Source organism: Microbacterium sp. W1-4-2, assembly GCF_058349885.2.
On sequence record NZ_JBYRJC020000002.1, the window covers coordinates 166314 to 223254 of the forward strand.

At 70.3% G+C, this 56941-nt stretch carries 52 protein-coding genes (2 of these 52 only partly in view); 23 read left to right on the top strand and 29 right to left on the bottom strand.

Going from position 1 to position 56941, the window contains the following annotated elements; all coding sequences use genetic code 11:
* Nucleotides 1-278 carry the 3' end of a Bcr/CflA family efflux MFS transporter gene (locus AC3RX0_RS08605; protein WP_491505568.1) on the top strand. 949 nt of this gene lie to the left of the window's left edge, so the window shows 278 of its 1227 coding nt (coding positions 950-1227); its start codon lies beyond the left edge, outside the window; it ends in the stop codon at nt 276-278.
* Here AC3RX0_RS08605 and AC3RX0_RS08610 read toward each other — a convergent pair.
* A complete protein-coding gene (locus AC3RX0_RS08610; RefSeq protein WP_491505569.1) occupies nt 262-1431 on the bottom strand; it encodes an acyl-CoA dehydrogenase family protein in 1170 nt (389 codons plus the stop codon). The genes AC3RX0_RS08605 and AC3RX0_RS08610 overlap by 17 nt on opposite strands.
* 322 nt (nt 1432-1753) lie before the next feature.
* Here AC3RX0_RS08610 and AC3RX0_RS08615 point away from each other — a divergent pair, with 322 nt between their 5' ends.
* The 4 genes from AC3RX0_RS08615 (at nt 1754) to AC3RX0_RS08630 (ending at nt 5707) form a co-directional block, all read left to right on the top strand.
* Nucleotides 1754-2560 carry a methylenetetrahydrofolate reductase gene (locus AC3RX0_RS08615; protein ID WP_491506328.1) on the top strand — a complete coding sequence of 269 codons (807 nt, stop codon included), beginning with the start codon at nt 1754-1756 and terminating at the stop codon, nt 2558-2560.
* Between the two features lie 6 nt (nt 2561-2566).
* Nucleotides 2567-3445, top strand: a complete 879-nt coding sequence (purU, locus tag AC3RX0_RS08620; protein ID WP_491506329.1) for a formyltetrahydrofolate deformylase — start codon at nt 2567-2569, stop codon at nt 3443-3445.
* A gap of 77 nt (nt 3446-3522) precedes the next feature.
* Nucleotides 3523-4926 (top strand): vanillate/3-O-methylgallate O-demethylase, encoded by a 1404-nt coding sequence (gene ligM / locus AC3RX0_RS08625; protein ID WP_491505570.1) that lies wholly within the window; start codon nt 3523-3525, stop codon nt 4924-4926.
* A gap of 193 nt (nt 4927-5119) precedes the next feature.
* Complete coding sequence (locus AC3RX0_RS08630; protein WP_491505571.1) at nt 5120-5707, top strand: PadR family transcriptional regulator; 588 nt, start codon at nt 5120-5122, stop codon at nt 5705-5707.
* Between the two features lie 47 nt (nt 5708-5754).
* On the opposite strand, the gene AC3RX0_RS08635 is transcribed toward AC3RX0_RS08630, so the two are convergent.
* A complete protein-coding gene (locus AC3RX0_RS08635; RefSeq protein WP_491505572.1) occupies nt 5755-7230 on the bottom strand; it encodes an MFS transporter in 1476 nt (491 codons plus the stop codon).
* 236 nt (nt 7231-7466) lie between these two features.
* Between AC3RX0_RS08635 and purU (AC3RX0_RS08640) the strand changes: the two genes are divergently transcribed.
* The gene (gene purU, locus AC3RX0_RS08640; RefSeq protein ID WP_491505573.1) at nt 7467-8342 is read left to right on the top strand and encodes a formyltetrahydrofolate deformylase; all 876 of its coding nucleotides are present in this window, start codon (nt 7467-7469) and stop codon (nt 8340-8342) included.
* Nucleotides 8343-8439: 97 nt separating this feature from the next.
* On the opposite strand, the gene AC3RX0_RS08645 is transcribed toward purU (AC3RX0_RS08640), so the two are convergent.
* Together AC3RX0_RS08645 and AC3RX0_RS08650 are read right to left on the bottom strand one after the other, a co-directional pair.
* A complete protein-coding gene (locus AC3RX0_RS08645; RefSeq protein ID WP_491505574.1) occupies nt 8440-9360 on the bottom strand; it encodes a serine hydrolase in 921 nt (306 codons plus the stop codon).
* Between the two features lie 112 nt (nt 9361-9472).
* Entirely contained in the window at nt 9473-11431 is a 1959-nt protein-coding gene (locus AC3RX0_RS08650) for a M13 family metallopeptidase (protein ID WP_491505575.1), read from the bottom strand.
* A 101-nt stretch (nt 11432-11532) separates the two neighbouring features.
* Here AC3RX0_RS08650 and AC3RX0_RS08655 point away from each other — a divergent pair, with 101 nt between their 5' ends.
* Complete coding sequence (locus AC3RX0_RS08655) at nt 11533-12852, top strand: MATE family efflux transporter (protein WP_491505576.1); 1320 nt, start codon at nt 11533-11535, stop codon at nt 12850-12852.
* 29 nt (nt 12853-12881) lie between these two features.
* On the opposite strand, the gene AC3RX0_RS08660 is transcribed toward AC3RX0_RS08655, so the two are convergent.
* Nucleotides 12882-13298, bottom strand: coding sequence for a nitroreductase/quinone reductase family protein (locus tag AC3RX0_RS08660; RefSeq protein WP_491505577.1), 417 nt, complete (start codon nt 13296-13298; stop codon nt 12882-12884).
* A 10-nt stretch (nt 13299-13308) separates the two neighbouring features.
* On the bottom strand, nt 13309-13941 hold the full coding sequence (locus tag AC3RX0_RS08665; RefSeq protein WP_491505578.1) for a TrmH family RNA methyltransferase: 633 nt from the start codon (nt 13939-13941) through the stop codon (nt 13309-13311).
* A 196-nt stretch (nt 13942-14137) separates the two neighbouring features.
* Between AC3RX0_RS08665 and AC3RX0_RS08670 the strand changes: the two genes are divergently transcribed.
* Nucleotides 14138-15316 (top strand): Nramp family divalent metal transporter, encoded by a 1179-nt coding sequence (locus AC3RX0_RS08670; RefSeq protein WP_491506330.1) that lies wholly within the window; start codon nt 14138-14140, stop codon nt 15314-15316.
* 42 nt (nt 15317-15358) lie between these two features.
* Nucleotides 15359-15997 (top strand): metal-dependent transcriptional regulator, encoded by a 639-nt coding sequence (locus AC3RX0_RS08675; RefSeq protein ID WP_491506331.1) that lies wholly within the window; start codon nt 15359-15361, stop codon nt 15995-15997.
* Between the two features lie 12 nt (nt 15998-16009).
* On the opposite strand, the gene AC3RX0_RS08680 is transcribed toward AC3RX0_RS08675, so the two are convergent.
* Nucleotides 16010-17032 (bottom strand): SDR family NAD(P)-dependent oxidoreductase, encoded by a 1023-nt coding sequence (locus AC3RX0_RS08680; protein WP_491505579.1) that lies wholly within the window; start codon nt 17030-17032, stop codon nt 16010-16012.
* 248 nt (nt 17033-17280) lie between these two features.
* On the opposite strand from AC3RX0_RS08680, the gene AC3RX0_RS08685 reads away from it, so the two are divergent.
* Together AC3RX0_RS08685 and AC3RX0_RS08690 are read left to right on the top strand one after the other, a co-directional pair.
* Complete coding sequence (locus AC3RX0_RS08685; protein WP_491505580.1) at nt 17281-18054, top strand: HAD-IIA family hydrolase; 774 nt, start codon at nt 17281-17283, stop codon at nt 18052-18054.
* A gap of 73 nt (nt 18055-18127) precedes the next feature.
* Complete coding sequence (locus tag AC3RX0_RS08690; protein WP_491505581.1) at nt 18128-18259, top strand: hypothetical protein; 132 nt, start codon at nt 18128-18130, stop codon at nt 18257-18259.
* A 53-nt stretch (nt 18260-18312) separates the two neighbouring features.
* Here AC3RX0_RS08690 and AC3RX0_RS08695 read toward each other — a convergent pair whose 3' ends face one another.
* The 6 genes from AC3RX0_RS08695 to pyrE all read right to left on the bottom strand — a co-directional run bounded on the left by AC3RX0_RS08695 (nt 18313) and on the right by pyrE (nt 24358).
* Nucleotides 18313-19218 (bottom strand): ROK family protein, encoded by a 906-nt coding sequence (locus AC3RX0_RS08695; protein ID WP_491505582.1) that lies wholly within the window; start codon nt 19216-19218, stop codon nt 18313-18315.
* On the bottom strand, nt 19215-20132 hold the full coding sequence (locus tag AC3RX0_RS08700) for a carbohydrate ABC transporter permease (protein ID WP_491505583.1): 918 nt from the start codon (nt 20130-20132) through the stop codon (nt 19215-19217). Before AC3RX0_RS08700 ends, AC3RX0_RS08695 begins: the two co-directional genes overlap by 4 nt.
* Nucleotides 20129-21019 (bottom strand): carbohydrate ABC transporter permease, encoded by an 891-nt coding sequence (locus tag AC3RX0_RS08705; RefSeq protein ID WP_491505584.1) that lies wholly within the window; start codon nt 21017-21019, stop codon nt 20129-20131. The genes AC3RX0_RS08700 and AC3RX0_RS08705 overlap by 4 nt, the downstream gene beginning before the upstream one ends.
* A 69-nt stretch (nt 21020-21088) precedes the next feature.
* The gene (locus AC3RX0_RS08710; protein WP_491505585.1) at nt 21089-22369 is read right to left on the bottom strand and encodes an ABC transporter substrate-binding protein; all 1281 of its coding nucleotides are present in this window, start codon (nt 22367-22369) and stop codon (nt 21089-21091) included.
* Nucleotides 22370-22495: 126 nt separating this feature from the next.
* Nucleotides 22496-23527: a LacI family DNA-binding transcriptional regulator gene (locus AC3RX0_RS08715; protein ID WP_491505586.1), complete on the bottom strand. Its 1032-nt coding sequence runs from the start codon at nt 23525-23527 to the stop codon at nt 22496-22498.
* Nucleotides 23528-23782: 255 nt separating this feature from the next.
* A complete protein-coding gene (gene pyrE / locus AC3RX0_RS08720) occupies nt 23783-24358 on the bottom strand; it encodes an orotate phosphoribosyltransferase (RefSeq protein ID WP_491505587.1) in 576 nt (191 codons plus the stop codon).
* 198 nt (nt 24359-24556) lie between these two features.
* Here pyrE and AC3RX0_RS08725 point away from each other — a divergent pair, with 198 nt between their 5' ends.
* The 4 genes from AC3RX0_RS08725 (at nt 24557) to AC3RX0_RS08740 (ending at nt 29176) form a co-directional block, all read left to right on the top strand.
* Nucleotides 24557-26101: a Re/Si-specific NAD(P)(+) transhydrogenase subunit alpha gene (locus tag AC3RX0_RS08725; RefSeq protein ID WP_491505588.1), complete on the top strand. Its 1545-nt coding sequence runs from the start codon at nt 24557-24559 to the stop codon at nt 26099-26101.
* A gap of 65 nt (nt 26102-26166) precedes the next feature.
* On the top strand, nt 26167-27513 hold the full coding sequence (pntB, locus tag AC3RX0_RS08730) for a Re/Si-specific NAD(P)(+) transhydrogenase subunit beta (RefSeq protein WP_491506332.1): 1347 nt from the start codon (nt 26167-26169) through the stop codon (nt 27511-27513).
* 223 nt (nt 27514-27736) lie between these two features.
* On the top strand, nt 27737-28273 hold the full coding sequence (locus AC3RX0_RS08735; RefSeq protein WP_491505589.1) for a YbhB/YbcL family Raf kinase inhibitor-like protein: 537 nt from the start codon (nt 27737-27739) through the stop codon (nt 28271-28273).
* A gap of 57 nt (nt 28274-28330) precedes the next feature.
* Nucleotides 28331-29176, top strand: coding sequence for an exodeoxyribonuclease III (locus AC3RX0_RS08740; protein WP_491505590.1), 846 nt, complete (start codon nt 28331-28333; stop codon nt 29174-29176).
* Nucleotides 29177-29180: 4 nt separating this feature from the next.
* Here the strand turns inward: AC3RX0_RS08740 and AC3RX0_RS08745 are convergent, their stop codons facing one another.
* From AC3RX0_RS08745 to AC3RX0_RS08760, 4 genes are all read right to left on the bottom strand, one after another.
* On the bottom strand, nt 29181-29798 hold the full coding sequence (locus AC3RX0_RS08745; RefSeq protein ID WP_491505591.1) for a dihydrofolate reductase family protein: 618 nt from the start codon (nt 29796-29798) through the stop codon (nt 29181-29183).
* Nucleotides 29795-30496 (bottom strand): winged helix-turn-helix transcriptional regulator, encoded by a 702-nt coding sequence (locus tag AC3RX0_RS08750; protein ID WP_491505592.1) that lies wholly within the window; start codon nt 30494-30496, stop codon nt 29795-29797. Before AC3RX0_RS08750 ends, AC3RX0_RS08745 begins: the two co-directional genes overlap by 4 nt.
* Nucleotides 30497-30943 (bottom strand): VOC family protein, encoded by a 447-nt coding sequence (locus tag AC3RX0_RS08755; RefSeq protein ID WP_491505593.1) that lies wholly within the window; start codon nt 30941-30943, stop codon nt 30497-30499.
* 154 nt (nt 30944-31097) lie between these two features.
* Nucleotides 31098-31682 carry an NADPH-dependent FMN reductase gene (locus AC3RX0_RS08760; RefSeq protein WP_491505594.1) on the bottom strand — a complete coding sequence of 195 codons (585 nt, stop codon included), beginning with the start codon at nt 31680-31682 and terminating at the stop codon, nt 31098-31100.
* 209 nt (nt 31683-31891) lie between these two features.
* On the opposite strand from AC3RX0_RS08760, the gene AC3RX0_RS08765 reads away from it, so the two are divergent.
* Together AC3RX0_RS08765 and AC3RX0_RS08770 are read left to right on the top strand one after the other, a co-directional pair.
* Nucleotides 31892-32776, top strand: coding sequence for an ABC transporter ATP-binding protein (locus AC3RX0_RS08765; protein WP_491505595.1), 885 nt, complete (start codon nt 31892-31894; stop codon nt 32774-32776).
* On the top strand, nt 32773-33903 hold the full coding sequence (locus tag AC3RX0_RS08770; protein ID WP_491505596.1) for an ABC transporter permease: 1131 nt from the start codon (nt 32773-32775) through the stop codon (nt 33901-33903). Before AC3RX0_RS08765 ends, AC3RX0_RS08770 begins: the two co-directional genes overlap by 4 nt.
* An 18-nt stretch (nt 33904-33921) precedes the next feature.
* On the opposite strand, the gene AC3RX0_RS08775 is transcribed toward AC3RX0_RS08770, so the two are convergent.
* Nucleotides 33922-35718, bottom strand: a complete 1797-nt coding sequence (locus AC3RX0_RS08775) for a glycoside hydrolase family 15 protein (protein ID WP_491505597.1) — start codon at nt 35716-35718, stop codon at nt 33922-33924.
* 78 nt (nt 35719-35796) lie between these two features.
* On the opposite strand from AC3RX0_RS08775, the gene AC3RX0_RS08780 reads away from it, so the two are divergent.
* From AC3RX0_RS08780 to xdhC, 5 genes are all read left to right on the top strand, one after another.
* On the top strand, nt 35797-37167 hold the full coding sequence (locus tag AC3RX0_RS08780) for a glucose-6-phosphate dehydrogenase (RefSeq protein ID WP_491505598.1): 1371 nt from the start codon (nt 35797-35799) through the stop codon (nt 37165-37167).
* A 303-nt stretch (nt 37168-37470) separates the two neighbouring features.
* Complete coding sequence (locus AC3RX0_RS08785) at nt 37471-37635, top strand: hypothetical protein (RefSeq protein WP_491505599.1); 165 nt, start codon at nt 37471-37473, stop codon at nt 37633-37635.
* Between the two features lie 255 nt (nt 37636-37890).
* Nucleotides 37891-39390: a xanthine dehydrogenase small subunit gene (locus AC3RX0_RS08790; RefSeq protein ID WP_491505600.1), complete on the top strand. Its 1500-nt coding sequence runs from the start codon at nt 37891-37893 to the stop codon at nt 39388-39390.
* Entirely contained in the window at nt 39387-41759 is a 2373-nt protein-coding gene (xdhB, locus tag AC3RX0_RS08795; RefSeq protein ID WP_491505601.1) for a xanthine dehydrogenase molybdopterin binding subunit, read from the top strand. Before AC3RX0_RS08790 ends, xdhB begins: the two co-directional genes overlap by 4 nt.
* 46 nt (nt 41760-41805) lie before the next feature.
* On the top strand, nt 41806-42624 hold the full coding sequence (xdhC, locus tag AC3RX0_RS08800) for a xanthine dehydrogenase accessory protein XdhC (RefSeq protein WP_491505602.1): 819 nt from the start codon (nt 41806-41808) through the stop codon (nt 42622-42624).
* Between the two features lie 84 nt (nt 42625-42708).
* On the opposite strand, the gene AC3RX0_RS08805 is transcribed toward xdhC, so the two are convergent.
* The 11 genes from AC3RX0_RS08805 to AC3RX0_RS08855 form a co-directional block, all read right to left on the bottom strand.
* Nucleotides 42709-43185, bottom strand: a complete 477-nt coding sequence (locus AC3RX0_RS08805) for a nucleoside deaminase (RefSeq protein ID WP_491506333.1) — start codon at nt 43183-43185, stop codon at nt 42709-42711.
* Between the two features lie 160 nt (nt 43186-43345).
* Complete coding sequence (locus tag AC3RX0_RS08810; protein WP_491505603.1) at nt 43346-43822, bottom strand: TlpA family protein disulfide reductase; 477 nt, start codon at nt 43820-43822, stop codon at nt 43346-43348.
* A gap of 65 nt (nt 43823-43887) precedes the next feature.
* Nucleotides 43888-46092, bottom strand: a complete 2205-nt coding sequence (locus tag AC3RX0_RS08815; RefSeq protein ID WP_491505604.1) for an ATP-dependent Clp protease ATP-binding subunit — start codon at nt 46090-46092, stop codon at nt 43888-43890.
* Nucleotides 46093-46530: 438 nt separating this feature from the next.
* A complete protein-coding gene (locus AC3RX0_RS08820) occupies nt 46531-47673 on the bottom strand; it encodes a glycerate kinase (RefSeq protein ID WP_491505605.1) in 1143 nt (380 codons plus the stop codon).
* A gap of 27 nt (nt 47674-47700) precedes the next feature.
* The gene (gene gcl, locus AC3RX0_RS08825; protein WP_491505606.1) at nt 47701-49494 is read right to left on the bottom strand and encodes a glyoxylate carboligase; all 1794 of its coding nucleotides are present in this window, start codon (nt 49492-49494) and stop codon (nt 47701-47703) included.
* A 41-nt stretch (nt 49495-49535) separates the two neighbouring features.
* Nucleotides 49536-50414, bottom strand: a complete 879-nt coding sequence (locus tag AC3RX0_RS08830) for a 2-hydroxy-3-oxopropionate reductase (protein WP_491505607.1) — start codon at nt 50412-50414, stop codon at nt 49536-49538.
* A 28-nt stretch (nt 50415-50442) separates the two neighbouring features.
* Nucleotides 50443-51231 (bottom strand): hydroxypyruvate isomerase family protein, encoded by a 789-nt coding sequence (locus AC3RX0_RS08835; RefSeq protein WP_491505608.1) that lies wholly within the window; start codon nt 51229-51231, stop codon nt 50443-50445.
* Nucleotides 51232-51436: 205 nt separating this feature from the next.
* Nucleotides 51437-52246: a bifunctional allantoicase/(S)-ureidoglycine aminohydrolase gene (locus AC3RX0_RS08840; protein WP_491505609.1), complete on the bottom strand. Its 810-nt coding sequence runs from the start codon at nt 52244-52246 to the stop codon at nt 51437-51439.
* Entirely contained in the window at nt 52243-53523 is a 1281-nt protein-coding gene (locus tag AC3RX0_RS08845; protein WP_491505610.1) for a DUF6986 family protein, read from the bottom strand. The genes AC3RX0_RS08840 and AC3RX0_RS08845 overlap by 4 nt, the downstream gene beginning before the upstream one ends.
* 1 nt (nt 53524) lies before the next feature.
* A complete protein-coding gene (aceB, locus tag AC3RX0_RS08850) occupies nt 53525-55123 on the bottom strand; it encodes a malate synthase A (protein WP_491506334.1) in 1599 nt (532 codons plus the stop codon).
* Between the two features lie 30 nt (nt 55124-55153).
* Nucleotides 55154-56560, bottom strand: coding sequence for an NAD-dependent malic enzyme (locus AC3RX0_RS08855; protein ID WP_491505611.1), 1407 nt, complete (start codon nt 56558-56560; stop codon nt 55154-55156).
* A 174-nt stretch (nt 56561-56734) separates the two neighbouring features.
* Between AC3RX0_RS08855 and AC3RX0_RS08860 the strand changes: the two genes are divergently transcribed.
* Nucleotides 56735-56941 carry the start of an IclR family transcriptional regulator gene (locus tag AC3RX0_RS08860; protein WP_491505612.1) on the top strand. It continues 603 nt past the right edge of the window, so the window shows 207 of its 810 coding nt (coding positions 1-207); it begins with the start codon at nt 56735-56737; its stop codon lies beyond the right edge, outside the window.

The window sequence follows — 56941 nt, forward strand, 5'->3', positions numbered from 1 at the left end:
TCGGCTTCTGCATCGGCTGCGGCATCATGATGTCGACCGCTTCGGCGCTCGCGGTCGGTGCCGCGGGCACAGCCGCCGGCACCGGGTCCGCCCTGATCGGCTTCGCCCAGTTCGTGCTCGGGGCGATCGTATCGCCGCTGGGAGGCATCGCCGGCACCGACACGGCCGTCCCCGCCGCGATCGTCATGACGGTCTGCGCCGTGCTCGGCCTGGCCGCGGCATCCTTCGCCCGCATCCGCACGGCCGGCTCCGGTTCGCGGGTCAACCTCGACGCGTGAGCCGCCGGCCGATGATCTCCTTCATGATCTCGGTGGTGCCGCCGAAGATGGTTGCCACCCGCGAGTCGAGATAGTCGCCCGCGACGGCGTACTCGCGCATGAACCCGTAGCCGCCGTGCAGCTGCAGGGCGCGCTGGATGACCTTCTGGTGCAGTTCGGTCACCCACCACTTGGCCATCGCCGCGGTCGTCTCATCGAGCAGATGGTCCGACGCGTCCTGGATGCAGCGGTCGACGAAGACCTGGGCGATCTCGATCTCGGTGGCCAGCTCCGCCAGGTAGAAGCGGTTGGCCTGGAAGTCGGCGATGGGACGGCCGAACGCCTGCCGGTCCATTGCGTACGCCAGCGCGTCGTCGAAGGTGGCGCGCATGCGGGCCATCGAGGTCGTCGCGATGTGCAGCCGCTCGATCGGCAGATTGCGACGCATGAGCCCCCAGCCCTCGCCCTCGCCGCCGAGCACGTTCCCCAGCGGCACCCGCACGTCGTCGAAGAAGAACTCCGCCGTGTCCTGCGCCGCCAGCCCCACCTTCTTCAGCGGGCCGCTGCGGGTGAAGCCCGGCGCATCGGTCTCGACGATGAGCAGGCTGATGCCCGCACGTCCCGCGTCGGGATCGGTGCGAGCGACCACGAGCACGACGTCGGCGAGCAGTCCGTTGGAGATGAACGTCTTGGCGCCGTTGAGCACGAAGCAGTCACCCTCGCGCCGTGCGGTCGTGGTGATCGCGGCCAGATCGGATCCCGTTCCCGGCTCGGTCATCGCGATCGCACCGACCTTCTCACCCGCGATCATCGGGGGGAGCCATCGCTCGTTCTGCTCATCGGTGCCGAACGCGACGAAGTAGGGCGCGACCAGATCGTTGAACCCGCACAGCGACATCAGAACGGCCGTGGCACCCGCCCGAGCCAGTTCTTCGATGACGACCGCGTTGAAGCGGAAGTCGTCGACTCCGCCGCCGCCGAACCGCTCCGGTGCCGACATGCCGAGGATGCCCGTGTCGCCCGCCTTGCGGAAGAGGTCGCGGTCCACCCGGCCCGCACTCGCCCAGCGGTCGAGGTTCGGGACCACTTCGCGCTCGACGAACTGACGCACCGAGGCTCGGAAGTCATCGTGGGACTCGTCGAAGATCGTCCGCGGAAGCGCGACTGATGCCATGTTCCGTTCCTCCTGACATTGGGGGATCACCGACCGCGGCGGGTGTGCGCGACGGCGGCGTCGACTATTGATTGTACTTCTAAATCATTGAGATTTTCAACGGCTACTGGCCGCCGCGACCGGTGCGGCGTCACGAGAGACCCAGGTGCGGCCAGACGGTCCAGCGAATTTACCTCTTGTCTTTACCTATGCAGATAGGTAACGTGTGGGTCAGGCAGCGCAGAGCAGCGCCGCCGGCGAGGAAGGACTCGACGTGGCACATATCGCGCCCGCACCCGACAAGACCGGGGCGCTGAAACTGATACACGACTTCTCCCTGGAGATGACCGGCAAAGACATCCCCAGCCTGCAGGAGGCGGCATCCTCGATCCCTGCGGGCACGAAGATCAACGTGACATTCCTCGGCAACGAGGACCTCGAGATGCGGGTCGCCGCCGCCAAGGCGGTGAAGGACCTCGGGTTCACACCGGTCCCGCACATCTCGGCCCGGCGCCTGGAGAGCCAGGACCAGCTCGAGCAGTTCCTGGACCGGCTCGAGCAGGTCGGGGCGACCGAGCACGTGTTCGCCGTGGGCGGCGACCCCACCACGCCCGCGGGGCCCTACCCCGACTCGCTGAGCGTGATCCGCACCGGGCTGCTGCAGAAGTACGGCGCGCGCGAGATCTCGATCGCCGGCTACCCCGAGGGTCACCCCGACATCGCCGACGACGTGCTGTGGCGGCACCTCGAGGACAAGTCTGCGGCGCTGAAGGATCAAGGGCTGGATGCCGTGATCCTCACGCAGTTCTCGTTCGACACCGATCCGGTCCTCGCGTGGATCGACCGGGTGCGCGAGAAGGGGATCGGCACCGAGATCCGGATCGGCACCCCGGGGCCGGCCGGCATCAAGCGCCTGCTCGGCTTCGCCCGCCGGTTCGGGATCGGGGCGAACGCGATGATCGTCAAGAAGTACGGGTTCAGCCTGACCAACCTCATGGGCACGGCCGGGCCCGACCGGTTCGTGTCCGACCTGTCCGCCCTGCTCACCCGCGACCCGGCCGCGGGCCGGGTGCAGCTGCACTTCTACACGTTCGGCGGCCTGCTCGCGACGGCGCAGTGGGTGGACGAGTACCGGTTCGCACAGTCCTGAGGCCCCATCGTGTCACCGCATATCGAACTGCAGCGCAACCGCGCCTGCCTGATCGTGCACGGCCCCGATCAGCCCGGGCTGGTCGCCGCGATCACCGCACTGGTCACCCGCAACCAGGGCAACATCGTCAGCCTCGACCAGTACTCCGACAACCCCGAGGGCGGCGCGTTCTTCCAGCGCGTCGTGTTCCACCGCGCAGACCTGGCCGGGGCCATGGACGACATCGAGGCCGACCTCGACAAGACGCTCACCCCCTACGGGATGCAGTGGGTGCTGACCGATCAGTCGATCCCGAAGCGCATGGGCATCCTCGTCTCCACCAGCGACCACTGCCTGCTCGAGCTGCTGTGGCGACACCGTCGCGGCGAGCTGCCGGTGACGATCCCGATGGTGATCAGCAACCACACCAACACGGCCGAGGACGTCCGCAGCTTCTCGGTCCCGTTCTTCCACGTCCCCTCCGCCGGGCCCGACAAGTCCGAGGCCGAGGCGAAGATCCTCGACCTCGTCCGCGGCAACGTCGACTTCCTCGTGCTGGCCCGCTACATGCAGATCATCAGCGAGGACTTCCTCGAGGCGGTCGGCGTGCCGGTCATCAACATCCACCACTCGTTCCTGCCCGCCTTCATCGGCGCAGCCCCCTACCGCAAGGCGAAGGAGCGCGGCGTCAAGCTGATCGGCGCGACGAGTCACTACGTCACGAAGGACCTCGACGAGGGTCCCATCATCGAGCAGGACGTCACCCGGGTCGACCACTCCATGACCGCCGCCGACCTGCAGGCCCGCGGCGCGTACGTGGAGCGCGCGGTGCTCTCGCGCGCCGTTCAATGGCACGCCGAGGACCGTGTGATCCGGCAGGGCAATCACACCATCGTCTTCTCGTGACCGGATGCCTCGACCCGAGGCATCCGGTCACGAGATCCACCCGAAGAAACGAACAGAGAACGAACAGAGAGGTTCCCATGGCTGACAACCTGCAGCAGCTGATCGACAAGACCAATCCCGTCGACCTGCTGCGCAACTCGCAGATCGGCTCGTACATCTACCCGGTGGTGCCCGCCGACTTCACCAACTGGATCAAGGAGCAGAGGGCCTGGCGCGACACGGCCGTGCTCTACGACCAGTCGCACCACATGGACAACGTGTTCCTGAAGGGCTCCGACGCGATCAGGCTCATCAGCGACACCGCGATCAACTCGGTCGCCAACTTCCCGGTCGACCGCGCCAAGCAGTACGTGCCCACCACGTCGGGCGGCCACGTGATCGGCGACGGCATCCTGTTCCACGAGGCCGAGGACGAGTACGTCTACGTCGGACGGGCGCCGGTGTCGAACTGGCTGATGTACCACGCCGAGACCGGCGGCTACGCGAACCTGGATCTGACCGTCGACCGCCGCTCGCCCTCGCGCCCGTACGGGCACGGCGTGTCGCGCAAGTACTACCGCTTCCAGATCCAGGGCCCGAACGCGTGGCAGGTCATCGAGAAGCTCAACGGCGGCCCGCTCGAGCAGCTGCGCTTCTTCAGCATGTCGACCATGACGCTCGCCGGCCGTCACGTGCGCACGCTGCGGCACGGCATGGCCGGCGCCCCGGGCCTTGAGGTCTGGGGCCCGTACGAGGACCACGACGCGGTCGCCGAGGCGATCCTCGAGGCCGGTGCCGAGTTCGGCCTGCTGCCCGTCGGGTCGCGCGCATACCCGTCGAACACCCTCGAGTCGGGGTGGATCCCCTCGCCGCTGCCGGCCATCTACACCGGCGAGGCCGAGCGCGGCTACCGCGAATGGCTGGGCGTCGACAGCTACGAGGCCACCGGGACGCTGGCGGGCTCGTTCGTCTCCGGCAACATCGAGGACTACTACCTCACCCCGTGGGAGCTCGGATACGGCTCGTTCGTGAAGTTCGACCACGACTTCATCGGCCGTGATGCGCTCGAGAAGATGGACCCGGCCGCTCAGCGCCGCAAGGTGACCCTGGCGTGGAACGCCGAGGACATGACCAAGCTGTACGCGTCGCTGTTCGACGTCGAGGGCCCGAGCTACAAGTTCTTCGACCTGCCGCTGGCCAACTACGGGTCGGCGAACTACGACGCGGTTCAGGATGCCGCGGGCAACACGGTCGGATTCTCGATGTTCACCGGCTACAGCGCCAACGAGCGCCGCGCGCTGTCGCTGGCCACGGTCAACCCCGACGTGCCCGAGGGCGCCGAGGTCACCGTGCTGTGGGGCGAGGACCCGAACACCTCGAAGGCGACGGTCGAGCCGCACGTGCAGGTCGCCGTGCGCGCCGTGGTCAGCCCGGTGCCGTACTCGACGGTGGCCCGCCAGACCTACCACGGAGGATGGCGCACCGGCTACACCGAGTCCTGACCCACCCCCTGCGGGCAGCCATCACACCGTGAGGGTACAGCTGGCGGGCGAGGGGAAGGGAAGCACCCACACCTTCGCCCGCCAGTTGTACCTTCACCGGTTTCGGGAGGGGCCCACGGTCACCGTGACAGCGAGTGACGATCGGTCGGACACCGGCGGTGAGGGCCGGTAGCCTCGATCCGGAAGGAGACGCATGAGCCTGCGCTACGCCCTGCTGGCGATCCTGCGCGTCGGCCCCCTGTCGGGCTACGACCTGCAGAAGCAGTTCTCGCAGTCGGTGGGTCATGTCTGGCACGCGCCCGACTCCCAGATCTATCCCGAGCTGCGCAAGATGGCCGCCGACGGCCTGATCGAGGGCGAGGAGCAGGTGCGCGGCGCGCGCGGCAGGCGACGCGTCTACCACGTGACCGCGCAGGGGGATGCCGCGTACCGCGCGTGGATGGCCACGCCGCTCGAGTATCAGCGCGTGCGCGATCCCGCCCACCTGCGCGCGGCGTACCTGGAGAACACCACCCCGGACGCCGCCCGCGACTTCCTGCGCCGGCACGTCTCGTACTGGGAGAGCGAGCTCGAGCAGTTCCAGGGCGAGCTCGACCACATCGAGCACATGACCAGCGCCATGCTGAACCGTCGGCTGACGGTGACGCCGGACGCCGAGCGCGAGCGCACGATCGCCTACAAGCGGTTCGCGTACGAGGGCCTGGCCGAGCGCGCCCGCGGCGAGATCGAGTGGGCCCGTCGCGGTCTGGCACTCGTCGACCGGCTCGAGACGACAGACTGACGGGATGCCGCGGCTGCGGCATCCCGTCGTTCACTGCGTCCGGGCGCCTACGGCGACACCTCCTCGAACACGCGGTTGCGGGTGTGCGGGGCGAACTGGGCCAGGATCGAGGCGATGATCAGGAAGCACGAGATCAGCATGAGCGCCCAGAACACCGACAGATGCGGGATCAGCGGCGCGAGGATCAGGATGCCGATGCCGCCGCCGATGTGGCCGACGCCGTCGACGATCGCGAAGCCCGTGGAGCGCGCCCGGGTCGGGAAGCTCTCGATCGTGAGCGCGTAGCTCGGCGAGACCCACAGGTTGAATCCGGCGAAGATGATCATCGCGCCGAGGAACACCACCGGCAGCGAGCTGCTGCCGAGGGCGACGACGAACGCGCCGATGAACGTCACGACCGTGCCGATGGGCAGCCAGTAGCGGCGCTCGAGCTTCTCGACGATGAACGACATCACGACCGCCTCGATGATGAAGCCGATCGACCCGACCGCGGCGATGATGCCCGCCTCGGGCGGGCTGTACTTCAGCGAGGTGAGCACCGTCGTCAGTCCTGCCGCGTACGCGTACACCGTGATGTATCCGACGAACCACATGAAGAACAGCAGGATCACGCGGCGCAGGTACACCGGGTTGCGGAAGATGTCGCCGTACGGCACGCGCCGTGCCGGCGGCCAGTGCGTGGGCGTGCCCTCGAGCGTCGGCTCGGCCAGCGGACCCTTGCGCAGCGCGCGCTGCTCCATGTCGTCGGCCAGGGCCGCGGCATCCGCGGAGCGCCCCTTCTGCAGCAGCCAGCGCACCGACTCGGGCAGCTGGAACCGCAGGATGATGGCGATGATCGCGAGCGCCGCCCCGATCACGTACATCCACCGCCAGCCGCTGGCCGCCCCTACCGCGAACGGCAGGCCGGTCGGCCACGGCGTGCTCGGGGTCGTGAGGATCAGTCCCAGCCAGATGCCGACGAAGGCGCCGATGGCCGACATGATGAACACCACCGTGGTGAACTTCGCCCGCGACTGCTTGGGCGCCACCTCGCCGACGTAGGTGTTCACGATCGCGAGATCCGCGCCGATGCCGATGCCGGTGATCGCGCGCGAGACCACGAAGTTCGCGTAGTCGGGCGACAGCGCCGTGTAGAGCGACCCGAGACCGGTGATCAGCATCGTGATCAGCAGCATGTTGCGTCGGCCGATGCGGTCCGACAGGGGGCTGAGCACCAGCGTGCCCACGACGTACCCGAGCAGGTTCAGGATCGTCGGCAGCGCCAGGTAGTTCAGGGCCGACTCGGGAGTGCAGCCCGGGACCAGCTGGGTGCACGTCTGTACGAACGACACGTTGATGTCGAAGATGTCGTAGAACGTGAACAGGAACCCCAGCCCGATGATGGTGAGGAACGCAGGCGAGAGCGACCAGGTGCGGATCCGGTCGAGCCGGGCCATCACCTGCCGCGACTCTTCGGGGATGGGCTCCCCGCGAGCGCTCCTGCGGCTGTCGGCGGCACTCCCCGTGCCGGTCGTGCCGCTCATGATGCCTTCTCCGTGCAGCGCATGTCCGTGCCCCTTTTCACAGCGTCGTGATCGGTTCCGTCAGGTTCGGTGACCATGCGGCGGTGAGGGATTCGGGTCGGACATCGCCGGCGCATCGAAGCTGCCTGGCAGACGGAAATCTACCACCGAGGGCACAGGCGATGGCGGATCGGCACGGATTCATCGAGAATGCATAGGAAGGATGCCGCGCCCCGCCGACACGGCAGAATCGATGCATGCCCTCGCACTCGCTTCTCGCCGACCATGCCTGCCTGATCGTGCACGGCACCGACCAGCCCGGCATCGTCGCCGCCGTCTCGGCGCTGATCACCCGCAACGGCGGGAACATCGTGGCGCTCGATCAGTACAGCGACGACCCGACCGGCGGCGCCTACTTCCAGCGGGTCGTGTTCCACCGGCCAGGCTTCGCGGCGGCGGCGCCCGAGATCGAGGCCGACCTGGACGCGACGCTCGGCGACGGCTTCGACCTGCAGTGGCGACTGACCGATCAATCGGTGCCCAAGCGCATGGCGATCCTCGCCTCCAAGCAGGACCACTGCCTGCTCGACCTGCTGTGGCGCCACCGCCGCGGCCAGCTGCCGGTGACGGTGCCGATGGTCGTGTCGAACCACTCCGATGCCGCCGAGGACGTCCGCTCCTTCGGCATCCCGTTCCACCACGTCGCCTCGGTGCCGGGACCCGACAAGTCCGCGTCCGAGGCAGAACTCCTCAGGCTCCTGGTCGGCACCGTCGACTTCGTCGTGCTCGCGCGATACATGCAGATCCTGTCGCCGGACTTCCTCGCGCAGCTCGGGGTGCCGGTGATCAACATCCATCACTCGTTCCTGCCGGCGTTCATCGGGGCCGAGCCGTACCGCAAGGCGAAGGAGCGCGGCGTCAAGCTCATCGGCGCGACGAGCCACTACGTCACCGGCGACCTCGACGAGGGGCCGATCATCGAGCAGGACACGATCCGCGTCACGCACGCGGACTCTGCCGCCGAGCTCGCCCGTCGCGGCGCCGACGTCGAGCGACAGGTGCTCTCGCGCGCCGTGCTGTGGCACGCCGAGGACCGGGTGATCCGCCACGGCAACCACACGATCGTGTTCTGAGTCGGCACGGATCAATGCTCGCGCAGCGAGCGTTGATGCGGGATCGACTCAAGATTGAGCGAGCAGCGCAGCGACGAGCCGAAACCCCAGCCGGGCGTCAGAACACGTACTCCATGAGCTCGACGCCGAGGGTGCGGAACGCCTCGTGTGCGCGCAGGCGATGCATGATCGACAGGTCGTCGAAGCACACGATCAGCGCATAGGCGACCCCCGCCCGCGGGCCCGCGAGCACGCCGGCCTCGACGCGGATGCCGTCGTCCCGGCCGGTCTTGTTGATGAACAGCAGCCCGTGCTCGTCGTTGAAGTGCGCGAACGGGTCGAGGCCCGTCGCCGAGGCGACCAGCGACAGGTCCTGGTTGAGGCTCAGCCATTCGGCGACCTGCGCGCTGACCCCGGCGGTGACCGCCTGCGAGTTCACGAGGGCCGCGAACATCTGTGCGAGCTCGCGCGTCGACCCGAGTGCGACGTGGGGCGCGTCGTCCGGACCGCGGCGGTCGCGGAAGCGGTCCAGCAGCGCCGAGTGCGACATCCCGAGCTGTTCGATGCGGGAGCGCACGGCCGGCAGCCCGACGCGCTGGATGAGCGCGTTCGAGGCGGCGGCGTCGCCCGACGAGGCGGCGAGCACGGCCAGGTCGACGACCGGCAGGGCCGGCGCCTTCAGGTGCTGCCACACCCCGGCGACCTCGACGCGCTCGATGGAGGAGCGGTCGATGATCTCCAGCGGGTCGAGCGTGCCGGCTTCGATGCCCGCGGCCACCTCGATCAGCAGCGGCACCATGCCCAGGCCCGCCACGGGCAGGGTGACGAAGTCGTCGCCGTTGAGGACCGCGCTGCCGCGGTCGAGGTCGTTGACGCGCACCGAGACCTTCGCGCCCGCCTGCGCGAGGTCGTCGAGGGCTTTCAGCGTCGACGTGAAGGTGCGCTTGCCGACCGCCGCCCTCCTCGGCAGTCGCCTGCTGCTGCGTCGCGACCCCCGAAGCGACGCTGTGTCCCGTTTGGGCTCTGGGGACGTGCCCACGGCATTCCTTCCACTGAGGCAGGGCACGTGCGCGCGGCCGCGCGCACGGGTGTTCAGTTGTATCGGCGGGATGCCTCGGCCGGTCGTCCCGGACGAGGGAAGAGGCGCTTGCTCACCAGATGGTGACGCGCTGTTCCGCCGGCAGCCAGAGCGCGTCGGACTCGGTGACCCCGAACGCGTCGTAGAACGCCTCGACGTTGCGCACGATCTGGTTGCAGCGGAACTCGTTCGGCGAATGCGGGTCGATCGTCAGCAGGCGGATGACCTCGGCATCCCGGCCCTTCTGCCGCCAGACCTGGCCCCAGCTCAGCAGCAGGCGCTGGATGCCGGTGTAGCCGTCGATCTCGGGGGCGTCGCCGTCGGCCAGCGCATACGCCTTGATCGCGATGCCCAGGCCCCCGAGGTCGCCGATGTTCTCGCCGATCGTGAGGGCGCCGTTGACGTGGTGCTCCTCCGACAGGCCTTGCGGCACGAGCGCGTCGTACTGTGCGATCAGGTGCTTGGTGCGATCCTCGAACGCGGCGCGGTCGGCGTCGGTCCACCAGTCCTGCAGCTTGCCGTCGCCGTCGTACCGGCTGCCCTGGTCGTCGAAGCCGTGGCCGATCTCGTGCCCGATGACCGAGCCGATGCCGCCGTAATTGGCCGCGGCGTCGCGGTCGGCGTCGAAGAACGGGTACTGCAGGATCGCCGCCGGGAACACGATCTCGTTCATCAGCGGGTTGTAGTACGCGTTGACCGTCTGCGGCGTCATGAACCACTCGTCGCGGTCGATGGGCTTGCCGATCTTCTCGATCTGACGGTCGTGCTCGAACACGTGCGCGCGGCGCACGTTGCCCACGAGGTCGGCGGCGTCGACCTCGAGCGACGAGTAGTCGCGCCAGGTCACCGGGTAGCCGATCTTCGGTGTGAACGACTCGAGCTTGGCCAGTGCCTTCTCGCGGGTCTCGGGGCTCATCCACGAAAGCTCCGAGATCGACCGGCGGTACGCCTCGATGAGGTTCGCGACCAGCTCGTCCATGGCCTCTTTGGCCGCCGGCGGGAAGTGCCGCTCGACATAGACGCGGCCGACGCCCTCGCCCATCGCCGCTTCGACGATGCCGACGCCGCGCTTCCAGCGCTCACGGTTGACGGGCACCCCGGTCAGCGCGGTGCCGTAGAACGCGAAGTTCGCGTCGACGAACGCGTCGGTCAGGAAAGGGGCGGCCGCGTGGACGACCTTGAAGCGCAGCCAGTCCTTCCAGTCGGCCAGGCGCTCGGCGGTCAGCAGCGTCCCCAGGCCCTCGAAGAAGCTCGGCTGGTACACGACGACCTCGGCGAACGCGTCCTCGTGCCCCGGTGCGACGGCGGCGCGCCACGGGCCGAGGTCGATGCCGGCGAGCTCGACGAACTCGTCCCATGTCTTCAGGTTGTAGGTGGCGACGGCGTCGCGGCTGCGCACATTGTCCCAGTGGTGGCTGGCCACCTCGGTCTCGAGGGCGAAGATCCGGTCGGCGGCGTCGGCCGCGCCCTCGATGCCGGCGAGCTCGAGCATGCCGGCGATGTGCGCGCGGTACTGCTCGCGCACCTGGGCGAAGCCGTCGAGGCGGAAGTAGCTCTCGTCGGGCAGCGTGATGCCGCTCTGGATGAGGAACGGCACGTACCGCTCGGGGTCGCCCGGATCGGGCTCGACGTACAGGTCGACGATGCCGCCCACGCCGTCGCGCTCGAGGCGGCCGACGGCCCCGAGGAACGCGGGGACGGAGTCGATCGCGTCGACGTCGGCGAGCTGATCGGCGATCGGGCCGGCGCCGAGCGCGGCGATGCGCTCGGTGTCCATGAAGCTCGTGTAGAGGTCGCCGATCTTGCGTGCCTCGGTGCCCGGCTCGGCGGTCTGCGACTCTTCGACGATCGCGCGCACGTCGCTCTCTGCCTGCTCGGCGAGGAAGTGGAACGACCCCCAGCGCGCCTTGTCATCGGGGATGTCCGTGGTCTCGATCCATGTGCCGTTCACATGGCGGAACAGATCGTCCTGCGGCCGGATCTCGGCGTTGAACGCCTCGAGCTCGAGGCCCGAGCGGGGGGAATCGGTCATGTCGTCCAGGATATGCCGCGCGACCGCCTCGGGTGCACGCGGTGTATGCCGGAACCCGGTCGTGATGGCATCGTGATCGATGCCGCCCGTAGGCTCGTGGGGTGACCGCCCAGACCCTGAACCGCGACATCCTGCGTCTCGCGGTGCCGGCGCTGGGAGCCCTGATCGCCGAACCGCTGTTCCTCATCGTGGACTCGGCTCTCGTCGGCCATCTCGGCGTGGTGCCGCTGGCGGCCCTGGGGATCGCCTCTGCCGTGCTGCAGACGATCGTCGGGCTCATGATCTTCCTCGCGTATTCGACGACGCCGGCCGTGGCCCGCCGATTCGGCGCCGGCGACCCGTCGCGGGCGGTGTCGGCCGGCATCGACGGCATGTGGCTGGCGCTGGGCCTGGGTGCCGTGCTCGCCCTGGTCGGATACCTGGCGACACCCGTGCTGGTGGCGCTGTTCGGCGCCGGCGCCGAGGTCGCCGCCGACGCGCGCGCCTACCTCGGCATCTCGATGTGGGGCCTGCCGGCGATGCTCATCGTGTTCGCAGCGACAGGGCTTCTGCGCGGTATGCAGGACACCGTCACCCCGCTGTGGATCGCCGGCATCGGCTTCGCCGCGAACGCGGGGCTCAACGCATTCTTCATCTACGGCCTCGGCTGGGGCATCTCCGGTTCGGCCGCCGGCACCGTGGTCGCGCAGTGGGGCATGGTGGCCGCCTACGTCGCGGTGGTGGGCCGCCTCGCCCGCCGGCACCAGGCTTCGCTGCGCCCGCAGCGCGAGGGTGTGCGCAGTTCGGCGCGCTCGGGCGGGTGGCTGTTCCTGCGCACCGTCTCGCTGCGCGTCGCCCTGCTGACGACGGTCGCGGTGGCGACGGCCTTCGGCACGTCGGAGCTGGCCGGCTGGCAGGTCGCGTTCACGATCTTCTCGACCGCCGCCTTCGCCCTCGACGCCCTGGCCATCGCCGCCCAGGCGCTCATCGGCAAGCAGCTCGGGGCGGGCGCGCCATCGAGCGTGCGGCTCGTGCTGCGCCGCACCCTCGCCTGGGGCGCGGGTTTCGGCGTCGTGGTCGGCATGCTGATCGGCGCGCTGTCGGGCTGGATCGGGATGCTGTTCACCGGCGACGCCGCTCTGGCCGCGCTCGTGCAGCCCGCGCTGATCGTGCTCGCGATCGCCCAGCCGGTGTGCGGCGTGGTGTTCGTGCTCGATGGGGTGCTGATGGGCGCCAATGACGCGCGGTACCTGGCGATCGCCGGCGGCCTGAACCTCGTCGTCTACCTGCCCGCGCTCATCGCGCTGTGGCTGTGGCACCCGGGCGGGACGGCCGGGCTGACATGGTTGGCGGCGGCATTCTTCGGCGTGTTCATGCTGGCCCGGCTGTTCACCCTGGGCTGGCGGATCCGCCGCCCCGAGTGGATGCTGCAGCCCGCGTGAGGCCCGCCTGAGACCCGAGCCGGGCGCGCTCAGGCCCGGCGTGTCAGGCGCACCACGGGGATGACGCGCGCCGTGCGCTTCTCGTACTCCAAGAACCCGGGGGCCGCGGCCGTGAACCGGACCCAGGCCTCGTCGCGCTCCGCGCCGGTGAGCACCGTGGCGTGCACTGCGACGGTGCCGTCGTCGGGCGTCTCGATCTCGACGTCGGGGTGGACGACGAGATTGTGGAACCACGCCGGGTTCTCATCCGCCCCCGCCTTCGACGCCGAGATCAGCCATCCGTCGCCGTCGCGCAGGCCCATGACCGGCGAGACGCGCGCCTCGCCCGTGCGGGCGCCGACGTGGTGCAGCAGGACCAGGCGACGACCGAAGTGGGTCACCGTCCCGCCGGTGCGGCGGAACTCCTCGATGACCGGGTCGTTGTAGTGCGCGTACGGATTGCTCATCTGTCTCCTCTCACGCCCAGCGGCGGCACCACTCGTACATGATGACCGCCGCCGCGGCCCCGGCATTGATCGAACGGGTCGAGCCGTACTGGGTGATCTCCACGCGTGCGGATGCCGCGGCCAGCGCTTCCTCCGACAGCCCCGGCCCCTCCTGTCCGAACAGCAGCACGCAGCGCTCCGGCAGCTCGGCGTCGTACAGCGAGCGCGAGCCCGGAGTGTTGTCGACGGCGACGATCGGCAGGGCCGCGGCATCCGCCCACTGCGCGAAGGCCGCGATGTCGTCGTGGTGCACGACGTGCTGGTAGCGATCGGTGACCATGGCTCCGCGACGGTTCCAGCGGCGACGGCCGATGATGTGCACGGTCTCGGCCCCGAACGCGTTGGCGCTGCGCACGATCGAGCCGATGTTCATGTCGTGCTGCCAGTTCTCGATCGCGACGTGGAACGGGTGGCGCAGCGTATCGAGGTCTGCGACGATCGCCTCCATGCTCCAGTAGCGGTACCGGTCGACCACGTTGCGCCGGTCGCCGTGGGTCAGCAGGTCCGGATCGAGGCGCGGGTCGTTCGGCCAGTTCTCCTTGCCGCCCGGCCATGGCCCGACGCCGTAGGCGGGTTCGAGCGCATCGGACTGGTCGGCGATCACTGCTCCAGGCTAGTGCCGCCGCGCAGCGGGCGGCCGGGGCGTCGGGGCTCGAGTCCTCGCACGGGGCGAGGGGATCCAGGTTTCGGTACCCCGAAAACAGGCGTAGAGTTTCGGTGTGCCGAAAACAGGGGTGGTGATCCGCGAGCAGGACGTCGGCGTCCGGGCCGCGGCATCCGCCCCTGGCCGCTGGTCATGGATGCTGGGGCCGGCGCTCGTCGCCGGGGTCGCGTACCTCGACCCGGGCAATGTCGCGAGCAACATGACGGCCGGGGCGCGGTTCGGCTACCTGCTCGTGTGGGTGGTCGTGCTCGGCAACCTCATCGCCTGGCTGGTGCAGTATCTGTCTGCGAAGCTGGGCGTGGTCACCGGGCGGAGCCTGCCCGAGCTGCTCGGCGCGCGGTTCCACCGTCGCGGCACCCGGGTGGCGTACTGGGCGCAGGCCGAGCTCGTCGCGATCGCCACCGACGTCGCCGAGGTGATCGGCGGCGCCGTGGCGCTGCAGCTGCTGTTCGGCCTGCCGCTGGTGGTCGGCGGCGTCATCACGGGGGCGGTCTCACTCGCCCTGCTGGCCGTGCAGCGACGTCCCCGCACGTTCGAGTTCGTCGTGATCGGCCTGGTCGCCGTCATCGCGGTCGGATTCGTCGCCGGGGTCTTCGTCGCCCCGCCCAGCGCGGCCGGGGTCGCGGGAGGACTGGTGCCGCGGTTCGAGGGATCCGGATCCGTGCTGCTGGCGGCATCCATCCTGGGGGCCACGATCATGCCGCACGCCGTGTACGCACACTCGGCCCTCGCCCGAGACCGGTTCGCGCCGAGCACGACCCCGATCCCCCGTCTGCTGCGCGCGACGCGGTGGGACGTGTCGATCGCCATGCTCGTGGCCGGAACCGTGAACGTGTGCATCCTGCTGCTGGCCGCCGCGGCGCTCACCGGAATGAACGGCACCGACACGCTGCAGGGCGCGTACGCCGCGCTGCGCGACGGCATCGGGCCGGCCGTCGCGACCCTGTTCGCCGTGGGGCTGCTGGCCAGCGGACTGGCAAGCACGTCGGTGGGCGCCTACGCCGGCGCCGAGATCATGCACGGCCTGCTGCGCGTGCGCATCCCGCTGATCCTGCGCCGGCTGGTCTCGCTGATCCCGGCGCTGCTGCTGCTGACCCTCGGCACCGACCCCACGCAGGCGCTCGTGCTCAGCCAGGTCGTGCTGTCGTTCGGCATCCCGTTCGCGCTGATCCCCCTGATCGCCCTCACCGCGCGGCGCGAGGTGCTCGGCCGGTATCGCAACCGGGTGCTGACCAGTGCCGCGGGGGTCGCGGCATCCGCCTTCCTCATCGTGCTGAACGGGATGCTGCTGGTGCTGCTGCTCTCGGGCAGCTGAGGGCCGCCCGGCTACCCTGGTGGGGTGCCCGGTCCCGCTCAGCTGCCCAGTCCCGCGGTCGACGACTATCTGAAGACCATCTACCACCACACCGAGTGGCAGGACGCGCGTATCACCCCGTCGCAGCTGGCCGCCGTGCTGGGGCTCGCGCCCTCGAGCGTGACCGAGATGGTGCAGAAGCTGGTCGCGCAGGGACTGGTCGCGCACCGGCCGTACGGCCCCATCGCTCTGACGGACGACGGCGAGCGGCGGGCCGCGGCGATCATCCGCCGGCACCGCCTGGTCGAGACCTGGCTCGTGCGCGAGTTCGGCTACGCGTGGGACGAAGTGCACGACGAGGCCGAAGTGCTCGAGCACGCGCTGAGCGACCGGCTGCTGGGCGGCATCGACGAACGGCTGGGGCACCCCCGGGTCGACCCGCACGGCGATGCCATCCCCGACGCCGACGGGCGGGTGCACCGCGAGCGATTCGTGCTGCTGGGCGACGCCGCGCCCGGGCACCGGGGCAGGGTGCTGCGCGTCAGCGACCGCGACCCCGAGCTGCTGCGCGCGCTCGAGGGTGCGGGGCTGCACATCGGCCGCGCGGTCGAGGTGATCGATCCGCACACCGTGCGCGTGGACGGCGCGGCGCCGGTCGGCATCCCCGACGGCGCCCACGGGGCGGTCTGGCTCACCGCCTGACGGGGGCGGGCGTCAGCGGAACCGGCGGCGCGCCTTCGCGGCCTTCTCGAACGGCCAGCGCACGCGGGTCGAGTTCTCGCAGTAGTCCCAGAGGCGCGCCGCCATCTCGGGGTCGCGGGTGAGCTTGGTGGGCGTCGCCCGGTGCGGCGCGCCGTGCACGATGAACCGCGGGCCCACGAACTCGCCGCCCTCGATGTCGGGATCGACGAGCGCCCGCACGAGACTGTGCGCGCCGTTCTGCTTGGACTGCGAGATCGGTGCCTGCAGGTTGTCGACGAACCTCTTCATGCGCCCGGGCTCGTTGACCCCGCGCACGCCGGGCGAGCGGCCGCTGATCGCGTAGCCGGGGTGGGCGACGATGCTGGATGCCGGGACCCCGGCGCCGCGCAGTCGCCGGTCGGCCTCGAGCCCGAGGGCGGTGGTGGCCACCTTCGACTGCACATAGGCGCGCCATGGCGTGTAGCCCTGCTCGAGCTCGAGGTCGACGGGTTCGGGGGCTCCGAGCGAGGTCGACATGCTGCCGAGCCACACCATCCGGCCGCGGACCACCGCGAGGTTCTGCAGCAGCTCGCCGGCCAGCGAGAAGTGACCGAGCACGTTGGTCGCGAAGACGAGCTCATGCCCGCCGGCGGTGCGCCGCTCCTTGGGCGGGTGCACGATGCCGGCGTTCAGCAGCAGGCCGTGGAGCGGGCCGCGGGCGCGGGCGGTGGCCGCGGCGGCGCGGATCGACCCGAAGTTGCTGGTGTCCAGCAGCAGGGTCTCGATCGTGCCCGGCGCGGGTACGGCCTCGTCGTCGTCGGACGCACGCCGGCCGACCGGCTCGGAGCTGGGCGCGGCATCCATCACCCGACGCTCGATCGCGGCGTGCGCGGCGGCGAGGCGGTTCGGGTGGCGACCGGTCATGATCACGTGGGCGCCGGCGGCGACGAGCTGCTCGGCGGCGAAATATCCCAGGCCGCGCGTGGAACCCGTGATCAGATAACGCCTGCCGCCCAGGTCCGGCAGGCGTCGCGGGTCCCAGCCGTCGCGTGCCACAGTACGAGCCTACGCGTCTCGCGGTTCGGGCATGCGGACCGCCGCCACCGGCGCGCCCGACAGCCCCCCTCGCGGTCGCCGACGGCCGTCGGAGGTGGTGAGTGCCGGGGAGACAGGGGTGGGCGTCGGTTCATCCACGGGGCGGATCGACCGGTCGCATGACGGATCGACCGATGAGCACCGGGCCATGGCTGCCACGGCGTCGAGCGGCGGCCTCGCGCGGACGTCCGGCCCGATACGCTGGCGTCATGCGGACCCGCGCCGATATCGCCTGCTGGCTGACCGACATGGACGGCGTGCTGGTGCACGAGAACCGCCCGATCCCCGGGGCTGCCGAGCTGCTCGCGCAGTGGCGCGACGCCGGCACGCCGTTCCTGGTGCTGACGAACAACCCGATCTTCACGCGCCGCGACCTGGCCGCGCGCCTCGCGCGCTCGGGCCTGGATGTGCCCGAAGAGCGCATCTGGACCTCGGCGCTGGCCACGGCCCAGTTCTTGAAGACGCAGCTGCCGGGCGGATCGGCATTCGTGATCGGCGAGGCGGGCCTGACCACGGCGCTGCACGAGGCCGGCTTCATCATGACCGAGACCCAGCCCGACTACGTCGTGGTCGGCGAGACCCGGCAGTACTCGTTCGAGGCCATCACGCAGGCGATCCGGTTCATCAACGCGGGCGCACGGTTCATCATCACGAACCCCGACGCGACCGGACCCACGCGCGAGGGCGTCGTGCCGGCGACCGGGTCGTTCGCCGCGCTCATCACGAGAGCGACCGGCAAGGAGCCGTACGTGGTCGGCAAGCCGAACCCGATGATGTTCCGCTCGGCGATGAACCAGATCGGCGCGCACTCCGAGAACACCGGCATGATCGGCGACCGGATGGACACCGACGTCATCGCCGGCATCGAGGCGGGGCTGCACACCGTGCTCGTGCTCACCGGCATCAGCGACCGCGCCGAGATCGAGCGCTACCCGTTCCGCCCCGACGAGATCGTCGACTCCGTCGCGGATCTGGTGGGCTGACCGTGGCGAAGATGGATGCCGCGGCCCGGATCGCGAAGATCGTCGCGCACGCGGCATCCGGCACCACGCTCCGATGAACACGGTCGAGCAGACCCTGCTGTTCGCCGCCACGGCGCTCGTGCTCGCGGGCACCCTGGTCGTGTTCGTCGCCCAGTACATCCGCCGCTACGGCAAGAAGCACCGCGACGACGACCGCGACGACTGAACCCGATCCCGGCGGCCGGCCCCGCGCTCGCGGTCGATAGTGGAGCGGACGGGCTACGCGGCCGGGTCGAACACGAGGGCCGCGGCGCCGATCAGCGGGCCGTCGCCCTGCAGGCCGCTGGACACGACCGGGACCGCCGCCGCATACGGCAGCGCGGCCGAGGATCGCAGGGCCGCGCCGACGAGGTCGATGTAGTCGTCCGAAACGCGTGAGAAGCCGCCGCCGATCGCGATCAGCTCGATGTCGACGAGCGCCGCCACGTCGGCCAGCGCCCGGCCGAGCGCGCGGGCGGAGCGCTCGATCGCGGCGCGGGCGACGGCGTCGCCGGATGCCGCGGCCGCGGCGAGCTCTTCGCCGCTGGATCCGCTCCAGCCCTGGCTCTGCGCCCATGCGACGCTGGCGGGGCCGGAGGCCACCTCTTCGAGCGACAGGTCGTCGTCGGAGTGCATCTGGCCGATGTGGCCGGCATTGCCGGTCGCACCGGGGGCCAGGCGCCCGTCGATGACGAACCCGCCGCCGATCCCGGTCGAGACGACGAGCGAGAACGACGAGCGCGCGCCGCTGGCGGCTCCGACCCAGGATTCGGCCAGGGCGAGGCATCCACCGTCGTGCCCCAGGTGCACCGGCACGTCGTGCAGCCCCGCGCGGGCGGCCGCGTCGGCGACGGCGTCTTTCAGGGCCATCCCCCGCACGCCCGGCATGTTCACCGGCGAGATCGTGCCGTGGGAGTGGTCGATCGGCCCGGCGCTGCCGATACCGACGCCGATCACCCGCTCTCTCGTCGCGGCCAGCGTCTCGCGCACGACCTCTTCGACCGCCTGCTGCAGGCGCGCGGACGTGATGTCGGGCCCGGTCGGCCGACGGCGCCGCGAGTCTTCCAGGACGGCGCCCGTGGAGTCGACGAGGCCGGCCTCGATCTTCGTGCCGCCGAGGTCGACGGCGAGGGCCAGGTCGCTCACGACTTGACCGACCCGCTCATCAGGCCCCCGATGAAGTACTTGCCGAGGATGATGTAGACCGCCAGCGTCGGCAGCGACGCGATCAGCGCCCCCGCCATCGACGCACCGTAGTTCGACAGCTGCGCGCCCTGCGACAGGTTCACCAGCGACAGCGACACCGGCCCCTGGTTCGCGTCGGAGAGGAACAGGGCGAACAGATAGTCGTTCCACGCCGATGTGAACTGCCAGATGATCGTCACGACGAACCCGGGCAGCGACAGCGGCAGGATGATGCGCCAGTACGAGCCGAGCATGCCGGCGCCGTCGACGCGCGAGGCCTCCATCAGCTCGTTCGGCACGCCCTCGTAGTAGTTGCGGAAGATCAGCGTGCAGATCGGCAGGCCGTAGATGATGTGCACGATCAGCAGCGTCGCGATGCTGCTGGGCATGCCCAGCGACGTCTTCATCTGCACGAGCGGCACCATGATGGCCTGGTACGGGATGAACATGCCGAACAGGATCAGCGTGAACACGATGTTCGCGTACGGGAACCGCCAGCGGCTGAGCACGAAGCCGTTCATCGACCCGAGCGTGGCCGAGATGAGCGCGGCCGGGATCGCCAGCAGGAACGTGCGACCCAGGGGCGCGGCCAGCGTCTGCCACGCGGTCGACCAGTTGTCGAACCCGGTGACGCCGTCGGGGCCGGCCTCCCAGGGCCAGCGCAGCGGCAGGCCCCAGCTGGTGGCGGCGCTGACGTCGGACGGCGGCTTCAGGCTCGTGACCAGCAGCACGTACACGGGCATCAGCACGATGACCACGAACAGGATGAGCAGCACGTATTTGGCCGTGCGGTTCAGGTGCCGCTTGGTCTTGCTGCCGGTGGGCGTGGGGCCTGCGACGCTCGTGCGCCGTTCGATGCCGGTTGCGACGGTCATCGCCGTCCCTTCCTCTCGGCGCGGGCAGTGTGGACGAGGTACGGCACGATGAAGATGCACACGAGCACCAGCAGGACCGTGGCGATCGCCGACGCCTTGCCGTACTCGCCGCCGGTGAGGGCGACCCACATGTAGGTGGCGGGGACCTCGGTGATGTAGACCGGGCCCGTGATCGCCATGATCAGGTCGAACACCTTCAGCGACATGTGCGCGACGATCACCAGCGCCGACAGGGCGACCGGGCTCAGCTGGGGGAAGATGACGTGGCGGTACAGCTTCCATTCGCTGGCGCCGTCCATGCGCGCAGCTTCGCGCAGTTCTTCGGGGATGCCGCGGAAGCCCGAAAGGAACAGCGCCATGATGTAGCCGGCGAGCTGCCAGATCGCCGGCATCGCCATCGCGGCCATGCCCCAGACCGGCTGGTTGTACCAGTCGTTCTGGAGGCTCCCCAGGCCGATCGAGTCCAGCATCCGGTTCAGGCCCGAGGCGCGGTCGCCCTGGGCGGAGCTGAGCAGCCAGCGCCACACGACACCGGAGGCGACGAACGAGACCGCCATGGGGAAGAGGTAGATGGATCGGAAGCCGCCCTCGGCGGTGACGCCCTTGTCCAGCATCCACGCCCACAGGAACCCGAAGACCATCGTGCCGACCATGAAGACCACGGTGAACACGGCGAGGTTGGCCAGCGAGTGCAGGAAGCGCGGCTCGGTGAGCAGGTCGCCGAAGTTCTGCAGGCCCACGAACTGCGACGCTGACAGGGCGGAGTCCTTCGTCATCGCGGTGGAGAAGTTCACGCCGATCAGGACGTAGACGAAGATGCCGAGCAGCACGATGGTCGGCGAGATGAGCAGCAGCGGCGGCCCCCAGTTGCGGATGCCCTTGCGCATCGAGATCCTCCTTGACGCGGAAGACCCGCGCGGGGCGACGGATGCCGCCGCCCCGCGCGGGGTCGGATGTTACTTGCCGAGACCCTTGGTCTGCGCCTGGACCAGCGCGTCCTGCAGGGTCTTGCCGTCCTTCGTCGACACGTACTGGCCGATGGCCGAGGTGATGTCGTTCAGCCACGAGATCTTGACGGCGGCGCCGTGCGCGAGCGAGCTGACCACGGTGTCCTTGGCGAACGAGGCCATCGCACCCTGCTGGTAGGCGGGGTAGTCGCTGGCGACCGCGTCGGTGCGCGCCGGGATCGAGCCCTTCGCCAGGTTGAACGCCTTCTGCCCGTCGGCCGAGCTGATCGTCTTCAGCCACGACTTGGCGGCATCGGCGTGCGGCGCGCCCACCGGCAGCGTGAAGGAGTCGGCGAGGAAGTCGAACTCACCGTCGGTGCCCGGCGTCGGCCAGGTGGTGTACTCCTTGTCGTACGTCTTGCCCTTGGCGTCGAACTCGGCCAGCGCCCAGTCCCCCATCACGTTGTAGGCGGCGGTGCCGTCGATGACCATGTCGGTCGCGACGGGCCAGTCCTGGCCGGTGCCGTCGGTGTTCGCATAGGCGAGCAGCTTGCTGTAGTAGTCGATCGCCGTCGTGACCTCAGGCGAGTCGAACTTCGTCGACCCGTCCCACAGGCCCTGGTAGCCGTCCGCGCCGAGCACCGACAGCAGCACGTTCTCGAACAGCTGCACCTGGGTCCAGTCGGTGGCCACCGAGAGCGGGGTCTGCACGCCCGAGTCCTTGAGCTTCTTCATGTCGCCGAGCCAGGCGTCCAGGTCGGCGGGCGCCTTGGTCGGGTCGATGCCGGCCTTCTTGAGCAGGTCGGTGTTCACCCACGTGACGTTCGCGCGGTGGATGTTGCTGGGCACCGAGTAGATCTTGCCGTCCAGAGTCAGTCGGTCCAGCAGCGTCTTCGGGAAGACGTCGGTCAGGCCGTTGTCCTTGTAGAACGACGTGAGGTCCTCGAGTTTGCCGGCCTCGACGTAATCGGTCAGCTCGGCACCGGCGTGCGCCTGGAACGAGTCCGGCGGGTTGTTGGCCTTCAAGCGCGAGGCCAGGGCGTTCTTCGCGTTCGAGCCCGCACCGCCGGCGACGGCGGCGTTGACGAACTTGACCTTCGGGAACTGCTCGTCGAAGACCTTGACCAGCGCGTCCAGGCCCGTCTTCTCCGAACCGGATGCCCACCAGGTGAACACCTCGACCTGGTTGGGGTCGCCGCCCTTGTCGCCCGCGTTCGAGCTGCCGGCGCACCCGGCGAGGGCGAGCCCTGCCACGGCCAGACCGGCGATCGCTGCGAGTGCTTTCCGCATGTGATCCTCCATTGGATGTCGTCAGCCCGCGTTACGCCGGCCCGTCCACTTCATTCGATGTCTGACATCGAATCTGAAAACGTTGCCAAGCGCAAGCCGCCGCCTGGCGGCCGCCGGACCTGTGACCTAATCGTGACGCGGCGGCTGCTCGCCCGAGCCGCGCTCGACCAGGCGGGTGCCCAGCGTGATCCGTTGCGTGGGCCCGGTGCGGCCGGCGATGCGGCTGAACAGCAGATCGGCGGCGGCCCGCCCGATCGCCGCCGGATCCTGCACCACCGTCGTGGTGGGCGGATCCATCAGCACGGCCAGGTCGAAGTCGTCGAAGCCCACGAGCGCCAGGCGGGTCCTCAGCAGCCGCTGCGCGGCCAGGATCGCGCGGGTCGTCCGGCCGTTCGTGGAGAAGACCGCCGTGGGCGGGTCGGGCAGGCGCGACAGCTCCATCAGCGCCTCGGTGCAGGCGTCCACGTCGTCGTCCAGGTTGACCACGAGCGCCGGGTCGGGCGTCAGTCCGAGCTCGCGCAGCGCGCTGTAGTACCCCGCCTCGCGCCGCACCGAGGTGTACCGCCCCGAGACGTGGGCGAAGCACGCGATGCGCCGGTGGCCCGCGGCGTACAGGTGCCGCACCGCGCCGGCCGATCCGCCCTCGTTGTCGACGACCACGAGGTCGGCCTCGAACCCGTCGGGCGGCTGGTCGGCGAACACGATGGGCGTGCCCGTGCGCCGCTCCTCTTCGAGGAATCCCAGGTCGGAGCCCTGCGGCGCCACCAGGATCAGCCCGTCGAGGCGGCGTTGCAGCAGTCGCCGGATGACCCGCTCGCCCTCGGCCGGGTCGTCGGTGACGGATGCCACGAGCACGAGCTGGTCGCGCGCGCGGGCGCGCTCCTCGACGCCGCCGATGAGGGCCGAGAAGAACGGGTCGGAGATGTTCGTGACGACCATGCCGATCGTCGCCGACGTGCCGGTGCGCAGCGTGTGGGCGAAGTCGTTGCGGCTGAAGTTCAGATCGCGCACGGCCCGTTCGACGGCGCGCACCTTCGTCGGGGCGACGCCGCCCTTTCCCGACACGACCCGTGACACGGTCGACAGTCCGACACCGGCGCGGGCCGCGACATCCTTCATCGTCGCACGGCGCGGTGCGCTCGTCGGTTCGTCTGCCATGGCGGTCCGATCTCGCTGCTTTTCGGCAACGTTACCAAACCGTCGGGCCCCCATCCTGCGTCTGCAGGCTGCGCTTGCCCGATCCATAGGGATTGGGCGAGTCCATGCCCCCTAGGGTGTTGATTCGCCCAATCCCTATGGATTGGGCGCTGTCAGCGGAGAAGACGGGCCGTCAGGATGCCGGGACTCATTCGGTTCGGGATGCCGAGACTCATTCGGTTCGGGATGCCGGGACTCGGACGTGGCCGGGTCAGCTCACTGCGGCGCCAGGCCCAGGTCGTCGAGGTCGATCGCGGCGAGCCACTGCAGCCCCTCGGCCTCGACGGCCGCCTGCGCGCCGGTCTTGCGGTCGACGATCACCGCGACCGCGACCACCTCGGCGCCCTCGCGGCGCAGCGCCTCGACCGCCTTCAGCGCCGACTGCCCCGTGGTCGAGGTATCTTCGACGACGACGACCCGCTTGCCCGCGACGTCCGCGCCCTCGACCTGGCGGCCGCGACCGTGGTCCTTGGGCTCCTTGCGCACGACGAACGCGTCGAGGGGCCTCCCCGCGTGCACCGATTCGTGCATCACGGCGTTCGCGATCGGGTCGGCGCCCAGGGTCAGTCCGCCGACGGCCACGACGTCGAGGTCGCCGATCAGGTCGAGGATGAGCCGGCCGATCGCCGGGGCCGCTCGGTGGTCGAGCGTGAGCTTGCGCATGTCGACGTAATACGTCGCCTTCTTGCCACTGGAGAGCGTGAAATCGCCGTGGAATACGGCCTCGGCGGTGATCAGCCCGATGAGGGCCTGGCGGTCGGCTTCGAGCGCGGACGTGGAGGCGACGGTCATGCCTCAAAGTCTACGGGCGGCCTGCCCGCTCCAGAGATGCCGCTTGCCAATCGCGAAGATCCGCCGGTTCTTTCCGTCGTGATCGCCGCAAAGATCCCGATGACCTCTCGGACCGGCCCCTATAGTCGGTCTCAGATGTCCGCGGCGATGCGTCGTCCGCGGCCGATACCCGATCCCGACCGATCACGGAGCACACCTATGCGCATCGGCATCGTCGCTGAAGACCCCGGCGAGAATCGCGTCGCCGCGACCCCCGTCACCGTCGCCAAGATCCGAAAGCTCGGCTACGACGTGGCCGTCGAAGAAGGGGCGGGTGCGGCATCCTCGTTCCCCGACTCCGCGTTCGCCGACGCCGGCGCGCACATCGTGCAGAAGCAGGATGCCTGGGCCGCCGACATCGTGCTGAAGGTCGCCGCCCCCACCGACGGTGAGATCGCACTGCTGCACCAGGGCTCCGTGCTCGCGGCGCTGCTGAGCCCGGCTCTGAGCCCCGAACTGCTCGACAAGCTCGCGGCGCGTGGTGTCACGGCGCTCGCACTGGACGCGGTGCCCCGCATCTCGCGCGCACAGTCGATGGACGTGCTCAGCTCGATGGCGAACATCGCCGGCTACCGGGCGATCGTCGAGGCCGCGCACGAGTTCGGCCGGTTCTTCACCGGTCAGGTGACGGCGGCCGGAAAGGTGCCGCCCGCGAAGGTGCTCGTCGCCGGCGCCGGCGTCGCGGGCCTCGCCGCGATCGGCGCGGCCTCGAGCCTGGGCGCGATCGTGCGCGCCACCGACCCACGGCCCGAGGTCGCCGACCAGGTGCAGTCGATCGGGGGCACCTATCTGCCGGTCGACGTCGAGGTCGAGCAGTCCACCGACGGGTATGCGAAGGCGACGAGCGAGGCGTACGACAGGCGCGCCGCCGAGATCTACTCCGAGCAGGCGCGCGAGGTCGACATCATCGTCACAACCGCGCAGATCCCCGGCCGCGCCGCCCCGCGCTTGATCACGGCGGCGGATGTCGCGAGCATGAAGCCGGGCAGCGTGATCGTCGACATGGCCGCCGCCAGTGGCGGCAACGTCGAGGGATCGGTGGCCGGACAGCGCATCGTCACCGAGAACGGCGTCATCGTCCTCGGCTATGCCGACCTCGCCGGGCGCCTGCCCGCGCAGGCCTCGCAGCTGTACGGTACGAACCTCGTCAACCTGCTGACCCTGCTGACGCCCGAGAAGGACGGCGTGCTGGCGATCGACGACGACGACACCGTCCAGCGCGCGGTGACCGTCACCCGCGACGGCGCCGTGACCTGGCCGCCCCCGCCCGTGCAGGTGTCTGCGGCGCCGACGAAACACGATGCGCAGGCCGCGGCATCCACCCCCGTGAAGCCCGTGAAGCAGCCGATGTCCAAGACCAAGCGCACCGGTCTGATCGCCGCCGGCCTTGCCGCCCTCTTCCTGATCTGCGTGTTCTCACCGCCCCCGCTGCCGCAGCACTTCCTCGTGCTGACCCTGGCGGTCGTCGTCGGCTTCTACGTGATCGGCAACGTCACGCACGCGCTGCACACTCCGCTCATGAGCGTCACGAACGCGATCAGCGGCATCATCATCGTCGGCGCCATGGTGCAGCTGACGGTGCCGCACCTCGGGGTGCAGATCCTGGCCGCCGGCGCTGTTCTGCTGGCGAGCATCAACGTGTTCGGCGGCTTCTCGGTGACACGCCGAATGCTGTCGATGTTCGTGAAGGGGGCCGACCGGTGACCGCCGAGGCCCTCGCCGGCGCCGTCGCCGGAGCCGCGTACATCGTCGCGGCACTGCTGTTCATCATGAGCCTCGCCGGCCTCAGCCGGCACGAGCGCGCCCGCGGCGGCGTCGTGTACGGCATGGTCGGCATGGCCATCGCGCTGATCACGACCGTCTGGCTGATGGTGGCGGACGCCTGGGGCCAGCCCGCCGCGATGCTCGGGCTCATCCTGCTGGTGATCGCCGTCGTCATCGGCGCGGCGATCGGGCTGTGGCGGGCGCGCACCATCCCGATGACCGGGATGCCGGAGCTCATCGCCCTGTTCCACTCGTTCGTCGGCGCGGCCGCCGTGCTCGTCGGCTGGAACGGCGCGCTGTACACCGAGGGCATCCCCCCGAGCCTCGAGGGCATCCACCACGCCGAGGTGTTCATCGGCGTGTTCATCGGCGCGGTGACCCTGACCGGGTCGGTCGTGGCGTTCCTGAAGCTCTCGGCGCGCATGTCGTCGCGGCCGCTCATGCTGCCCGGCAAGAACATCCTGAACGTCGGCGCACTGGTCCTGTTCGTCGTGCTCACGGTCTGGTACGTCATCACGCCCGAGCTGTGGCTGCTGATCGTCGTCACGGCGCTCGCGCTGGCGCTGGGCTGGCACCTGGTCGCCTCGATCGGCGGCGGCGACATGCCGGTCGTGATCTCGATGCTCAACAGCTACTCGGGATGGGCGGCTGCCGCGGCCGGCTTCCTGCTGAACAACGATCTGCTCATCGTGACGGGCGCGCTGGTGGGATCCTCCGGTGCGTACCTGTCATACATCATGTGCAAGGCGATGAACCGCTCGTTCATCTCCGTCATCGCCGGCGGGTTCGGCATCGAGGCCCCCGCGAAGGAGGGCGAAGAAGTCCAGGGAGAGGCCAAGGAGACGGATGCCGCAGCCGTCGCGGATCTCTTGGGATCGGCATCCAGCGTCGTCATCACCCCCGGCTACGGCATGGCCGTCGCGCAGGCGCAGTCGGCCGTCGCTGACCTGACCCGCAAGCTGCGCGAGCGCGGCGTCGACGTGCGCTTCGGCATCCACCCGGTCGCCGGGCGCCTGCCGGGTCACATGAACGTGCTGCTGGCCGAGGCCAAGGTGCCGTACGACATCGTCCTGGAGATGGACGAGATCAACGACGACCTCGCCTCGACCGACGTCGTGCTGGTGATCGGCGCGAACGACACCGTGAACCCCGCCGCCGCCGAGGACCCGGGCTCGCCGATCGCCGGGATGCCGGTGCTGCGGGTGTGGGAGGCGCACAGCGTCGTGGTGTTCAAGCGGTCGATGGCGTCGGGGTACGCGGGGGTCGCGAACCCGCTGTTCTACCGCGAGAACGCCCGGATGCTGTTCGGCGACGCGAAGGAGCGGGTGCAGGACATCCTCGCCGCACTGTGAGGTCCGCGTCCCGGCCGGTGGGCCGCGTCGTAGCAGAGCAGAGCAGCCCACTCCATAGGGATTGGGCGAATCCACACACTATGGGCTGTGGACTCGCCCAATCCCTATGGATTCGGGGGCGCGCTGTGGAATCGAGGGCGCTGTGTGCTCGAGGGGACGGGGCGCGACGCGCGGCCGCCGCCGCGAGTAGCGTGGGGCTCGGACGGCGATGAAGGAGGACGGGATGTTCGAGTACGACCCGTATGAGGAACTGGCCCGGTTGAAGACGTTCCCGACGATGACGCTCACGAGCGCCGACTTCGAGGACGGGCAGCCGCTGCCCAAGGACTGCTGGGGGTCGGGCGTCGGTGGCGCGGACCGTTCGCCGCAGCTGAGCTGGTCGGGGGCGCCCGCGGGCACGCGCAGCTTCGCGGTGTCGTGCTTCGATCCCGATGCGCCGACCGGATCGGGGTACTGGCACTGGGCCGTCTATGACATCGACCCGTCGGTCGCCTCGCTCGCCGCCGACGCCGGCAACGGGGCGGCGGGATCGCTGCCGGGCGGCGCCGTGACGCTGCCGAACGAGGCGCGCAGCGAGCGCTACATCGGCGCGGCGCCGCCGGCGACGACCGGAACGCACCGCTATTTCTTCGTGGTCGACGCGCTCGACGTCTCGCACCTCGACATCGCACCCGGGTCGACGCCGGCCGTGCTGGGCTTCAACCGGCACTTCCACTCGCTCGGTCGCGGCATCCTGATCGGCACCGCCTCGAGCGACTGACGAGCGGCGGTCTCGGGGCGGACGGGGGTGTCGGCGGGTCGCAATAGGCTGGATGCCATGCGCCTGGCCACCTGGAACGTCAACTCGATCCGCGCCCGCGTCCTTCGCACCGTCGAGTTCGCGGTGCGCGAGCACGTCGACGTGCTGGCGATGCAGGAGATCAAGTGCAAGCCCGAGCAGTTCCCGTACGAGCCGTTCGAAGAGGCCGGCTACGAGGTCCACGCGCACGGACTCAACCAGTGGAACGGCGTGGCGATCGCGAGCCGTCTGCCGGTCGAGGACGTGCAGCTGTCGTTCCCGGGGATGCCGGGGTTCGCCAAGGGACTGGAGGGCCCCGATCAGCCGCTCGAGGCCCGCGCGATGAGCGCCCTGATCGACGGCGTGCGGGTCTGGAGCCTGTATGTGCCCAACGGCCGCGGCCTCGACGATCCGCACTACCACTACAAGCTCGACTGGCTCGCGGCCCTCACCGCGCACACGAAGAGCGAACTGGCGCGCGACCCGCGCCTGCCGATGGCGCTCGTGGGCGACTACAACATCGCCCCCACCGACGCCGACAACGGCGATCCCACCGTCGTGGAGGGTGTGTCGACGCACGTCTCGCCCGGCGAGCGCGCGGCGTTCCGCGCGCTCGAAGAGGCGGGCCTGGCCGATGTCGTGCGCCCGCTGGTGCCGACCGGCTTCACGTACTGGGACTACAAGCAGCTGCGCTTCCCCCGCAACGAGGGCATGCGCATCGACTTCATCCTGGGGTCGCCCGCGCTCGCCGACGCCGTGGCCGGGGCATCCATCCACCGCAACGAGCGCAAGGGCGAGATCCCGAGCGACCACGTGCCGGTCGTCGTCGACCTCGATCTGCAGGGCGCCGCGGACGACGACGACGTCCCGATGATCTTCGGCTGACGCCTCAAGTCATGTCGCCGGTGGTGGGCTCACCCGCCGGGGCATAGCGCAGCTGCACCGCGCCGACCTCGGTGGGCGCGGGCGGTGCGACCATCCGCAGCCTTGCCGGCACAGCGCCGTCGGGGAACACCTTCTTGCCCTGTCCGAGCACAATCGGGTACACCCACAGCACGAGCTCGTCGTACAGCTGCCGGTCCAGCAGCGTGTGCGCGAAGTCGATGCTGCCGATCACGTGCACGCTGTCGTGCCGTTCGCGCAGCGCCGCGATCTCGGCCTCGAGGTCGGGGCCCAGCAGCGTGCTGCCCTGCCAGTCCAGCGATGGGTTGCCGCGCGAGGCGACGTACTTCGGCACCGCGTCGAACAGTTGCCCGATCGGCCCTTCCGGGCCGTCGGTGTGGTGCGGCCAATAGGCGGCGAAGATGTCGTACGTGCGCCGGCCGAGCAGCAGCGCATCCAGCTCCTGCATCCCCGCGTCGACCTGGCGGCCGACGCCCTCGTCCATGAGCGGTGCCTGCCAGCCGCCCCACGGAAAGCCCCCGCTCGGGTCCTCCTCGGGCCCGCCGGGCGCCTGCGCGACGCCGTCGAGGGTGGTGAACAGATCGATGACGATGCGTCCAGTCATGCGATGCTCCTTTCGTCGTCCGCATCGGGTGCGATGCGGAACGCCTGCACGAACCGATCGAGCAGTTGCGGATCCCCGGCCGTGACGGCGACGTCTCCGGCGTCGAGGGCGGCCGCGGCATCCTTCTGCCCGGTCAGCAGGTGGCGGATGCCGCTGCCCGCCGCGATCGTGATGTCGGCGTCACCCGCCGGCAGGGTGCCGCCCACGGGCGGCGCGGGGGGCGCGATCCGCGTGATCGCGAGCCGCGCGCGGTCGACCTGCACACGCAGCACGATCTCGCCCAGATGCAGCTCGGCATCCAGCGGCCCGTCCGCTGCGTTCGGGCGGAACGCCGCCCGCAGCGCGATCGTGAGGGCGTCGGGCGTGTAGGCGTCGGCGGTCCCGGGCTCGCCGAGCGTGCGCAGCCCCCACCGGGCCAGGGCCAGCACGATCGGCTCGAGCTCACGACCGTACTCGGTCAGCTCGTACACGAGCCCACAGCGCAGGACCGGCACCCGACGCACGACCCCGCCGGCCTGCAGCTCTTTGAGCCGGGCCGACAGGATGTTCGTGGGGATGCGCGGCAGGCCGGCCTTGAGGTCCGTGTACCGGCGCGGGCCGACGAGCAGGTCGCGCACGATGAGCAGCGCCCACCGCTCTCCGATCAGCTCGACGGCCGCGGCCACGCCGCCGTACTGCCCGTAGGTGCGTGCCGCCACTTACGCGGCGCCCTGCCCCTGCTCGGCCATGTACGCCTCGGGGCCCTTCTCGACGGCCTCGGGCACCATGTACAGGAATCCGAGCGAGTTGCCGTCGGGATCGTCGAGGTCGCGGCTGTACATGAAGCCGAGGTCCTGTGCCGGGCGCGGCTCGGTGCCGCCGGCCGCCAGGCCCGCCTCGATCAGGCGGTCGACGTCTTCGCGGGAATCGCAGCTGAAGGCGGTCGAGACCGCCATGGCGCTCGCCGGATCGCCGATGGGCTTGTCGGTGAACGTCGCGAAGAACTCGCGCGTGAGCACCATGAAGTAGATGTTGTCGCCCCACACGATGCACGCGGCGTTGTCGTCGGTGAACTGCGGGTTGATCGACGTGCCCAGCGCCAGATAGAACGCCTTGCTGCGCTCGAGGTCGCTCGTGGGCAGGTTCACGAAGATGTTGGTGGCCATCTCGGCTCCGATCCAGCGTGGTTGGTTGTCCTCGACAAGCATGCTTGCAAATAACAAGCACGTCAATACCCCGGGACGGACGACGAAGGGCCGGGGAGCGATCCCCGGCCCTTCGTCGCAGCGATGGATGCCTCATCCACCGCTCGCGGTGATGTCACGCCGCGACGGCGGCGTCCTTCGCCTCGACGTCGACGTAGCGGTCGATCAGCGCGGTGAACGCCTCGAGGTACGCGCGCAGGAAGTCGGCCGTGCCCTCGTTCGAGACCTCGCCGTTCTGGCCGAACAGGCCGGGCGTGGCCTGGATGTAGCCTTCCGGCTGACCCAGGGTCGGAGCGTTGTAGTGGCTCAGGATCGCCTTCAGGTGCTGCTGCGCGGCGGCGGTCGAGATCGCCCCGCCCGAGGTGCCGATCACGGCGGTCGGCTTGCCGTCGAACGACGCCTGGCCCCACGGACGCGCGGCCCAGTCCAGCGCGTTCTTGAGCACACCCGGGATCGACCGGCTGTACTCGGGGGTGACGATGATGACGCCGTCGACCTCGGCGATCGCCTGCTTGTAGTCGCGCGCGACCTGAGGGTAGTCGACGTCGTGGTCGGGCGAGTAGAACGGCAGGTCCTTGATCTCGATCTCGACGAGCTCGACGTTCGTCGGCGCGAGAGCGGCGAGCGCGTTCGCGAGGCGACGGTTCAGGGACGTGCTGGAGATGCTGCCGACGATGTAGCCGATCGTGTACTGGGTCACGGTGTTGATCCTTCTGTGTCTCGCGAAGCGGACGGGGATGGACCGCTTCCAGGTCAGTTCAACACACCATCCTGAGATGTATTCCAACGCATTGAAACGCGGGGATACCGAGCGCAGCGCGAAGGCATCGGATCGCGCGACTCCCCGCACGGCGGAGGCGGCGGCATCCCGTCATCCGTACCGTGGAACCATCAGAACAAGGAGGACGGATGCTCGAGCTGCGCGGCATCACCAAGACCTTCGGCGGGCGCCGGGCGCTCGACCGCGTCGGCTTCGACGTTGCCCCGAACCGGCTGACCGGGTTCGTCGGGGGCAACGGCGCCGGCAAGACGACGACCATGCGCATCGCGCTGGGAGTCCTCGACGCCGACGCCGGCGACGTCTCACTCGACGGCTCGCCGATCACCGCCGGCGACCGACGCCGCTTCGGCTACATGCCCGAAGAGCGCGGCCTGTACCCGAAGATGAAGGTCGGCGAGCACATCGCGTACCTTGCGCGGCTGCACGGGTACGCGAAGCAGGATGCCGAGGCCAGCGCCACTCGGCTGCTCACGCAGCTCGGGCTCGGCGAGCGGCTGCACGACAAGGTCGAGACCCTGTCATTGGGCAACCAGCAGCGCGCGCAGATCGCCGCGGCACTGGTGCACGACCCCGAGGTGCTGATCCTCGACGAGCCGTTCAGCGGCCTCGACCCGATCGCCGTCGATGTCGTCGCCGGCGTGCTTCAGGAACGCGCGGCGCGGGGCGTCGCGGTGCTGTTCAGCTCGCACCAGCTCGACGTCGTCGAGCGGCTCTGCGACGACCTCGTCATCATCGCCGGCGGCACGATCCGCGCGGCGGGCTCGGCCGACGGGCTGCGGGAGCAGCACGCGGGCCGCCGCTTCGAGCTGCGCACCGCCGGCGACGTCGAGTGGCTGCGCACCGAGCCCGGGATCGCGGTCGTCGAATTCGCCGGCGGGTCGGCGGTGTTCGACGCCGACGCCGACGCCGACGCGCAGCGGGTGCTGCGCCGGGCCGTCGACGACGGCACCGTCCTCAGCTTCTCGCCGCGCCGACCGACCCTGGCGCAGATCTTCAAGGAGGTCATCCAGTGAGCACTCCCACGCAGACCGCGAATCCTCCGGCCGCGGTCGCACGCACCGCCGCCCCCTCGCTCGCGCAGGGGGTGTGGCTGGTCGCCGAACGCGAGATCGGCTCGAAGCTGCGCAGCAAGGCGTTCGTGATCTCGACGCTGATCATGCTGCTGATCGCCCTGGGCGGCGTCATCTGGGGCGGCTTCTCGGCGGCCAATCCGTCGCAGACCCCGGTCGCCGTCACAAGCCAGACCGCCGGCGCCGTGCACGGGATGGACCACCTCGCCGTGACCACCGCCGATTCGACCGCGGCGGCGATCGGGCTCGTCCGCGACGGAGAGGTCGACGCGGCGATCGTCCCCGACGCGTCGTCGCCGCTGCACGTCAAGGTCGTCGCGAAAGACAGCGCGCCCAGCGCCCTGATCTCGCAGCTCAGCGTGGCACCCACCGTGGAACTGCTCAACACGAGCCCGCAGGACGCCCTGCTGCGTTACCTGGTCGCGATCGGATTCGGCGTCGTGTTCCTGTTCGCGGCGTCCCTGTTCGGCTCGACGATCGCACAGAGCGTCGTGGAAGAGAAGCAGACGCGCATCGTCGAGATCCTGATCTCGGCCATCCCGGTGCGCGCGCTGCTGGCCGGCAAGGTGATCGGCAACACGATCCTCGCGATGGGGCAGATCGTCGTGCTCGTCGCGATCGCGATCATCGGCCTGGGGGTGACCGGCCAAGGCGCCGTGCTCGGGGGCCTCGGCGGACCGATGGTGTGGTTCGCGATCTTCTTCCTGTTCGGGTTCGTGCTGCTCGCGTCGCTGTTCGCCGGCGCCGGCGCCATGGTCTCGCGTCAAGAGGACATCGGTTCGACCGCGATGCCGATCACGACGCTGATCGTCGCCCCCTACATCTTGGTGATCATCTTCAACGACAACCCCGTGGTGCTCACGGTGATGTCGTACGTGCCGTTCTCGGCACCGGTGGCGATGCCGCTGCGTCTGTACCTGGGCGACGCGATGTGGTGGGAGCCGCTGGTCTCGCTCGTGCTGCTGATCGCGACCTGCGCCGCCGCGATCGCGGTCGGGTCGAAGATCTACAGCAACGCGCTGCTGCGGATGGGCGGGCGTGTCAAGCTCGCCGAGGCGCTGAAGCCATAACCGCCCGCGCGGGCGCGCTCAGCGGGGCTTGTGGTGCACGCGCGCCAGCGCGTCCGCCGCACGCACGAGCGCCAGGTGGCTGAACGCCTGCGGGGTGTTCCCCACCTGGCGCTTGCCCGCGACGTCGTATTCCTCCGAGAGCATTCCGATGTCGTTGGCCAGTGCGACCAGCCGGTCCATGAGCTTGCGCGCCTCGCGCAGCCGGTCCGTCGCGGCGTACTGCTCGACGAGCCAGAACGAGCAGGCCAGGAACGGATGCTCCGTCCCGCCCAGCCCGTCGACCCCGGTCGACGTGCGATAGCGGCGCAGCATCCCGTTCTCCATGAGGTCGTGCTCGATCTTTTCGACCGTGGCCAGCATGCGGGGATCGTCGGGCGGGCAGAACCCGACCTGCGGCACCAGCAGCAGCGAAGCATCCACCTCGTCGGTGCCGTAGTACTGCGTGAAGTGCCCGTCGCGCACGCCGCATTCGTCGATCTCGGCCTTCATCCGGTCGCGCAGCGAGCGCCAGTCGTCGACCGGCCCGTTCAACCCGTGATCCTCGACGGCGCGCACGGCACGGTCGAACGCCGCCCACACCATGACCCGTGAGTGCGTGAACATGTGCGGATCTCCGCGGATCTCCCACAGCCCGTTGTCGGGCCGGTCGAGCTGATGGGCGGCGTAGGCCACGAGCTTCTTGGCCAGGGGCCACGAGAACGCCGAGTCCGGCAGGCCCGCCTCACGCGCCGCCGAGAGGGTCACGAGCACCTCTCCGACCACATCGGCCTGGTACTGCAGCGCCGCGCCGTTGCCGATGCGCACGGGAACGGATGCCGCGTACCCCGGCAGGCTGTGCATCTCACGCTCCACGAGATCGCGCTCGCCGGCCAGTCCGTACATGATCTGCAGGTCTGCGGGGTCGCCGGCGACGGCCCGCACCAGCCACTCCCGCCAGTGCTCGGCCAGTGCCACGAAGCCGTGGTCGAGCAGCGCCTCGAGCGTGAGAGCCGCGTCACGCAGCCAGACGAACCGGTAGTCCCAGTTGCGCTCGCCGCCGAAGTCCTCGGGCAGCGATGTGGTCGCCGCCGCCGCGATCCCTCCGGTCACCCGGTTGGTCAGGGCCCGCAGGATCAGCAGGGATCGCACGACGTGGTCGCGGTACGGGCCCTCGTGCTCGATGTTGTCGGCCCAGCTCTGCCACCACTTGCGCGTGTCGATCATCGCCTGTTCGACGTCGAGACGCTCGGGGGGATCCATGTGCGAGGGGAACCAGGTGAGGGTGAGGTCGACGCTCTGCCCTTCGGTGACGGCGACGCTGCCGCGGTGGGCGTGGTCGGACGCGCGCAGCCGCGCACCCCGCACCACCACCGCGTCGGGCCCGGCGATCGCGACGAGCTCGGGCATCTCGCGCGTGCCCGTCTGACGCACCCAGGGCAGCGCACGCGCGTAGTCGAACCGCATCCGCAGCGTGTGCTCGAACTCGACGAGTCCCTTCACACCGACGATACGGCGCACGATGTCGATGCGGTTGAGGTTGAGGTGGGGCTCGACGTCGACCGGCATGAAGTCGTGCACCTCGGCGACGCCGCTCGAGGTCTCCCAGCGGGTGACGAGCAGGAAGGTCTCGCCGTCGTACGACCTGGTCGCCGTGGCCGTCGCATCCACCGGCCGAACCTGCCAGCATCCCTGATCCTCGTCGCCCAGCAGGGCGCCGAAGATCGACTCCGAGTCCAGCCGCGGCAGGCACAGCCAGTCCATGCTGCCTTCGCGGGAGATCAGCGCGGCGCTGCGGCAGTTGCTCAGCAGCGAGTAATCCTCGATGGGAACGGTCATCGTTTGTGAGTCTTGCCCTTCCGCATCCCGCGCCGCAAGAGCCATTGCGTCCTCCGACCCGCGGTTTATCGTGAAGGCATGGCGAACAAGACCACGCTGCTCATCCTCGGGGCCTCGGGCGATCTGACCTCGCGCCTCCTCCTTCCGGCGATCGGCCAGCTGCTGGAGCGCGAACCCGATCGGGACCTGGTCCTGTGCGGAGCGGGATCGGATGCCTGGACCACAGCGCGATGGAAGAAGACCGTGCGTTCGGCCTTCGCGTCGGCGGATGCCGAGGACCAGGTCCCGCGAGTGGCCGACACCACGTACACGCAGGCCGACGTGACCGACCGGACGGCGCTGGCCGGCCTGATCGAGGGCGTCACCGGGTCGCTCGTGATCTACTTCGCGCTGCCGCCGGCGGTCACGGCCGCCGCGTGCGCGGTGCTCAAGGACCTCACGCTGCCGGACGACACCGTGCTCGCCCTCGAGAAGCCGTTCGGCGGCGACGAGAAGGGCGCCCGTGAGCTGAACGCGCTGCTGCAGCAGATCGTGCCCGAGCACCGCGTCTTCCGCGTCGACCACTTCCTCGGCCGCTCCACGCTGCTGAACATCCTCGGCGTGCGGTTCGCGAACCGGCTGGTAGAGCCGGTCTGGTCGGCCGATCACGTGCAGTCCGTGCTCGTGCGGTACGACGAGTCGCTGGCCCTCGAGGGCCGTGCCCGGTACTACGACAAGGCCGGGGCGCTGATCGACATGATCCAGAGCCACCTGCTGCAGGTGCTGGCGGTGCTCGCGATGGAAGAGCCCGTCGACCTCGACGAGATCGACCTGCGCGACGCCAAGAGCGCGGCGCTGCGCGCCACGCGGATCTGGGAGGACAACGCCGTGCGCTCCTCGCGCAGGGCGCGCTACACCGCCGGCACCCTCGACGGCCGGGAGCTGCCCTCGTACGTGGACGAAGAAGGCGTGGACCCGTCCCGCGAGACCGAGACACTCGCTGAGATCGTCTGCGAGGTGCGCACCTCTCGCTGGGCCGGCGTTCCGTTCACGCTGCGCAGCGGCAAGGCGCTGGGCGGCAAGACCGCCGAGATCGTGGTCGTGTTCCGGCCCGTGCGACACGTTCCCGACGGACTGACCGGCAAGCCCGACGACGGGGGTGTGCTGTGCCTGAGTCTGAGCCCCGACCGCATCGAGCTGGAGTTGAACGTGAACGGCGGCGACGACCCGTTCGCGCTGCGCCGCCAGACGCTGTCGACCAAGATCGGCCGGAGCACGCTGCTGGCCTACACCGAGGTGCTCTCGCAGCTGCTCGACGGCGACGTCGCCCTGTCGGTGCGGGCCGACGCCGCCGAGGAATGCTGGCGCATCATCCAGCCGGTGCGCGACGCGTGGGCCCGCGGCGAGGTGCCGCTCGAGGACTATCCCGCCGGCTCGCTCGGCCCCGACGACTGGACCACCTCGCACTGACCCCCGTGGGCCGCGCGGGCCCGGGACGGGCGCTCGACGCCGGCGCGCAGCGCTGGGCGTCGAGATTGCGCGAACTGCGACCCCAGTCGCGGCAGAGCGCAGTTCGTGCGATCTCGACCCGGTCTGAGCACCGGGCGGCGTCGATTCCGTGCGCGCCCTGGCCGTGGCCGAGCCACGGCCAGGGCGCCGCTGAGTGCGGCGATGCAGTGGAAAGGGTTGACGCCGGGTCGTGGCATCCCCTACTCTTTTCGTAAGGCAAGAGTAATCTTTCATAATACGGAAGGAATACTCAGAGGAGGGGCCATGACCAAGAGCACGCACACCAGTGACGACGCCGTCGCGATGCCGGCCGCCTCGTGGTCGCGCATCGACATCGATCCGGACTTCTACATTCCGACACGTCGGGAGCGCGCCGACCGCCCGCGCGCCTTCTCGTGGCGCCGACTGTTCGCACCCAGCGCGTCGTAGTCGACCTCGCTCCGCCGACGCGACTCGCCGCTCGGCATCTGCCGTCCGCAACGGCTGCTTGCGCCGGCGCCAGGCGACAGCATGGGCCGGACATTCAGGACCCATCGCGAGACTGCCGTCCCGAACGGGCCCATTCCACGCGTGAAGCGGCAGAACCGGCCGGCAGCCTCCGGGCCGCACGCTGCATGCGCTCCCCGCCCGCGCGACATCGTCCGGCGTAGACTCGCCGGACGATCGCAACGACGAGGAGCGACCATGACCGACATCGCCGTCACCGTCAACGGGCGGCGCCGCCCGCTGGAGGGCGTCGCCGCGCACACGACCGCGCTGGAGTGGCTGCGCGACACCGGCCTGACCGGGGCCAAAGAGAGCTGCGCCGAAGGCGAGTGCGGCGCCTGCGCGATGCTGCTGGCGACTCCCGGCCCGGACGGCCGCACGACCTGGACGCCGGTCAACGCGTGCCTGGTCCCGGTCTACGCCCTCGACGGGCAGGAGGTCGTGACCGCCGAGGGTCTGGGCACGCCCGAGCACCTCCACCCCGTGCAGGCCCGGCTCGCCGAAGCGGGCGGCTCGCAGTGCGGCTACTGCACACCGGGGTTCGCGTGCAGCATGGCCGCCGAGTACTACCGCGCCGACCGCGCGCCGGCCGACGACGCCGACGGGGCCGACGGGGCGGGCGACCCAGTCGCGCCGGGCGACCGCGTCCGCGGCCACGGCGCCGAGCACGGCCCGAACGGGTTCGACCTGCACGCGCTGAGCGGCAACCTCTGCCGGTGCACGGGCTACCGGCCGATCCGCGACGCGGCCTACGCGCTCGGGATGCCGCAGCCCGGCGACCCGCTGCAGCAGCGCCTGAGCACTCCTGCGCCGGCCGCGGTCGCCACCGACACAACGGTCGACGGCGCCCGGTTCGTGCGGCCGGCGACCCTCGCCGAGGCCCTGCGGATCCTGCACGACGAGCCGGACGCGGTGGCGGTGGCCGGCGCCACCGACTGGGGTGTGGAGGTCAACCTGCGCGGCGGCCGCACGCCTCTCGCGGTCGCGATCGACCGGCTCGACGACCTGCGCGCGCTGACCGTGGCCGACGACGTCGTCGAGATCGGCGCGGCGCTGGCGCTGTCCGAGATCGAGGCGCGCCTCGAGGGGCGCCTTCCGCTGCTGACCGACCTGTTCCCGCAGTTCGCGTCGCGCCTCATCCGCAACCGCGCGACGATCGGCGGCAACCTCGGCACCGCCTCGCCGATCGGCGACACGCCGCCCGCCCTGCTCGCACTCGGCGCGCGCATCGTGCTCACCTCGATCGACGGCGAGCGCGAGGTCGACCTCGCCGACTACTTCACCGGCTACCGACGGTCGGTGCGCCGGCCGGACGAGCTCGTCCGCGCGATCCGCATCCCCGTGCCGGCGGCATCCCTCACCGCGTTCCACAAGATCGCCAAGCGCCGGCTCGACGACATCTCGTCGGTCGCGGTCGCCTTCGCGCTCGAGCTCGACGGCGGCACGGTGACCGCCGCCCGCATCGGGCTCGGCGGCGTCGCGGCCACGCCGCTGCGCGCCTACGCCACCGAGCAGGCGCTGGTCGGCATGCCGTGGGACGAGGCCGCCGTCCGCGCCGCCGCCGAGGTGCTGCGCGGCGAGGGCACGCCGATGTCGGACCACCGCGCAAGTGCCGACTACCGGTCGCACATGCTCGGCACCGCCCTGCTCAAGCTGTACCGCGACAGCGCCCGCGAGCCGAAAGAGGTGCCGGCATGAGCTCGCTGGCCGATCGTCCGGCGCAGCCCGTCGTCGGCACGCCCACCCCGCACGAGAGCGCGGCGCTGCACGTCACAGGCCAGGCGATGTACACCGACGACCTCGCCGCGCGCACGCACGGCGCGCTGATCGCGTGGCCGGTGCAGTCCACGCACGCGCACGCCCGGGTCACGATCGACGTCGCGGGCGCGTACGACGTGCCCGGGGTCGTGCGAGTACTGACCGCCGAAGACGTGCCCGGCCGCAACGACGCCGGCGTCTCGGACGACGAACCGCTCTTTCCCGCCGAGGCGATGTACCACGGGCACGCCCTGGTGTGGGTGCTCGCCGAGACGGCCGAGGCGGCGCGGCGGGGCGCGGCGGCCGTCGCGGTCGAGTACGAGCCCCTGCCGTCGCTGATCACGGTGCGCGAGGCCATCGCCGCAGGCTCGTTCCAGGGCGAGCAGCGCACCGTCCAGCGCGGGGACGCGGCATCCGCCCTCGCCACGGCGGGCCACGTGTTCGAGGGGGAATGCGAGTTCGGCGGGCAGGAGCACTTCTATCTCGAGACGCAGGCGACCCTGGCGACCCTCGACGCCGACGGCCAGTACTTCGTGCAGTGCTCGACGCAGCACCCGTCCGAGGCGCAGGAGATCATCGCGCACGTGCTGGGCATCCCGTCCAGCCACGTCACTGTGCAGTCGCTGCGGATGGGCGGCGGATTCGGCGGCAAAGAGATGCAGCCGCACGGGTTCGCGGCGATCGCGGCCCTGGGCGCCAAGCTCACCGGGCGGCCCGTGCGCCTGCGGCTGAACCGCACGCAGGACATCACGATGACCGGCAAGCGGCATCCTTTCCACATCGCCTGGCGCGTCGGCTTCGACGACGACGGCCACCTGCAGGCGCTCGAGGCCACGCTCACCTCGGACGGCGGATGGAGCCTCGACCTGTCCGAACCGGTGCTCGCCCGGGCGCTGTGCCACTTCGAGAACGCCTACTGGATCCCGCATGTGCGCGTGCGCGGCCGCGTCGCCAAGACCAACAAGCAGTCGAACACGGCGTTCCGCGGCTTCGGCGGGCCGCAGGGCGTGTTCCTCATCGAAGACATCCTCGGCCGCGTCGCACCGGTGCTGGGGATCGATGCGATCGAGCTGCGCGAGCGCAATTTCTACCGCGCCGGGCAGACGACGCCCTATGGGCAGGTGGTGAAGGATGCCGAGCGCCTGCCCGCGATCTGGAACCGGCTGCGCGACGAGAGCGCTCTTTCGGCGCGGCAGGACGAGATCGCGGCGTTCAACGCCGCCCACGCCGACACCAAGCGCGGCATCGCGATGACCCCGATCAAGTTCGGGATCTCGTTCAACTTCACCGCATACAACCAGGCCGGCGCCCTCGTGCACATCTACAAGGACGGCTCGGTGCTGGTCAACCACGGCGGCACCGAGATGGGGCAGGGCCTGCACACCAAGATGCTGCAGGTGGCCGCCACCGCCCTCGGACTGCGGCTCGACCAGGTGCGACTGGCGCCGACCCGCACCGACAAGGTGCCGAACACGTCGGCCACGGCCGCGTCGTCGGGATCGGACCTCAACGGCGGTGCCGTCAAGCACGCGTGCGAGCAGCTGCGCGAGCGGCTGGCCCCGGTCGCGGCGGCGATGCTCGGGGCCGACCCGGACGATGTGCGATTCTCGGGCGGGTATGCGACGGCGGGCGGGGCGGGGTCGCTCACGTTCGCCGAGGTCGTCGCCGAGGCCTACCTGCAACGGGTGCAGCTGTTCGCGGCGGGCTACTACCGCACCGAGGGGCTGCACTGGGATGCCGAGAATATGCAGGGCTCGCCGTTCAAGTACTTCGCGTACGGGGCGGCCGCCACCGAGGTCGAGGTCGACGGGTTCACCGGCGCGACGACCGTGCGGCGCGTCGACATCGTCCACGACGTGGGCGACTCGCTCTCCCCGATCGTCGACCTCGGCCAGATCGAGGGCGGGTTCGTGCAGGGCCTGGGCTGGCTGACGCTCGAAGAGCTGCGGTGGGACACCTCTGACGGCCCGCAGCGCGGTCGGCTGCTGACGTCGTCCGCGTCGACGTACAAGCTGCCGAGCTTCTCGGAGATGCCGGCCGAGTTCCACGTGCAGCTGTTCGAGAACGCGCGGGAGGACGGCGCCGTGTACGGCTCGAAGGCCGTCGGTGAGCCGCCGTTCATGCTCGCGTTCAGCGCACGCGAGGCCATCCGCCAGGCGATCGGGGCGTTCGGGCCCGCGGCGCACTCCGTCGAGCTCGCGTCGCCGGCGACGCCGGAGGCGGTGTACTGGGGGATCGAGGCCGCGCGGGCCGCGGCATCCCGGTCGCCCGACGAGGCGGGACCCGCGCTCGTGGCCGCACCGCGCTGATTCGAGACCCCCGAGCTGAGGCCGCAGAGCCGAGAGGAGCCGCACGATGGACTGGCTCGACGCGCTGCGCGCCCTGCGCGACGCGCGCACACCCGCGGTCGTGGTCACGCTCGCGATGGTGCGCGGCCACGCCCCGCGCAACGGCGGGGCCAAGATGGTCGTCGCGCCCGACGCGCTGTTCGGCACGGTGGGCGGCGGCAACCTCGAGGCGACCGCTCTCGAGCGTGCCCGCGCGATGCTCGCGGACGGCCGCGCGGATCCCGAGCTGCTCGTGCTCACCCTCAGCGACAAGGCCGTCACCGACTATGGTGTGCAGTGCTGCGGAGGCGAGGTGACCATGCTGCTCGAACCGGTCCGCGCCGTGCCCTCGGTATCCGTGTTCGGCATCGGCCACGTCGGCCTCGAGCTGGCGCGCATCCTCGCCCGCCACGAGATCGAGCTGCATCTGGTCGACTCACGGGCCGAGATGCTGGATGCCGCGCGCCTGGCACCTGCGGTCGGCGATGCCGTCGCCCGGATCGAGGTGCACCACGCGCCGGTGCCGGAGTCGGTGCTCGCGGGGCTGCCGGCTGGGACGCACGTGGTGGTCATGACGCACGACCACGCCGAGGACCTCGCGGTCGTCGACCAGGCGCTGCGCACGGCCGGGATCGCGTCGATCGGGCTGATCGGGTCGGCGTCGAAGTGGGCGCGCTTCCGGGCCCGGCTCGGCGAGGCGGGGCACGGGCCGGCGGACCTGGAGCGCGTGACCACCCCGATAGGCGTCCCCGAGGTCGGCGGCAAGCAGCCGGCGGCGATCGCCGTGAGCATCGCCGCCCGGATGCTGCAGCTCATCGAGCAGGCGGCCCGGGTCCCGTCTGCGTGAGCACGACACGGGTCTCGCACGAAAGTGGGGTCTGGGCGATCGGTGCGCGAGGGATGCCGCGGCTGCGGCATCCCGAATCAGCGGTCAGTACTCGATGCGGGTCGGGGTCTGCGCCCACGCCGTGAACGGCGCGATGCGCTCGGCCGGCGGCAGCTCGATCACGGCGACCGGCATCACGGCGCGGTCGGCCGCGCCGCCCTCGAAGTACCGGTAGAACGCCGCGTCGTCGAAGCCGGCGTCGGCGGCATCGTCGCGGTCGGCGGCGAAGTACACCCGATCCAGGCGCGCCCACAGCGATGTCGCCAGGCACATCGGGCACGGCTCGCAGCTCGAGTAGAGCGCGGCGCCGCTCAGATCGAACGTGCCGAGTCCCTGGCACGCAGCCCGGATCGCGGTGACCTCGGCATGCGCCGACGGATCGAGGTTCGCGGTGACCCGGTTGGTCCCCTCGAACACCCGCCCGTCGGCCGACACGACGATCGCGGCGAAGGGCCCGCCCTCGTTGCCCACGTTGTCGACGGCCAGCTGCACGGCGCGGCTCAGGTACTCCGCCGGCGTCAGGACGGGGGCGGGGGCGTCGGACGGCTCGGGGGCCGGGGCGTCGGACGTCCGCGCGGCATCGGACGACTCGGCCGGCTCCGCTGTGTTGGTGCTCACGGGCCCTGACCCTAACAACCTGCACGGGCCGCGTCCACCCTGCCGACGGCGCGGGGAGGGCCGGTCACGCCGACTCGGCGAGCAGCTCCCCCAGCATCGCGCCCAGCTGCAGCTCGGGCAGGGCGCCCAGGTGCGTGAACCGCAGGTTGCCGGCGCGGTCGACGAGGATCGTCGACGGCGTGCCCTCGAGCTCGTACGCGCGCATCGTCACCGGGATCCGCTGCCCGTCGTGCCGGTCGACGCCGACCGGGAAGAGGATGCCGAACTCGCCGAGGAACACCTTCAGCGCCTCGGGGCCGGTCACCTCGTGGTGCTCGAACACGGTGTGCACGCCGATCACCGCCACGTCGGGAAACTGCTTGCGCACGCGCTGCGCCTGCGGCAGGCCGTAGCTCAGGCATCCCGGACACAGCATCTGGAACGCCTCGATCAGCACGACCCGCCCGCGCAGCTGCGCCAGCGACGTCACGCCGCCGAACCACTGCGTCACGTCGAGTTCGGGCGCGGGGTACGCGGACCCCGCCGTTTCGAGGCGGTCCATGTCTCACACGCTACGCCCGGTTCGGGATGCCGCGGCCCGGCCCCGATCGCGGCCGACAGACCGCCTCAGTCCAGCAGCTCGGCCTCGATCACGTCGTCCTCGCCGCCGGATGCCGCGGCAGGGCCATCGCTGGTCAACACGAGCTGCGAGCCGTCGGCTGCGACATCCACCCGCACGACGTCGCCGTCGCGCACCCTGCCGGCGAGGATCGCCATGGCGAGCCGGTCCTGGATCTCGCTCTGGATGAGCCGGCGCAGCGGCCGCGCCCCGAACACCGGGTCGTACCCTCGGGTGGCGAGCCAGGCGCGCGCATCCGGGGTGACCGCGAGGGTCAGCCGGCGCTCGTGCAGCCGCCGCTGCAGCACGTCGACCGAGAGCTCGACGATCTGGGCCAGGTCGTCCTCGCTGAGGGCCTCGAACATCACGATGTCGTCGAGCCGGTTGAGGAACTCGGGCCGGAACGCCTGGCGCACGAGGTTCATCACCTGCTCGCGCTTGTGCTCGGTCGACAGCAGCGGGTCGATGAGGATCGGCGAGCCGATGTTGCTGGTCAGGATCAGGATGACGTTCGTGAAGTCGACCGTGCGCCCCTGGCCGTCGGTCAGACGCCCGTCGTCGAGCACCTGCAGCAGCACGTCGAACACCTCGGGATGCGCCTTCTCGACCTCGTCCAGCAGCACCACCGAGTACGGGCGCCGCCGCACGGCCTCGGTCAGCTGACCGCCCTGCTCGTAGCCGACGTAGCCCGGAGGGGCGCCGACCAGCCGCGAGACGGAGTGCTTCTCGCCGTACTCCGACATGTCGATGCGCACCATGGCGTGCTCGTCGTCGAAGAGGAACTCGGCCAGGGCCTTCGCCAGCTCGGTCTTGCCCACGCCGGTCGGGCCGAGGAACAGGAACGATCCGGTGGGGCGGTTCGGGTCGCTGATTCCCGCACGCGAGCGGCGCACGGCATCCGATACGGCCTTCACGGCCGCCTTCTGCCCGATCAGGCGCTTGCCGAGCTCGGACTCCAAGTGCAGCAGCTTCTCGGTCTCGCCCTGCATGAGCCGGCCCACCGGGATGCCGGTCCACGACGCGATGACGGCGGCGATGTCCTCGTCGGTCACCTGCTCGTTGACCATGCGCTCCTGCGCGGGGGCGGCCTCTGCCCGCTCGGCTTCGGCGAGCTGCGCCTGCAGCTTCTTGATGGTCTCGTACTCCAGACGCGACGCCTTCGCGTAGTCGGCCTCGCGCAGGGCCCGGTCGCGGTCGGTCACGGCCTGGTCGAGCTGCTTCTTCAGGTCGCCGACGCGGGTCAGGCTCGCGCGCTCGCGCGCCCAGCGCTCTTCGAGGCCGCCGAGCTCCTGCTCGGCCGCGGCCATCTGCTCGCGCAGCTTGGCCAGCCGCTCCTTCGAGGCCTCGTCCTTCTCCTTCTTCAGGGCGAGCTCCTCGAGGCGCATGCGGTCGACCTGGCGCTTGAGCTGGTCGATCTCGACAGGGCTCGAGTCGATCTCCATCTTCAGCCGGCTCATCGCCTCGTCGATCAGGTCGATCGCCTTGTCGGGCAGCTGCCGGCTCGGGATGTACCGGTTTGACAGCGCCGCCGCGGCGACCAGCGCGCTGTCGCTGATGGTCACCCCGTGATGCGCCTCGTACCGGCCCTTCAGGCCGCGCAGGATCGCGATCGTGTCCTCCACGCTGGGCTCGCCGACATAGACCTGCTGGAACCGACGTTCCAGTGCGGCATCCTTCTCGATGAACTCGCGGTACTCGTCGAGCGTGGTGGCACCGATCAGGCGCAGCTCGCCGCGCGCGAGCATGGGCTTGAGCATGTTGGATGCCGCGACCGACCCCTCGCCCCCGCCGGCGCCCATCAGCACGTGCAGCTCGTCGATGAACGTGATGACGCGTCCCTCGGACTCGGTGATCTCTTTCAGGACGCTCTTCAGGCGCTCTTCGAACTGGCCGCGGTACATCGCGCCGGCCACGAGCGCGGAGATATCGAGCGCGACGAGCTCTTTGTCTTTCAGCGACTCGGCGACATCGCCCGCGACGATGCGCTGGGCGAGGCCCTCGACGACGGCGGTCTTGCCGACGCCGGGCTCGCCGATCAGGACGGGGTTGTTCTTCGTGCGCCGGGTCAGCACCTGGCTGACGCGCCGGATCTCGCTGTCGCGCCCGATGACCGGGTCGAGCTTGCCCTGCCGGGCACGATCGGTGAGGTTGATGCCGAACTGTTCGAGGGCGCTCTGCTGCTCCTCCTGCCCGGGCTGGGGTTGTGCGTTCATGTGTCTCCTTGAAAACCGTGGGGCTCGCGTCTGCGTAAAACTTGAGTCGTGCTGGCTCAAGTTTACCGCGTGACGGATGCCACGGCAAGACCGCAGCGGTACGTCCGGGATGCTCACGGCGGCGAGTCCGCTCGGTCGGAAGGTCGAGATTGCGCAAGAGGCGCACGGAACCCGGGCGAGCGCGCAGTTCGTGCGATCTCGACCCCGGGTCGGGCTGGGGATGGTGCCCGAGCGAGGCGCGCGACGACGACCGGACTGAGCTCGGCCGGACAGCGGGTCGAGATTGCGCAAACGGCGCACAAAACCCCGCCCAGCGCGCAGTTCGTGCGATCTCGAACCCGGTTCAGGCCGAGCTGCTCAGGACCCGCCCGCCGAAATCCGCAATGCTGCAGCATGCGCGCACGCACGTGCGCAGGCACGTGCAAAGGCTGCCGCGGCTCAGCGGACGGCGCGGTCGGCGATCGCGTGGGCATCGAGCGCCACGCGGCGGCCGATCTGCACGACGTAGGTACGTGCGTCCGCGATCGCGGTGGCGACGTCGGGCGCCAGCTCGGTCACGGCGTAGACGCGGCGGAATCCCGCGTCGGCCCGCTGCTGCGGGGAGAGCGTCGTGCGGCCGCAGACGGCGATCACCGGCACTCCCGCGGCGGTCGCCGCCCGGGCGACGCCGATCGGCGCCTTGCCGGCGAGGCTCTGCTCGTCGAGGCTCCCCTCGCCGGTCACGACGAGGTCGGCACCGGCGATCGCAACGGTGAGGCCGGTCAGCGCCTGCACGACCTCGATGCCGGGCTCACGCCGTGCGCCGAGCACCGCGAGCGCGGCGAAACCCACCCCGCCCGCGGCGCCGGCGCCCGGCTCGGTCGCGGCCGGGTGCACCCCCGGCTGCGACTCGAGCAGTTCCCCCCAACGTGCCAGGGCCGCATCGAGCAGGGCGACGTCGGCGTCGCTCGCACCCTTCTGCGGCCCGAACACCGCTGCGGCCCCGTCCGGCCCCAGCAGTGGATTGTCGACGTCGCCCGCCAGCACGAACTCCGTCGTGCGCACCCGTGGGTCGAGGGCGGAGACGTCGACCTGCGCCAGCTGCGCCAGCGCGGCCCCTCCGGGCCCGACCTCGGCTCCGGAGGCATCGAGCAGACGAACTCCCAGGGCCTGCAGCATCCCGGCACCGCCGTCTGTGCACGCGGAGCCGCCGACGCCCAGCACGATGGCAGTGCATCCGCGGTCCAGTGCGGCGCGGATCAGCTCGCCCGTGCCGCGACTGGTGGCCGTCAGCGGCGCGAGCGTGCCGCCGGGCAGCAGATCCAGCCCGCTGGCCGCGGCCATCTCGATGATCGCCTGCCTGTCGCGCACCGCGTAGCGAGCCGTGACGGACCCCCCGGTGGGGCCCGTCACGGTCTCGGATTCGGCGCCGAACCCGGCGGCGAGGGCGGCCTCGACCGTTCCCTCACCGCCATCGGCGACCGGAATCGCATCGACGTGGATACCGGCATCGGCAGACCGGATCCCCTCGGCGAGCGCCGACGCGACCTCGGAACCGCTCAAGGAGCCCTTGAACTTGTCCGAAGCGATGAGAATGCGCATGATCGGATTCTTTGCGATGGTGACGGATCAGTCCAGCAGCGCGTAGATCGCCTCGGGGGCGTCTTCGGGCTTGGTGGCCAGGTCCTCGAACTCGTTCATGTTGTCGAGGTCGGATCCCATCGCGATGTTGGTGACGCGCTCGAGGATGACCTCGACGACCACGGGCACCTGGAACTCGTCGCGCAGGCGCTCGGCCTCGGCGAAGCCGGCGGCGAGGTCCTCGGGGCGCTCGACGCGCAGCGCCTTGCAGCCCAGGCCCTCGGCGACCTTGACGTGGTCGACACCGTAGCCGGTGGCGACGCTCGACGAGTCCTGCGGGGTGTTCACGTTGTCGAACGCGAGCGACACCTCGTAGTCCATGTCGAATCCGCGCTGCGACTGGCGGATCAGACCCAGGTAGCTGTTGTTGACCACGACGTGGATGTACGGCAGGTTGTGCTGCGCGCCGACCGCGAGCTCCTCGATCATGAACTGGAAGTCGTAGTCGCCCGAGAGCGCGACGACCTGCTCGCCCGGCTTGCCGCGCACGACGCCGAGGGCCGCGGGGCCGGTCCAGCCCAGCGGGCCGGCCTGGCCGGCGTTGATCCACTTGCGCGGGCCGTAGACGTGCAGCAGCTGGGCGCCGGCGATCTGCGACAGGCCGATGGTCGTGACGAACGTGGTGTCGCGGTCGAACGCGGCGAGCATCTCCTGGTAGACGCGGTGCGGCTTCATCGGCACGTTGTCGAAGTTGGTCTTGCGCTGCAGCTTGGCCTTGCGGGTGCGGCAGTCCTCGGCCCAGCCCAGGTAGTCGGGGAGGGATGCCGCGGCCTTGCGCTCCTGGGCGATCGCCAGGATCGCATCGATGAAGGCACCGGCATCCGACACCACGCCGTAGTCGGGCGCGAACACGCGACCGATCTGGGTGGGCTCGATGTCGACGTGCACGAACGTGCGGCCCTTGCGGTAGGTGTCCAGGCCCCCGGTGTGGCGGTTGGCCCAGCGGTTGCCGATGCCCAGCACGAAGTCGGACTCGAGGAAGCTCGCGTTGCCGTAGCGCTGCGAGGTCTGGATGCCGACCAGGCCCGCCGCCAGCGGGTGATCGTCGGCGATGGCGCCCCAGCCCATCAGGGTCGGCACGACCGGCACGCCGAGCGTCTCGGCCAGCTCGACGAGCTTGTCGGACGCGCCGGAGTTGACGACGCCGCCGCCGGCGATGACCAGCGGGTGCTTCGAGGCGGTGAGCAGGTCGAGCACCTTCTCGGCCTGCGCGCGGGTCGCGACGGGTTTGGCCACCGGCAGCGGCTCGTAGGTGTCGATGTCGAAGTCGATCTCGGCCATCTGCACGTCGAACGGCAGGTCGATCAGCACCGGACCGGGACGGCCCGAGCGCATCACCTGGAACGCGGTCTGGAAGGCGCCGGGAACCTGGGCCGCCTCGAGGACGGTCTTGGTGAACTTCGTGACGGGCTTCGCGATCGACGCGATGTCGACGGCCTGGAAGTCCTCTTTGTCGAGCTTGGCGACCGGCGCTTGGCCGGTGATGCACAGGATCGGGATGGAGTCGGCGATCGCTGCGTACAGGCCGGTGATCATGTCGGTGCCGGCGGGGCCGGACGTGCCCAGGCACACGCCGATGCGGCCGTCGCCGGTGCGGCTGTAGCCGTCGGCCATGTGGCTCGCGCCTTCGACGTGGCGGGCGAGTGTGTGCCGGATGCCGCCGCTCTGGCGCATCGCGGAGTACAGGGGGTTGATGGCGGCGCCGGGAAGGCCGAACGCCTCGGTGGCGCCCTCCTTCACGAGGATCTGGACGATCGCGTCGACCGCGCGCAGGCGAGTCATGATTTTTCCTTAAATGCTGAGGTCCGAGGTGGGGATGCCGCTCACTCGCGGCCGGAGAGCTCGGCGGTGAGCTTGAACAGACCCGAGTGGTCCAGGCCCCCGTCGCCGCGGGCGACGAGCGCGTTCACGAGCTGAGCGACGGCCGCGCCGAGCGGGACGGTGATCCCGGCGCCGCGGGCGGCCGCGGTGACGATGCCCAGGTCCTTGTTGTGGAGGGCGAGACGGAAGCCGGGGCCGAAGTCGCGGTCGAGCATCTTCTGGCCCTTCTGGTCGAGGACCTTCGAGCCGGCAAGGCCCCCGCCGAGCACCTTGAGGGCGGCGTCGGTGTCGACGCCGTAGGCCTCGAGGAAGACGATCGCCTCGCTCAGCGCCTGGATGTTGACGGCGACGATCAGCTGGTTGGCGGCCTTCACGGTCTGGCCGGCGCCGGCGGGGCCGACGTGCACGATGGTCTTGCCGATCGCGTTCAGCACCGGCTCGGCCTTCGCGAAGTCGGCGTCGGCGCCGCCGACCATGATCGACAGCACGCCGTCGATGGCGCCCTGCTCGCCCCCCGAGACGGGGGCGTCGACAGCGCCGAACCCGGCGGCGACGGCCTCTTCGGCCAGCTCGCGGGCGACGTCGGGGCGGATCGACGAGTTGTCGATCCACAGGGCCCCGGCCTTGGCGTTGGCGAACACGCCGTCCTCGCCGCGGACGACGGCCTCGACATCCGGCGAATCCGGAACCATGGTGATGATGACGTCGGCGTCCTTCACGGCATCGGCGATTCCGGTGGCGCCCTTGCCGCCGGCGGAGACGAGCGCGTCGACGGGTGCCTGGCTGCGGTTGTAACCGGTCACGTCGTAGCCGGCCTTGACGAGGTTCTTGGCCATGGGCAGGCCCATGATCCCGAGTCCGATGATGGCGATGTTCGTCATGATGGTGTTCCTTCGCTGAGCTGCCGCGTCACGCGGCGGTCGTGGCCACGGCCAGCCAGCCGAAGGCGTTGTCGATGGGGGCCTTGTACTCCAGGCCGATGGGGCCGGCGTAGCCGAGCTCGCGGCTGCGGTCGATCCAGGTCTGCAGCGGCAGGGCGCCGGTGCCGGGCGCGCCGCGGCCGGGGTCGTCGGCGATCTGGATGTGCCCGAAGTCGGCGGCGTTCGCCTCGATGACGGCGGCGACGTCGTCGCCGTTGACAGCCAGATGGTAGAAGTCGGCGAGCAGCTTGACGTTGCCGGCGTCGACCTTCGCGATCACCGCGAGAGCGTCGGCGGCGGTCAGCAGCGGGTACTTCGCGGCGCCGCTGACGGGCTCGAGCAGCACGGTGCCGCCGATGGCGGCCACGCCGGCGGCGGCGGCGGCGAGGTTCTCGACGGCCGTCTCGTCCTGGGCTGCGGGGTCCACGCCGTCGATGCGGTTGCCGTAGAGGGCGTTGAAGCCCTTCGTGCCGAGGGCGGCGCCGATCCCGGCGACGACGGCGATGTTGTCGCGGAACTCACTCTCGCGGCCGGTCCACGAGACCAGGCCGCGGTCGCCGGCGGGCATGTCGCCGGCGTTGAAGTTCAGTCCGGTCAGCTGCACGCCGGCGTCGCGGATCGCGCCGACGAACGCGTCGACGTCGCGGTCGGCGGGCACCGATTCGGCGAACGGCCACCAGAACTCGACGGCATCGAAGCCGGCGGCCTTGGCGGCAGCGGGACGCTCGAGCAGCGGAAGCTCGGTGAGGAGGATCGAGCAGTTCACGGTGTACGACATTGTGCTGGACTTTCGTGATGTGGAAGATAACTTCTGTTATATGAAAGCGTAGGCGATCCCCCGCCGCACGTCAAGACCGCGTCGCCGCGGCATCCCTCGAACTCGCGAGGCATCCCTCGAACGCGCGAGGGATGCCTCGCGGAAACGAAGGATGCCTCGACCCAAGAGAGCCGGGCGAGGCATCCGTCGTGCGAAAAGGCCGCGGTCAGGTCAGGCGGATCTGACGGTTCATGTCCTTGTAGAGCAGGTAGCGGAAGTCCTCGGGGCCTCCGGCATAGCAGGCCTGCGGGCAGAACGCGCGCAGCAGCATGTAGTCGCCGGCCTCGACCTCGACCCAGTCGTCGTTCAGGCGGTAGACGGCCTTGCCCTGCAGCACGAACAGGCCGTGCTCCATGACGTGCGTCTCGGCGAACGGAATCGACCCGCCCGGCTTGAACGTGACGATGTTCACCTGCATGTCGTGCGCGATGTCGTTCGAGTCCGCGAAGCGGGTCGTCGCCCACGCGTCGGTGCCGACCATCGGGACCGGCTCGATGTCCTGGTCGCGGGTGACGAAGGATGCCGGGGCGGCGACCCCGTCGAGGTACTCGTACGCCTTGCGGATCCAGTGGAAGCTCGTGAGCTCGTCGCCCTCGTTCGCCAGAGACCACGAAGCCCCCGGCGCGAGGAACGCGTAGCCGCCTGCTTCGAGCACGTGCCGCTGGCCGTCGAGCGTCAGCGTAAGGGACCCGGTCGTGACGAACACGACGCCCTCCACGCCGGCCTCGGGCTCGGGCTTGTCGGCGCCGCCGCCCGGGGCGATCTCGACGATCAGCTGCGAGAACGTGGTGGCCGAGCTCGGCGTCGGGCGTGCGATGATCCACGACCGGGTGTTCGTGAACCCCGGCAGGGTGCTGGTGACGATGTCGCGCAGCACGCCCTTCGGGATGACCGTGTATGCCAGCTTGACGATGGCGCGGTCGGTGAGCAGATCGGTCTGCGGCGGCAGACCGCCCTGCGGCGTGTAGTAGCTCATGAGACCTCCTCGGTGATCGCGAGTTTCGGATGCGCGAGCCGGGTCAGCTCGGCGGGGGTGGCACCGGCGGCGTCCTGGACCTCGGCGGCCGTGACCGCTGCGCACTCCAGGCCCCGCACGACGTAGCGGGCCAGCGCACGCGCGGTGGCCGGCTCGTCCATGATGGCCGCGTCGGTCGCGTGCAGGTAGTTGTGCAGGCGCCGGGTCGCGGCATCCAGCCCCTCACGGTAGAACGCGTACGTCGCGATGAACCGCGTGGGCAGCTGGGCCGGGTGCAGGTCCCAGCCCTGGTAGTAGCCGTGCTCGAGCGAACGACGCACGAGGCGGGCGTGCAGACGCCACGCAGCCAGCACGTGCTCACGCTCGCCGACCGGGATCACGTTGGTCGACCCGTCCGACAGGCGCACGCCGGTCTCAGCGGCGGCGACCTGCATGACGTGCTTGGCGAAGTCGGCCGCCGGGTGCTCCATGGACTGATGGGCCGCGGCGATCTGCAGCGACGCGCTGTAGTCGTACGTGCCGTAGTGCAGGGCCGAGACGCGACCGCCCGCGCGGTGCAGGATCGTCGCGACCGGCACCGTGCCGTCGGCGGCGATGATCAGCTGCGGGGTCTCCATCTGCACTTCGAAGCGCAGGCGTCCGGCCGGCAGGCCGAGCACCTGCTCGAGCCGCTCGCACACCGCCACCATCGTCTCGACCTGCGCGACGGACGTGACCTTCGGCAGCGTCAGCACAAGGCCGGCGGGCAAGCCCCCGGTCTCGTGCAGGCGCGTGACGAACAGGTCGAGGGTGCGCAGTCCGCGTCGGCGGGTGGGCGCTTCGAAGGACTTGAAGCGGATGCCGATGAACGGCGGGGCGGTTCCCGCCGCGACCGCCTCGGCCACCTTCTCGGCGGCCGCGACCGCATCGGCGTCCTCTTCGTCGTCGGGCCGGCTGCCGTAGCCGTCCTCGAAGTCCAGGCGCAGGTCCTCGATGGGCTCGGAGGCGAGCTTGGCCGCCACGAGCGGCGCGATCGCGCCGGCCAGGGAGCCGAGACCCACCTCGTCGCACAGCGCGACCAGGTCGCCGGCGGCCTCGGCCGCCTGACGACCCCACCGGGCGGGCAGATCCGGGGTGAACCGGTCGGCCGGCACGTACACGGTGTGCACGGGCTGTCGCGTGCCGTCGTCGCCGGGGTAGCCGGTGGTCAGCAGTCGGTCGGCCTCGGCCAGCCGCGCATCGGCGGCCGCGAGGTCGGCGTCGCTGAGCGAGGTGGACACCGTGGTGGATGCCGCCATCTCAGTCCACCAGCTCGTACGCCGGCGTGGTGAGGAAGTCGACGTAGTCGTCTTCGAGCACCAGATCGCGGATCAGACCCGCGGCCGGCTTGTAGTACTTCTCGAAGACGTCGGCGTCGACCTCGCCGCGCAGGCGCTCGGTCTCTTCGTCCAGCAGCTCCTCGACGAGCTCGGGCGTGACCTCGCGGCCGGTGTCGGCGAGCACCGTGTCGTTGCGCACCTGCTGCCACACCTGGGAACGCGAGATCTCGGCGGTCGCGGCATCCTCCATCAGATTGTGGATCGCGACGGCGCCGTTGCCCGACAGCCAGACGGCGGTGTAGGCCACGGCCACGTAGAGGTTCGTGCGCAGGCCCGCCTCGGTCGCCTCGCCCGACGCGGAGGCGATGTCGAGCAGCTGCTCGGGGGTGACCGACACGTCGCCCCGCAGCCGGTCGAGCTGGTTCGGCTTGTCGCCGAGCACGCCGTCGAACACCTCACGGCACACCGGCACCAGGTCGGGGTGGGCGACCCACGAGCCGTCGAAGCCGTCGTTCGCCTCGCGCGTCTTGTCGGCGCGGACCTTGGCGATCGCGGCGTCGGTGACCTCGGGGTCCTTGCGGTTCGGGATGAACGCGGCCATGCCGCCCATCGCGAACGCGCCGCGGCGGTGGCACGTGCTGACCAGCAGCTCGGTGTAGGCGCGCATGAACGGCGCGGTCATCGCGACGCTCGCGCGGTCAGGCAGCACGAAGCGCTCGCCCGCGTCGCGGAAGTACTTGATGATGCTGAACAGGTAGTCCCAGCGCCCGGCGTTCAGGCCCGACGCGTGCTCGCGCAGCTCGTAGAGGATCTCGTCCATCTGGAACGCGGCCGGGATCGTCTCGATGAGCACCGTCGCGCGGACCGTGCCGTGCGGGATGCCGAGCTCGGCCTCGGCGAAGGTGAAGATGTCGTTCCACAGCCGGGCCTCGAGGTGGCTCTCGGTCTTCGGCAGGTAGTAGAACGGACCCTGGCCCGACGCGGTGAGCACCTTCGCGTTGTGGAAGAAGTGCAGGCCGAAGTCGACGAGCGCGCCGACGGTGGGCTCGCCGTTCACCTCGATGTGGGTCTCGCCCATGTGCCAGCCCCGGGGACGGACCACGATGACTGCGAGCGCCGCGTCCTCGCGCAGACGGTACTCCTTGCCCTCGGGCGAGGTGTACGAGAGCGTGCCGCGGGCGGCGTCGTGCAGCGTGACCTGCGCGTCGATGACGTTCGACCAGTGCGGCGTGCTCGCGTCCTCGAGGTCGGCCAGCCACACGTTCGCGCCCGAGTTCAGGGCGTTGATCGCCATCTTGGCGGGAGTGGCCGGACCGGTGATCTCGACACGGCGGTCGCGCAGGGCTGCGGGGGCCTCGGCGACACGCCAGTCCCCGTCGCGGACCGCCGCGGTCTCGGGCAGGAAGTCCAGGCGGCCGGCCTGCGACGCCGCGACGCGATGGGTGGCGCGCTCGGCGAGCAGTTCGTCACGTCGAGCGGCGAAGCGCTCGTGCAGCTTCGCGACGAACGCGAGCGCCTCGGGGGTGAGGATCTCGGACGCGCGGGCGACCGACGAGGGGGTGTTGACGATGGCGGACACGATGGTCACTGCTCCTTAGTTGCTGACACGTTAGTTGCTGACGAGTGCGGGCGTGCGTGCGGCCGCGGTGTGGACGATGGCTTCGGCCACGGCCGAGGCCACGAGCGGATCGAACACGCTCGGGATGATGAAGCTGGCGTTCAGCTCATCCTCGCCCACTCGGTCGGCGATCGCCGCGGCGGCGGCGACGAGCATCTCGGGCGTGATGTCCGAGACGCCGGCGTCCAGCAGCCCGCGGAAGACGCCCGGGAAGGCGAGCACGTTGTTGATCTGGTTCGGGAAGTCGCTGCGGCCCGTGGCGACCACGGCGGCGTGCCGGGCCGCGATCACGGGGTCGACCTCGGGGGTCGGGTTGGCCATCGCGAATACGATCGCCTGGTCGGCCATCGCCGCGATGTCGTTCTCGTCGAGGATGTTCGGGGCGCTCACGCCGATGAACACGTCGGCGCCCACGACGGCCTCCTTCAGCGAGCCGCGGAACCCGCGGGGGTTGGTCGTGGCGGCCAGCGCCTCGCGGTGCGGGTCGGTGTACCCGCCGCCGGCGTAGATCGCGCCATCGCGGCCGCAGGCGACGATGTCGACCGCGCCCTGGGCCAGCAGCAGCTGGACGATCGCGTTGCCGGCGGCGCCCACGCCCGAGACCACGATGCGCACATCCTCGATCTTCTTGTCGACCACGCGCAGCGCGTTGCGCAGCGCGGCGAGGGTGACGATGGCGGTGCCGTGCTGGTCGTCGTGGAAGACCGGGATGTCGAGCTCCTCGCGCAGCCGCGCTTCGATCTCGAAACAACGCGGGGCGGCGATGTCCTCGAGGTTCACGCCGCCGTAGACCGGGGCGATCGCCTTGACGATGCTGATGATCTCCTCGGTGTCCTTCGTGTCGAGGCACACCGGCCAGGCGTCGACGTTCGCGAACTGCTTGAACAGGGCCGCCTTGCCCTCCATCACGGGCAGGGCCGCGGCGGGACCGATGTCGCCGAGGCCGAGCACCGCGGTGCCGTCGGTGACGACGGCGATCGTGTTGCGCTTGACCGTCAGGCTGCGCGCCTTCTCGGGCGCCTCGGCGATCGCCATGCAGACGCGGGCGACGCCGGGGGTGTAGGCGCGCGACAGATCGTCGCGGTTGCGGATGGCCACTCGCGGGGTGACTTCGAGCTTGCCGCCCAGGTGCATCAGGAACGTGCGGTCGCTGACGAAGCGCACGGTGGCGACATCGAGCGCGTCGATGGCGGCGCGCACCTGCTCGGCGTGCTCTTCGCCGGTCGTGTTGCACGTCAGGTCGACGACGATCGTCGTCGGGTGCGACTCCACGACATCGAGAGCCGTGACCTCGGCGCCTGCTGCCGCCGCCGCTGCGGCGAGCTCGCTGGTGACGCCGAAGCTCGACGGCGCGTCGATGCGCAGGGTGATCGAATTGCCCGGTCCGGGATTGGCCATGAGGTCCTCCTCGTCGAGGGATTAGTTTTCCGTATCTTGGAGTTTATTATCTATGTTGTGGAATCATAAGGCAAGTAGAGATAACGTCTCTTCTTGAAGGGCGGCTTCTGAGTTCCACATCATGGAAGATAGTAGGGACGGAGCCGCGACACGGACGAGAGGGAGGGCACGTCGATGACGGAGCAACTGGCCACGCAGGGCGATACCGCACGCGCGACCGGCCGCGGGGCATCGGGCCGCGCAGGAGCGGGCGGAGTCCAGTCGGTGGAGCGCGTGTTCGAGCTTCTCGAGCTCATCACCGACGCCGGCGGCGAGGTCGCCCTGAGCGAGCTGTCGACATCGACGGACCTGCCGCTGCCCACGATCCACCGCCTGCTGCGC

Coding starts and splice junctions, on each gene's coding strand:
- AC3RX0_RS08660 (WP_491505577.1), bottom strand. CDS start 13,298: ATGAGCAATCCGTACGCGCACTACAACGACCCGGTCATCGAGGAGTTC.
- AC3RX0_RS08725 (WP_491505588.1), top strand. CDS start 24,557: ATGCGCATCGGCATCGTCGCTGAAGACCCCGGCGAGAATCGCGTCGCC.
- AC3RX0_RS08610 (WP_491505569.1), bottom strand. CDS start 1,431: ATGGCATCAGTCGCGCTTCCGCGGACGATCTTCGACGAGTCCCACGAT.
- pntB (WP_491506332.1), top strand. CDS start 26,167: ATGAGCCTCGCCGGCCTCAGCCGGCACGAGCGCGCCCGCGGCGGCGTC.
- AC3RX0_RS08700 (WP_491505583.1), bottom strand. CDS start 20,132: ATGACCGTCGCAACCGGCATCGAACGGCGCACGAGCGTCGCAGGCCCC.
- AC3RX0_RS08740 (WP_491505590.1), top strand. CDS start 28,331: ATGCGCCTGGCCACCTGGAACGTCAACTCGATCCGCGCCCGCGTCCTT.
- AC3RX0_RS08685 (WP_491505580.1), top strand. CDS start 17,281: ATGCGGACCCGCGCCGATATCGCCTGCTGGCTGACCGACATGGACGGC.
- pyrE (WP_491505587.1), bottom strand. CDS start 24,358: ATGACCGTCGCCTCCACGTCCGCGCTCGAAGCCGACCGCCAGGCCCTC.
- AC3RX0_RS08690 (WP_491505581.1), top strand. CDS start 18,128: ATGAACACGGTCGAGCAGACCCTGCTGTTCGCCGCCACGGCGCTCGTG.
- AC3RX0_RS08810 (WP_491505603.1), bottom strand. CDS start 43,822: ATGGACCGCCTCGAAACGGCGGGGTCCGCGTACCCCGCGCCCGAACTC.
- AC3RX0_RS08615 (WP_491506328.1), top strand. CDS start 1,754: ATGACCGGCAAAGACATCCCCAGCCTGCAGGAGGCGGCATCCTCGATC.
- AC3RX0_RS08840 (WP_491505609.1), bottom strand. CDS start 52,246: ATGAGCTACTACACGCCGCAGGGCGGTCTGCCGCCGCAGACCGATCTG.
- AC3RX0_RS08670 (WP_491506330.1), top strand. CDS start 14,138: ATGCTGGGGCCGGCGCTCGTCGCCGGGGTCGCGTACCTCGACCCGGGC.
- AC3RX0_RS08830 (WP_491505607.1), bottom strand. CDS start 50,414: ATGACGAACATCGCCATCATCGGACTCGGGATCATGGGCCTGCCCATG.
- xdhB (WP_491505601.1), top strand. CDS start 39,387: ATGAGCTCGCTGGCCGATCGTCCGGCGCAGCCCGTCGTCGGCACGCCC.
- AC3RX0_RS08705 (WP_491505584.1), bottom strand. CDS start 21,019: ATGCGCAAGGGCATCCGCAACTGGGGGCCGCCGCTGCTGCTCATCTCG.
- AC3RX0_RS08715 (WP_491505586.1), bottom strand. CDS start 23,527: ATGGCAGACGAACCGACGAGCGCACCGCGCCGTGCGACGATGAAGGAT.
- AC3RX0_RS08635 (WP_491505572.1), bottom strand. CDS start 7,230: ATGAGCGGCACGACCGGCACGGGGAGTGCCGCCGACAGCCGCAGGAGC.
- AC3RX0_RS08845 (WP_491505610.1), bottom strand. CDS start 53,523: ATGGCGGCATCCACCACGGTGTCCACCTCGCTCAGCGACGCCGACCTC.
- AC3RX0_RS08710 (WP_491505585.1), bottom strand. CDS start 22,369: ATGCGGAAAGCACTCGCAGCGATCGCCGGTCTGGCCGTGGCAGGGCTC.
- AC3RX0_RS08650 (WP_491505575.1), bottom strand. CDS start 11,431: ATGACCGATTCCCCCCGCTCGGGCCTCGAGCTCGAGGCGTTCAACGCC.
- AC3RX0_RS08765 (WP_491505595.1), top strand. CDS start 31,892: ATGCTCGAGCTGCGCGGCATCACCAAGACCTTCGGCGGGCGCCGGGCG.
- AC3RX0_RS08775 (WP_491505597.1), bottom strand. CDS start 35,718: ATGACCGTTCCCATCGAGGATTACTCGCTGCTGAGCAACTGCCGCAGC.
- ligM (WP_491505570.1), top strand. CDS start 3,523: ATGGCTGACAACCTGCAGCAGCTGATCGACAAGACCAATCCCGTCGAC.
- purU (WP_491505573.1), top strand. CDS start 7,467: ATGCCCTCGCACTCGCTTCTCGCCGACCATGCCTGCCTGATCGTGCAC.
- AC3RX0_RS08820 (WP_491505605.1), bottom strand. CDS start 47,673: ATGCGCATTCTCATCGCTTCGGACAAGTTCAAGGGCTCCTTGAGCGGT.
- AC3RX0_RS08835 (WP_491505608.1), bottom strand. CDS start 51,231: ATGTCGTACACCGTGAACTGCTCGATCCTCCTCACCGAGCTTCCGCTG.
- xdhC (WP_491505602.1), top strand. CDS start 41,806: ATGGACTGGCTCGACGCGCTGCGCGCCCTGCGCGACGCGCGCACACCC.
- AC3RX0_RS08630 (WP_491505571.1), top strand. CDS start 5,120: ATGAGCCTGCGCTACGCCCTGCTGGCGATCCTGCGCGTCGGCCCCCTG.
- AC3RX0_RS08780 (WP_491505598.1), top strand. CDS start 35,797: ATGGCGAACAAGACCACGCTGCTCATCCTCGGGGCCTCGGGCGATCTG.
- AC3RX0_RS08735 (WP_491505589.1), top strand. CDS start 27,737: ATGTTCGAGTACGACCCGTATGAGGAACTGGCCCGGTTGAAGACGTTC.
- AC3RX0_RS08815 (WP_491505604.1), bottom strand. CDS start 46,092: ATGAACGCACAACCCCAGCCCGGGCAGGAGGAGCAGCAGAGCGCCCTC.
- gcl (WP_491505606.1), bottom strand. CDS start 49,494: ATGACTCGCCTGCGCGCGGTCGACGCGATCGTCCAGATCCTCGTGAAG.
- AC3RX0_RS08790 (WP_491505600.1), top strand. CDS start 37,891: ATGACCGACATCGCCGTCACCGTCAACGGGCGGCGCCGCCCGCTGGAG.
- AC3RX0_RS08785 (WP_491505599.1), top strand. CDS start 37,471: ATGACCAAGAGCACGCACACCAGTGACGACGCCGTCGCGATGCCGGCC.
- AC3RX0_RS08755 (WP_491505593.1), bottom strand. CDS start 30,943: ATGGCCACCAACATCTTCGTGAACCTGCCCACGAGCGACCTCGAGCGC.
- AC3RX0_RS08745 (WP_491505591.1), bottom strand. CDS start 29,798: ATGACTGGACGCATCGTCATCGATCTGTTCACCACCCTCGACGGCGTC.
- AC3RX0_RS08855 (WP_491505611.1), bottom strand. CDS start 56,560: ATGGCCAATCCCGGACCGGGCAATTCGATCACCCTGCGCATCGACGCG.